This is a genomic window from Streptomyces sp. NBC_00433, from assembly GCA_036015235.1.
Taxonomy (GTDB): Bacteria; Actinomycetota; Actinomycetes; order Streptomycetales; family Streptomycetaceae; genus Actinacidiphila.
In genome coordinates, this window is record CP107926.1 from 8,381,248 (window position 1) to 8,425,000 (window position 43,753).

Genomic DNA, 43,753 nt, shown 5'->3' on the forward strand with positions numbered 1-43,753 from the left:
CCGCTGAGCGGATGGGGGCCGCCGAGCGTCCCGCGCCGCAGTCCTGCTGCGGCGCGCGTTCTGACGGCCGGCTCCGCAGCGGCGGGGTAGGCGGGGCGGGGCGGGGCGGACACGGAGGACGATGCCGAATACATGGGAAGAAGCAGATCCCTTCACGCCTACGAGTTCAGGGGCGCCGACCCCTTCCCGGCACCGCACCCTGGGGAATGCGGCGTCGGGAAGGGGTGGCGCGTTCCTACCTGACACCCGGCGACCCCTGGCAGACCATGTGGCGAACCCTGGCGAACCCTGGCGAATAGTCGCGGGGCGATTGTCGGGGGGAATAGTGTCAACAACGCCGAGGAACCTGGGGGCTTGACGTGGGCAATGAGGCCAACACCCGACTCGCGGACCTGTTCGGCCTCACCGGCTGGTCCAAGGGCGAACTCGCGCGGCTGGTCAACCGGCAGGCGGCGGCCATGGGCCACCCGCAGCTGGCGACCGACACGTCGCGGGTCCGCCGCTGGATCGACACCGGTGAGTCGCCGCGCGAACCCGTGCCGAAAGTGCTGGCCGCGCTGTTCACCGAGCGTCTCGGCCGTGTCGTGACCATCGAGGATCTCGGGTTCGACCGGCGCCGGCAGACGGGAAGGAGACAGACCGGAGACGGCCTCCCGTGGCCGCCGGAAAGAACAGCCGCGGTCCTCACCGAATTCACGGGAATGGACCTCATGCTCAACCGACGCGGTCTGGTGGGCGCGGGCGCCGCGCTCGCCTCAGGAACCGTCATCAGCAGCGCCATGCACGAATGGCTGCACTCCGACCCGGCCCTGGCGGCCGACGCACCCAGGCTCGACCATCCGCTGTACGCCGACCAGGCCGACTACGACCGCTACGAGGCGGTCCCCGTCGGCTCCCAGGAGATCGAGTCGCTGGAGCGCTCGGTCGAGGTCTTCCGCGCCTGGGACGCCGCCCGCGGCGGCGGACTCCAGCGCAAGGCAGTCGTCGGCCAGCTCAACGAGGTGGGCGGCATGCTCTCCTACCGGCACTCGGTGCACCTGCAGCGCCGGCTGTGGGGGGTGGCGGCCAACCTGGCGGTCCTGGCCGGCTGGATGTCGCACGACATCGGGCTCGAACCCACCGCCCAGAAGTATTTCCTGATCGCCGCCCACGCGGCCCGCGAAGGCGACGACCGGCCGCGCGCCGGCGAGGCGCTGTCCAGGGCCGCCCGGCAGATGGTGCACCTCGGCAAGCCCGAGCAGGCGCTGGACCTGATGCAGCTCGCCTCGTCCGGCTCCGGCGACCGCGCACTGCCCCGCACCCGCGCGATGCTCCACACCATCGAGGCGTGGGCGCAGGCCTCGCTGGGGCGCGGCCAGGCGATGCGGCGGACCCTCGGCGAGGCCGAGGAGCTGTTCGTGTCGGACAAGGGCGACGTGCCCCCGCCGAGCTGGATGCAGAATTTCGACGAGGCCGACATGCACGGCATGCAGGCGCTGGCCTACCGCACGCTGGCCGAGCACGAACCGGCGGCCGCCGCGCAGGCCCAGCTGCACGCCAAGCAGGCGATCTCGCTGCGCACCTCGGGCCACGAGCGGTCGATGATCTTCGACTACCTGTCGCTGGCCTCGGCCTGCTTCATCGCCGACGACCCGGAGCAGGCCGACCGCTACGCCCGGATGGCGCTGCTGACCATCGGCCAGACCTCCTCGCACCGCACGTGGGACCGGCTGCGCGAGATGTACCGCCTCACCGGGCGCTACTCCGACTACACCCGGATCCAGGACCTGCGCGAGGAGATCGAGTCGACCCTGCCCGGACGGAAGAGGACGGGAGGCGCCCCGCGCTACCGCGAGGTCTGAGCCGCGCCCCTCGCGGGCCCGCGCCCGGCATCGGGCGGCCGCCGTAGGGCATGCCGCCGTCGCCGCCGAACGGGTCGGTCAGCAGCTGTCGACAGCGTGGTCGGCAGCGGCGGTCAGCGGACCTTCAGAGGATCCTGGCGATCAGGACGCAGGCGTCGTCCTCGCGGTCCGGTGTGCCGAACTCCTCCGCCACCAGCCGTACGCAGTCCTGTGCGGTCCTGGCGGCGGCGAAGAGCGGGGCCATGGCCAGCAGCCGGTGCACACCGGCCTCGGTTTCCGCCGTGCCTGTCGACGTGTCGACAAGGACGCGGCGCGGCGCCAGGCCGTCGGTGTGCAGCACCAGCAGGTCGCCGGGTGCCAGCTGCTCGCGTGCCTGGGTGTATTGCGCGCCCGAGGTGGCGCCGAGCAGGACCCCGTCCGGCGGATCGAGGGACCGCCCTGTCCCGTTGCGGAAGAGCAGCGGGGCGGGGTGGCCCGCCTGCGACCAGTGCAGCACCCGGGTGGCCGGTTCGTACCGGCAGCACAGGGCGCTGCCGAGGGCGGGCTGCGGGGAGGTGTCGAGCAGTTCGTTGAGCCAGCCCATCAGCGGGCCGGGCTGGAGGCCGGCGACGGCCATTCCGCGCAGGGCGCCCAGCAGCATCGCCATGCCGGACGTGGCGGTCACACCGTGGCCGGTGAGATCGCCGACGGTGAGTAACGAGGCCCCGTCCGGCAGCTGCATCGCGTCGTACCAGTCGCCGCCGATCAGGGCGCTGGTCGCGGACGGCAGATAGTGCGCCGCCAGGTCCATCGTGGTCGGCCCCCCGTCCAGCGGGAAGCGCTGGGCGCCGCGCCACGGCGGCAGCACGGCCTCCTGCAGCTCGACCGCCATACGCCGCTCGGTCTGCGCGATCTGCCGCTGCCGCTGCAGCGACTCCCTGGTCTCCCGCAGCGTCCGCTGGCTGCGCCGCAGGTCGCTGACGTCCCGCAGCACCGCCCACATCGACTCGGTGCCGCCGTCGGCGCCGAGCACCGGCTCGCCGACCATGTGCACGGTGCGCACGGAGCCGTCCGCGCGCACGATACGGAACTCGCCGTCGATCGGCCGCCCGTCCACCAGGCAGCCGGTCACCATCGCGGTGAGCACCGCCTGGTCCTCGGCGAACAGCCAGGACGGCAGCTCGTCCAGGGTGAGCGGGCCGTCCTCTGGGGAGCGGCCGAAGATGCGGTAGAGCTCGTCCGACCACAGCGCCCCGTCGGTGAGCAGATCCCACTGCGCGCTGCCGGCCCGGCCCAGCGCGCCCACCGCGGCCGCGTCGGGCCCGGTCGGCTGCAGCGGCACGTCGAGCAGCAGCAGCCCGCCGGAGGGCAGGTCGGCGGGGTCCAGGCCGTCCCTGAGCTGCCCGAGGTGGGTGCCCAGGTCGTCCAGCTGGTGCACGGCCAGGTCGCAGAGCGCGCGTTGCCAGCGCAGCTGCGGGTCCCCGGCGGTGTCGCTGTCCCGCAGCACCGCGTCGACCCGGGTCCTGAGCTGGCGCGCCTGGGAGATCAGCGCGTCCACCGTACCGGGGTCCGGCGGTTGCGCGGCGGTGTGATCCGCGTGCGTGGGGGACGGCATGACGCACTCCGAAGGTGTCTGCTGGCAGCTCTCGACGGCCGTGGCGGACGGGAAGGACCGGTAACGACTGTTGCACAGGGAGCGATGGGTCGTAAGGGTTTCCGCGATACCCGATCCGGTGGTGCTCGCGGCATATGCCGAGAGCCCAGCGGGTTTCCGGCCGCCGAACCGCCGCCCTCCGGCCGCCCGTGCGACGCCCGGGAGCCACCCTAGCCTCCGCGTGCGAGCAGCTCCCGAAGCGACATCGCGCCCCCGAGTCGGTAGGCTGCCGCCGCCCGCCCCCACGGGGTCCGCTCCGACCACCAGGTGTGAAATGTCCGGTGGCCGGTAAGGATGCCGGGCATCAGCAGCGGAAATCCCGTTGCCATGGAACCCCCCGCACCGGATGCTGACCTCATGTTCGACCCAGACATAGCGCCCAGCGGCACCCTTCTCGGCCTCCTCCAGCGGGGGCGCGGAGACGGTCCCCTGCATGCCCTCGCGGCGCCGCGGGCCGACGCACTCGCCGCCCTGGAGCACTGCGTGCTGCGCGACCCCCGGCTCGACTGGCGGGTCGAGTCGCGCTCCCTCTATTACGCGCGGCTCTACTCCGACCTGGAAGGCCCGCTCGACGGGATCGAACAGCACCTCTTCCACCCCGACGACCTGATCCTGGCCGACGAGCACCGCTGCGGCCTGGCCCTGTCCGTCCTCGGCCACCTGGCGGGATACGGCCGCAGGGACGCACTGCACCTGCTGCGCCGCTACGCCGCCACCGGCGGCTGCTGGGAATGGGCGCTGGACGAACTGGCCGTACGCGACGGCGAGGCCGGGCTGCGCTCGCTCGGCCCCTCCGTGGTCGCCCGCTTCCCGCGCACCCCGGAGGGCGACGCCGCCCTCGCTCGGGCGGTCCGCGAGGCCTACGAACCCCGCCCCTGGCAGCTGTGGGCCGAGGACGGCTCGCAGCCCGCCACCGCGGAAAGGGTCAGGCAGGCCACCGAACAGGTCAGCTTCGACCGCTGGCAGCGCCAGATGCGCTCGACGGGACCCACCCCGGGATGGAGCGTCGGCGCCGTCCTCGAATGGGCGCAGCAGGGCCTCGACGCCCACCCCGGCGTCGAGCGGGACCAGTCCGCCGCCCGCTGCCTGGCCGCCGTCGCCGGCCCCGAGGACCGCCCCGCGCTGCTGGACGCCGCCCGGCGCGGCCCGTCCGCCGCCCGCGCCGCCGCCCTGCGGCACCTCGGCGACCGCCGCGACCCGCGGTGCCTCGACCTGATCGAGACCGCCGCCGAGGCAGTGGACGAGCGCGTGGTGCGCGCCGCCGTCGAGTCCTTCGCGCGCATGCACGACGACGCCGCCATGGCCCGCGCCCGCGACTGGGCCGTACGCACCGACCCGCTCGGCGCCGCCGCGGCCCGGATGCTCGCCTGCCACGGCGGCCCCGGCGACGCCGACCTCGTCCTGGCCGCACTGCGCCGCACCGTCCAGTCGGGCGGCGCCGACGCGGAAGGGCTCGACCCGCTCGTCGAGGGCGTCGGACGGCTCGCCGCCTGTCGCGCCGCACCCCTGCTGCGGCACCTCTACCGCGAGACGTCCTCCTCCCAGCTGCGCGGCACCGCCGCCCGCGCCCTCGCGCTCGCCGACCCCGGCTTCGCGGCCGGCTTCGCCGTCGAGTGCCTGTGGGACTGCGAGGAGGCCACCCGCGAACTGGCCGCGCACCGCGCCACCTCCGGCGACGTCCGGGTGCTGACCCAACTGCGCCGGCTGGCCGCCGACCCCGCCGAAGAGGCCGAGGTCCAGACCGCCGTCCGCGGCCGCCTCAGCTCCGGCGGCACCTCCCGCTGACCCCCGGGGCCCGCCGCGGCGCCCGTCGCCGGCCGGCGGGCCGGGCGCCGCCCCGGAGCGCCGGACGGCACGCCCTGGGGCCGCTGGGGCGGAAGGGGGCGTTCCGTCGCGGATGTCCAGGCAGGGGGGCATGAGCGCGGTCCAACGCTCATGGGGCGTTCCCCTTCGGGAAAGATCCTCGTGGCCCTGACAACGTCCGGCGCGGCGACAACGTCCGTATGAGAGTCGCCATCGTCACCGAGTCCTTCCCACCCGACGTCAACGGAGTGGCCCACTGCGCCCTGCGCACGGCCGAACACCTCGCCCGCCGCGGCCACGAGCCGATGGTCGTCGCGCCCGCGGGCCCGCACGACCAGGACGCCGACGACCCCTGCCCCGTCGTCCGCGTCCCCTCCCTGCCGCTGCCCGGCTACCCCCAGGTGCGCGTCGCGCTGCCCGGCCGCCGCACCGCCGCCGCCATCGCCGCGCACCGCGCCGACATCGTCCACCTGGCCAGCCCGTTCGTCCTCGGGGTACGGGGCCTGGCCGCCGCCACCCGGCTGCGCATACCGGCGGTCGCCGTCTACCAGACCGACCTGGCCGGCTACGCCAAGACCTACCTGAACGCCGGCGAGGCCGCCGCCTGGCGCCGTATCCGCGCCGTCCACACCGCCGCCGCCCGCACCCTCGCCCCCTCCACCGCCTCGGCCGCCGCACTCGCCGACCAGGGCGTGCCCAGGGTCCACCTGTGGCCGCGCGGCGTCGACTCGGTCCGCTTCCACCCCGCCCGCCGCGACGAGGCGCTGCGCCGCGAACTCGCCCCGCGCGGAGAGCTGATCGTCGGATACGTCGGCCGGCTCGCCGCCGAGAAGCACGTCGAGATACTGGCCGGCACCAGCGAACTGCCCGGTGTGCGCGTCGTCGTGGTCGGCGACGGCCCCAGCGCCGCCGGGCTGCGCCAGGCGCTGCCGCGCGCGGTCTTCCTCGGCCGCAGGACCGGGGACGACCTCGCCCGCATCTACGCCTCGCTCGACGTCTTCTGCCACACCGGCCCCTTCGAGACCTTCTGCCAGACCGTCCAGGAGGCCATGGCCAGCGGCATCCCGGTGGTCGCCCCCGCCGCGGGCGGCCCCCTCGACCTGGTCGACCACGGCAGGACCGGCCTGCTCGTCCCGCCCGGCGACGACCTGGCGGTGCGGACCGCCGTCCGGCTGCTGCACGCCGACCCGCGGCTGCGCCTCCGCTACGGCGCCGCCGCCCGCGCGGCCGTCGCGGAACGCAGCTGGGAAGCCGTCGGCGACCAGCTGCTCGGCCACTACGACCAGGTCCTCGGCGAGCGAGCGGCGGCCGCCGCGTGAGCGCCGCCGGCCTGCGCATCGTCCGGGTGGCGAATTTCGTCACCCCCGTCTCCGGCGGCCTGCGCACCGCGCTGCGCCACCTCGGCGAGGGGTACGCGGCCGCCGGCCACGAACCCGTCCTGGTCATCCCCGGCCCCGAGGCGTCCGACGAGCACACCGCACAGGGCCGGGTCATCACCCTGCCGGGCCCCGAGATCCCCGGCACCGGCGGCTACCGCGTACTGGCCCGCCGCGCACCCGTCGCCGCGCTGCTCGAACGGCTCGCCCCCGACCGGCTCGAAGTCTCCGACCGCACCACCCTGCGCTGGACCGGCGAGTGGGCCAGGCGCCACCGGGTGCCCGCCGTGATGGTCTCCCACGAGAGCGCCGACGGCGTCCTCGGCACCTGGGGCCTCCCGGCGGGGGCCGCCCGCCGCACCGCCGACGCCCTCAACCGGCGTACCGCGCACGCCTACACCCGGGTCGTGTGCACGACGGCCTGGGCGGCGGCCGAATTCGAGCGGATCGGGGCACGCAACGTCGTCCGCGCCCCGCTCGGTGTCGACCTCGCCGGGCTGCACCCCGGCCACCACGACGCCTCGCTGCGGGAGAGGTACGCGCACGGCGCCGCCGTCATGCTCGTGCTGTGCTCCCGGCTCAGCCCCGAGAAGCGGCCCGACGACGCTCTCGACGCGCTGGCGCGGCTGCGCCGCACAGGGGTCGACGCCGCACTGGTCGTCGCCGGCGACGGGCCGCTGCGCACCCGGCTCACCACCCACGCCAGGGCGAACCGGCTGCCCGTGACCTTCCTCGGCCACGTCGGGCGGCGCGACGACCTCGCGGCCCTCCTGGCGACCGCCGACATCGCCCTGGCCCCCGGCCCCGTCGAGACCTTCGGGCTCGCCGCCCTCGAAGCGCTCGCCTGCGGCACGCCCGTGGTGGCCAGCGCCCGCTCCGCGCTGCCCGCGCTCATCGGCCCGGCCGGCGCGGCGGCCGGCACCCCCGAGGAGTACGCGGCCGCGATCCGCACCCTCCTCACGGTGCCGGCCCCCGTCCGCCGCGCCCGCGCCCGCCGCCGCGCCGAGCTCTACACCTGGCCGGCCGCAGTCTCCGCCTTCCTCACAGCCCACGCCCTCCCCACCCCCACCGGCTCCCCCCGATGACCCCCACCCCTCCAGTCCCGCAGGACCGGCGCCCCCAGCCCCGACGGACCGTCGCCTGCCGCCGGGGGGAGCCCCTCGGGGGCGCGGGGAGCGGCGCGACAAGCCACGACGCACCGTCGTGTGCCGCCGGGGGGAGTGTGTGCCCGGCCCCCACGGCGCGGCAGCGGCGTCGTCTGGGCAAGTGGTACCCCCTCGGGGGCGCGGGGAGCGGCGCGACAAGCCACGACGCACCGTCGTGTGCCGCCGGCGGAAGCCCCCCGGTCGCGAGGAACCGCGCGACAAGCACCACCGCGGCAAGCGCGACCGTGGGATTCGAGCCGCCGGCACGGCGCCCCGCAGGAGGGGAGGAACCCCGTGAGTGAGAACGGGGTGCGGTTCGCCGTCCTGGGGGACTCGCTCAGCGAGGGAGTCGGCGACCCCGCGCCGGGAGGCGGGTGGCGGGGCTGGGCCGCACTGCTGGCGGAGAGCCTCGCCCCGACCGCCGACCTCCTGAACCTCGCCCGCAGCGGCGCCCGCACGGGCGACGTGGCGGGCAGCCAGCTCACCGCCGCCCTGCGGCACCGCCCGCACCTCGCCTCGGTGATGGTCGGCGGCAACGACACCCTCCGCGGCGGCTTCGACGTCCACACCGTGGCAGCCGAGCTGCACACCGCCCTTGGCGCCCTGCGCGCCTCCGGCGCCCACGTGCTCACCGCGTGCCTGCCCGACCCCGGCACCGTCCTGGGCCTGCCCTGGCCCCTCGCCCGCCCGCTGGGCCGCAGGATGACCGCGCTGAACGACGCCGTCCACGCGCTGTCCGCCCACCACGGCGCCCTGCACCTCCATGCCGCCCAGCGGCCCTGGGCGACGAGCCCGGGAGCGCTCAGCGCGGACCGGCTGCATCCGAGCGAGGCCGGGCACCGGATGCTGGCGAGCGACTTCCACGCCCTGCTGGCCGGCGCGGGCCTGTCGGTCGGGCCCCCGCCGCGGCTGGACCCGGACGGGCCGCCGCCCGGCCGCGCCGCGTCGGTGTGGTGGATGGCGACGCGCGGCACGAAGTGGATCGCGGACCGGTGCACGGACCTGCTGCCCGACCTGCTGCGGCTGGCCGCCGACGAATACCGGCACGCCGCCCGCGGCACCGCGCCGCTGCTGGACCACGCCGCCCGCGAGGCGACGGTGGCGGCCCTGGAGTCACTGGGGCTGAACGCCCCACCGCCGGGGCCGCTTCACAGCACGGGCCGGCCGGACCGCAGCGCCACGAAGCGGATCCTGGTGCCGGGCGCGGACTGGGCCGCGGCGGGCAGCGACTCCTCGGGCACGACGCCGATCACCGGGTAGCCCCCGGTGGTGGGATGGTCGGCGAGGAAGACGACCGGGCGGCCGTCCGGCGGCACTTGGACGGCACCCGGCAGCATGCCCTCGCTGGGCAGCTCGCCGTCCCGCCCGGGGGCCCGGCTCAGCGCGGGGCCCTGGACGCGCAGGCCGATCCGGTTGGAGGCGGGGGAGACGGTGTAGTGCCCGGTGACCAGGGCGCGCAGGGAGCCGGGGGCGAACCAGTCGTCCCGCGGTCCGGGCAGGAACGGCAGCACCAGCTCCGCACCGGCCGAGCCGTACGGCACGACGTCCGCCGCCATGCCGCTGCCCCGGTCCGGCCCGACGGGCAGCTCGTCGCCGTCGGCGAGCGGCGCCGGGCCGAGCCCGGAGAGCAGGTCGGTGGCCCGGCTGCCCAGCGCCGCGTCGACGGCGAGCCCGCCGGCCACGGCGACGTAACTGCGCAGCCCGACCGCGGCCGCCCCGACGTCCAGCACCGCACCGCCCGGCACGACCACGGGCGCACCCCAGGCCGCGGGGCGGGCGTCGACCCGTACCGGACAGCCCGCGCCCGTGACCGCGACCACCACCGTCCGCGAGGCCCGCAGCGCGCACCCGGACACGGTCGTCTCCAGCCCGGCGGCCCGCTCGCTGTTGCCGACCAGCCGATTCGCCAACCGGTGGGCCGGCAGGTCCAACGCCCCGGACCGCGGCACCCCGAGATGCGCGAACCCGGGCCGCCCCAGGTCCTGCACGGTCGTCAGGGCCCCGGCCCTCACCACTCGCAGCACAGCCCCGCTCACCGCACACCCCCCGGCCCGTACGCACCCGGGCCCGGCAGCCCCTGAACCGCCACCGTCCCGCGCCCCGCCGGCCCGGCGGTGGTCCGGGCAGGGCCCGAGCGCGGACCTCGAAACGGCACGAACGCCGCCGCCACCGGCTCGCCGCCCGCGAGCGGAACGCCCGCCGCGGGCACCGCAATTGCCGCCGTCGCGCCGGAGACGCACCCCGGCACGTACACCCGCCGGGCCCCCGCGCCCCGCGGGCCCGCGACCCGCCTCACCGGTCCGCCAGGACGAAGCGCACCTCGGTGCCGGGGGAGAGCAGCGCGGCCGGCTCGCGGCCGGGGTCCCACAGCGGAGCGTCCGTCGTGCCGATCAGCTGCCAGCCGCCGGGTGACGACCTCGGGTAGAGGCCCGCGTAGGGGCCGGCCAGGGCCAGCGAGCCCGGCGGGACCGCGGTGCGCGGGGTCGGGCGGCGGGGGACGTGGCGGGCGGCGGGGAGGCCGGTCAGGTAGGCGAAGCCCGGGGCGAAGCCGCAGAAGGCGACGCGGAAGGGGGTCGCCGTGACGATGCCGGGCAGTTCGGCGGGGGACACCGACCACAGCGCGGCGACCTCCGCGACGTCGGGGCCGTCGAAGCGCACGGGCACCTCGCGCAGTTCGGCCCGGCCCGGCTCGACCGGGGGCACGTCCCAGCCGGACACCGCGGCGGCGAAGGCGCGGGGGTCGGTCAGGCCGGCGACCAGGACGGTGCGCGCGGCCGGCACGATCTCCCGCACCCCGGGCAATTCGCCGGCCTCGCGCCGCCGCAGCAGCTCGGCGTGCAGCGCCTGCGCACGCTCGCCGTCCTCGGTCTCGACCAGCACGGCACCGCGGCCCATGGCCAGCACCCGGCACTTCATGCGAACGCCGCCACCCGCAGCCCGGCCGCCTCAAGCGCCTGCCGCACCCGGGCGGCGAGTCGCGCGGCGCCCGGCGTGTCGCCGTGGACGCACAGCGAGCGCGCCGCGACGCCCACCCGCGTCCCGTCCGCCGCCGTCACCCCGCCGCCTGAGGCGATCCGCACCGCCCGCTCCACCACCAGGTCCGGCTCGTCCACCACCGCGCCGGGCTCGCGGCGCGGCACCAGGGTGCCCTGGGCGGTGTAGGCGCGGTCGGCGAAGGCCTCGGTCACCGCGCGGAGCCCGGCGCCGGTGGCGGCGGCCAGCAACTGCGAGCCGGGCAGGCCCAGGACGGGCAGCCGGCCGGCCAGCACGACGCCCTCGACGACGGCGGCTGCCTGCTCCGCGTCGTGCACCGCCCGGTTGTACAGCGCGCCGTGCGGTTTCACATAGGCCACGGACGCACCGGCCGCGTGCGCGAAGACCTCCAGCGCGCCGATCTGGTAGGCGACTTCGGCGGCCAGCTCCGCCGGCGGCACGTCCATCGACCGCCGCCCGAAGCCCGCCAGGTCGCGGTAGGAGACCTGCGCCCCGATCCGCACCCCGCCCGCGGCGGCCCGCTCGCACACCCGCCGCATCGTCGCGGGATCGCCCGCGTGGAAGCCGCAGGCGACATTCGCGCTGGTGACGACGGAGAGCAGCGCGTCGTCGTCGGTGAGGTGCCAGCGCCCGAAGCCCTCGCCGAGATCGGCGTTGAGGTCGACGACCTCGACGCCGGCTGTCCCGCCGTCCGCGTCCGCCATGCTGATCCGCCCGTCGTGTCCACCGGTGCCGTAGGATTCCCGTGTCCCGATCATGGCACCCCGCACCGACAACGCGTGCCCGCCCCGTGCCGATCCGTGCCGTTTCGTTCGTTGTCGGTGGCACCGCCTAATGTGTGGGGCGTGACCACCACAGTCCCGTATCCCCTGCCGGGCGCCGCCCGGCCGGCCCCGGGCCCCGCCGCCGACGAGGGCCTGGCCCGCCGGCTCAAGGCACTCGCCTGCACCGCGCCGCTGCACGACCTGGACGTCCGCAAGGCCAACCTCGCGGGCGAGTATTCGGTGTACGCGATGGCGGAGGTCGCGCTCGCCGCGATCGACCTGGTCACGCTCAACATGGACTTCGACACCGGCGCCGACCACGACCAGATAGTGGCCAGACTGCTGCCCCGGGTCGCCGCGCAGGCCCCGGGCCGCGGCCACCCGGAGCACGAGCGGGTCGCCCGCTGGGTGCTGGAGAACCTGATCAATGTCGGCAGCGCCGACCGCGGATTCCGCGCCGTCTACGGCACGTTCGCCGCGGACGGCGCCTATGTGCGGCGCGACTACGACTTCAAGTTGATCGAGGAGGTGCCGGGCCCCGGCGGCAGCGTCTACCTGCGCACCACCGACGAGGCGGTCAACGTGCTGGTGGGCGCGCTCGACACCGACGTCACCAGCGCCCAGATCGCCGCCGAGGTCAAGCTGGAGGTGCTGATCAGCCGCGGCAGGCTCGCCGACGCCCAACTCGCCGCCGAGCAGGCCCGCTACCGCACGGTCCAGTACGCCGAGACGCTGCGCCGCACCCTGGAGGCGACCCGGCGCAACGTACGGGCGGTGGACTGGCTGCGGCAGGTCCCCGACATGATCGCCGAAGCCCTCGACCACGTCGCCGACCGCTACCGCCATGAGAACGCGATCCTGACCAACATCCGCAAGGCGCGCGACGAGGCGGAGGAGCCCGAGCACAAGCGGCGCGCCGCCGAGCTGGTCGACATCGTCAAGGACTGCATCCGGCGGCACACCCAGCTGCAGTCCCGGCTGCTGGAGGCCGGGCCGCTCTTCCGTGCCGAGCAGGACCGGCAGGCCTTCGCGGCGCCGCCCGCCCGCGCGGGACTCGACCTCTACGGCCAGCTGGTCGCCCCGCTGCTGCCGCTGCCGGTGGAGCGGGCCTCGCGGGTGACCGACGCCTTCTTCGCCCGCGGCGCCGGCCTGCGCACCCCTTCCGCGGTCCGGGTCACCGACCTGGTCGACCTGCTGCTGACCCCGCCGGTCGAAAGGGACCACCTGGGCGCGGAGATGCCCGAGCCGGACCTGGTCGCCACCCCCGACGACAGCCGCTTCTCCGACGAGCAGCTGGAGTCCGCCCTCGACCTGCTCGACCTGCCGCACGACGCGCCGCGCCGGCTGTCCGGGCTGCTCGCGGAGGCCCGCCGCAGGGACCCCGATCTGCCCTACCTGGTCGCGCTGCTGGCGCTGCACTCCGCCTCGCCGCCGGTCGGCACCGCGATGCGGCAGGGCGAGCCGCAGGTGCTCTTCGCCGTGGACGACGGCACCGAGCTGGACGACCCCGACTTCGGCGGCGCCGACCTGATCCTGGGCACCGCCCGCCTCGCCGCCCGCCCCGCGGACCCGAAAGAGAGAACGACGTGAGCGACCACCGCGACGACGACGCGGAAGCCGGCGACGGCGCCCGCGAAGCCCGCAGGGACGGCGCCGCGGCCCTGACCGCCGGCGATGTCGCCGACGCCGCCCGCCTGGTCGGCTTCGGCCTCCAGCCGAAGCTGCTGCCCGCCAGGGACGCGGAATATGCCGAGCTGGTCAGACGCCACCGCGAGGACCCCGGCTTCGCCCGGATCGCCGACGCGGTCGCCGCCGGGCTCGGCCTGGTCGTGCTCGAAGTGTCGCCGCGGGCCGGCATGGCCGTCGCCGCGGGCGAGGACTCGGTCTTCGCCGTCCGCATGGGCGACTACGCCCGCAGGGCCGCCTCCGACGCCGGGGACAGGTTCCTGCACGGCCTGGCGCACCTGGCAGCCGCCGCGCTGGCCTTCCCGCGCCCCGAAGACCTCGCCGACGACGGCTACATCGGCCGGATCACCGTCAACGGGGTGGACGCCTTCGTCCGCCAGGCGTGCCGCCGGCTGGAGGAGCGCGCCGACGAGACGGGCGAGAACACCGACCCGGCCAGCGACGCGCCCGGACTCGAGGCGGCCTGGCGGGTCTACGCCCGGCGTACCGCCACCGGGGCGACCAAGGACGCCCGGCGGCTGGCCGGCTCCACCACCGGCATCATCGGCAAGGCCGTCGCCTTCCTCGTCGACTCCGGCTTCCTCCAGCGCACCGGTGACGAGTCCGGCGGCACGTACCGCACCACCGCCCGCTACCAGCTCCAGGTGCGCGACATGGCGGGCAGCGCGGCGATGGCCGAGCTGCTCGACCTCGGCGTCGTGCCGGTCACCGACGGCACCGCGAGCCTGCTGCCCGCGGCCGCCTCCGACGACGGCGCGGACCTGGTCGCCGACGCGGGCCTGCCCTTCCACGCCTCCGCCTGACCCCCCCGCCCGAGCCCACCTCCTCCACCCAGCCACGAGAGTCCGCCGCATGTACGAGCTTTCCCGACTCCGCCTCTACTCCATCGGGCCCGCCGGCGCGCGTTACGCCGACACGGTGCTCGACCTGCGGGGCGTCGGCGAACCGGTGCCGCAGCCCGCACCGGCGCAGGGCGACTTCTTCGCGGACGAGCCGGCCGGGCCGCCGCGCCGCCCCGCCCCCGCGGGAGTGCTCTTCCTGGAGAACGGCGGCGGCAAGTCCGTCTTGCTCAAGCTGATCTTCTCGGTGATGCTGCCCGGGCACCGCAACACGCTGGGCGGCGCCAGCTCCGGTGTGTTGCGCAAATTCCTGCTGGCCGAGGACTGCGGGCATGTGGCGCTGGAGTGGCAGCACACCGTCACCGGCGAGCTGGTCGTGGCCGGCAAGGTCAGCGAGTGGCGCGGCCGGCAGGTGTCGGCCGACCCGCGGAAATTCGCCGAGGCCTGGTATTCCTTCCGGCCCGGGCCCGGGATGAGCCTGGACTCGCTGCCGGTCGCCGAGTCCACGGCCGTACGCCCGCCGGTCGAGGGCGCCTCGGGGGCGCGCGGCAGGCGCCGCACCATGAAGGGCTTCAGGGACGCGCTGACCGAGGCGGGCAAGGCGTATCCGAACCTCGACGTGGTGTGGGAGGAGATCCACGACCGGTGGAACGAACACCTCGGCGACCTGGGCCTCGACCCCGAACTGTTCCGCTACCAGCGGGAGATGAACGCCGACGAGGGCGAGGCCGCGGGCCTTTTCGCGGTCAAGAAGGACTCCGACTTCACCGACCTGCTGCTGCGCGCGGTCACCGACACCCGTGACACCGACGGTCTCGCCGACCTCGTCCACGGCTTCGCGGGCAAGCTCGGCCGCCGGGCGGAGCTGACCGCGGAGCGCGACTTCACCGCGGGTTCCCTCGACCTGCTGGGACGTATCGTCGAGGGCGCCGAGGCCCGCGACCGGGCGCGTGCCGTGCACGCACAGTCCGAGCGCCGCACCCGCGCGCTGGCCAGGCGGCTGTCGGCCCGCGCGCAGCAGGAGCGCGCCAGGACCGGCGAGATCGCCCAGGACATGGCGCGGGCCGCGCACGCCGTCACCGACGCCGAGCAGGCCCGCGCGGGCAGCGCGCTGACCGCGGCCGAGATCGCCTACCGGCACGCGTCGCTGGCGCTGGCGGCGGCGGACAAGGGCGCGGCGGCGCTGCGCCGCGAGTTGGGCGACGCGCGCACCCTGCACGCCGCCTGGCAGGCCGCCGAGACCGTCCTGCGGCAGCGGGCCGCGGGGGACAGGCTGCAACGGGTCAGCGCGGCCATCCGCGAGGCCGAGCGGGACGCCGCCCCCGCGCTCGCCGCCCGCACCACGGCCGCCGCCGAGCTGGTCCGCGCGCTGCACGGCGCCGCCGCCCGCGCGGAAGGGCAGGCCGACGAGGAGGAGGAGCGCTCGGCGCGGCTCCAGGCCCGGTCGGAGACCGCGCACCGCGACGCGACCGCCGCCGCCACCGAGGCGCAGCGCGCCCGCAGCGAGACCGGGCACCTCGCGCAGCGGCTGGCCGAGGTCGAGCAGGAGACCGCCGAGGCCGTACGGTCCGGCTGGCTCGACGACTCCGCGCCCAACGCCGACCCCGCACGCGCGGCGCTCGCCGCCGCCGACGCGGAGGACTCGGCCGCCGCGCTGTTCCGCGCCGCCGCAGACACCGCCCGCACCACGGCCGCCCGCGCCCGGGACGCCGCGGCGGCCGAATCCCGCGCGGAACTGGCCGCGGCCCGCGCCGCCGACGCCCTGTCCACCGCGCAATCCGCCCTGTCCGCGTCGACGCTGTCCGCCACCTCCCTGACCACCGACCCCCGCCTCACCGCCCTCCTCAGCCTCCCCACCCCCCGCCCGGCCGCCGGTGACCAGGCCTCGGGCCCCACCGAAGCGGGCGCCTCGGGCGCCCGGCGGGCAAGCGCCCCTGACGGTCCCGCCGGCGTCGGCGAAGGCGCCGAATCGGCCCCCGACGGTCCGTCCGGCGTCCGCGCCGGCTCCCGCACGCCGGGCACCCGCCCCGGGCCCGGCGCGGGCCAGGACGGCGGGATCAGCCCCGGCAGGCTGGACGAATTCGCCGAGCCGCTGCGGGAGTTGCTCGACAGCGCCGTGGCCGCCGCCGAGCGGCAGCTGTTCGACCTGCGGACCGCCGCCGCGGACGACGCGCGGATTCTCGGGGCGCTCGGCGACGGGGGCCTGCTGCCGCCCGGGCCCGACGTGCTGGCCACCGTCGAGTATCTGGGCGAGCACGGCATTCCGGCGCTGCCCGGGTGGCGCTATCTGGCGCAGGCCGTGGACCCGGTGGACCACGCCGTGGTGCTCGCCGCCAGGCCCGAGCTGGTCGACGGGGTCGTGGTGACCGAGCCGGGGACCTACCAGCGGGCCAGGGAAGCGCTGGCGCAGGCGGCCCTGCTGCCGCGCTCCACCGTGGCCGTCGGCACCGCCGCCGCGCTGCTCGCCCCGCCGCCGTCGGCCGGCACCGAGCCGGACGTCTTCCTCGTACCGCCGAACCCGGCGATGCACGACGAATCCGCGGCGGACGGTGAGCGCCGGGCGCTGCGGGCCAGGGCGACCGCCCGCGAGGAGGAGATCAGGGCGCTCGCGGCCCGCCTCGCCCACGACCGTACGCTCGCGGCCCGGCTCGCCTCCTGGCGTGCCGCCTGCCCGCAGGGACGGCTCGCGGAACTGGCCGCGGAGGCCGCGGCCGCCAGGGAGACCGTCGAGCGCACCCGCGCGGAGCTGGCCGACGCGCGCGCCGCCCGCGCCGAGGCGGAGGCCGTCGCCGCGGAGGCCGCACAGGACAGCGACACCCGCAGGGCCGCCGCCGAGCAGGCCCGCCGCAGCGCCGACGCGCTGGCCGGGCTCGCCCACCGGCTGCGGGAGCGGGCCAACTGGCAGCGCAGGGCCCGCGAGCTGACCGCCGACGCCGCCGAGGCGGAGGCCCGCGCCGAGGCCTGCCTGGCGCAGGCCCGCGCCGCCGACGAGGACCGCAGGGCCGCCCAGCGCGCCTCGGACGACGCCCGCCGCACCGCCCGCGTCCTGCGCGCCGAGCGGGCCGAGATCGCCGGCGCCCCCGACGACGGCACGGCGGCCGCAGCGGACGGCGACAGCGCCACCTCGCTGCCCGCGCTGCGCGAGGCCTACCGCGCCGCCTCCGAGGTCTACGAGAAGGTCGGCGTCGGCGCCGACCTGCGGGCCGAGCAGGCGCGGGCGGAGAGCACCGAGAATGCCGCCCTGGTCGAGCTCGACCGGCTCACCAACAAGGTGCGCAGCCGTGCCGCCCAGCTGCTCGAAGGGCCCGACGGCTCCGACGGCCCGTCCCGGCAGGCCGCGGCGGGCCGCGCGGAAGCGCTCGTCCAGACCCTGGAGTCCCGCGCGTCCGCCGCCAGCGAGCAGCTGGGCCGGCTGCGCGGCGAGGCGGAGCGCCTCGCTCCGCCCGGCGGCGCACCGCACCACACCGAGCTGCCCGAGGCCTTGCGGCCGCGCGACGCCGACCACGCGCAGGAACTGCTCCGCGCGGCCACCACCGAGGTCGCCACCCGTAGCGAGGCCCTGGAGCAGGCCACCGCGGCCCACGCCGACCTGGTCGCCGCGCACCGGGCCGCCGAGGAAGCGGCGGGCGGCTTCGACGAGACCGCCGCGCTGCTGCGCGACCTGCTGCGGGACGGCGGGCCGCAGCAGCACCCCGACGAGGAGGAGCCGCAGCCGTATCCGGGCAGTCAGGAGGCGGCCAGGCAGGCCGCCGCCGAGGCCCGGCGCGGCCTGCGCGGCTGCGCCGCCGACCTGTCGGCCGCCGAGACGCAGCTGCGGGAGTCCGCCGACGTCCTGGTCAGGCATGCCAACGCGGTCCGCTTCGAGCAGGTCAGGACACCGGCCAGACAGCAGATCAGGGAGCTGCCCGGCGCCGCGCTGCCCGAGCACGCGGCGGCGTGGGCCGCGGCCTTCGCCCCCCGGCTGCGGGTGCTGACCGACGAGCTGGGCCAGTTGGAGCGCAACCGGGACATCATCGTGGACCGGCTGCGCGGCCTGGTGGAGTCCGCGCTGGCCACCCTGCGCTCGGCCCAGCGGCTGTCCCGGCTGCCCGAGGGCCTCGGCGAGTGGTCGGGGCAGGAATTCCTCCGGATCCGCTTCGAGGACCCCGACCAGGCGGTGCTCACCGAGCGCCTCGGCGAGGTCATCGACGAGGCCACCAGGTCGGCGCTGCGGAAGAATTCCGACCTGCGGCGGGACGGGATGTCGCTGCTGCTGCGCGGTGTCGGCGCGGCGCTCCAGCCGCGCGGTATCGCGGTGGAGATCCTCAAGCCCGACGCGGTGCTGCGCGCCGAGCGGGTCCCCGTCGGCCAGATGGGCGACGTCTTCTCCGGCGGCCAGCTGCTCACCGCCGCCATCGCGCTCTACTGCACGATGGCCGCGCTGCGGAGCAACGACCGCGGCAGGGACCGGCAGCGGCACGCGGGCACGCTCTTCCTCGACAATCCGATCGGGCGTGCGAACGCCACCTATCTGCTGGAGCTGCAACGGGCCGTGGCCGACGCGCTCGGTGTGCAGCTCATCTACACCACCGGGCTTTTCGACACGACCGCGCTGGCCGAATTCCCGCTCGTGGTCAGGCTGCGCAATGACGCGGATCTGCGGGCCGGCCTGAAATACATCAGCGTCGAGGAGCACCTCAGGCCCGGCCTCCCGGTGCCCGACCCGCAGGGCGAGCAGGTGCACGGCGAGATCACCGCCACCAGGATGTTCCGCCGCCCGCCGGAAGCGGCACCGCAGGCAGCGGCGCCACAAACCGCGCCGGACACCGGACCCGACGCCGTACCAGGGCCGGGACCAGGGCCGGGACCAGGGACGGAGGCGGGACCGAAGCCCGTACCGCAGTCCCGTCCCGCCGCCCGCTGACCCCTCACACCCCCATGTGCCGCGGTTCGTGCCGCCGGGCCGGCCGCGCCCGGGCGGCGCGGGCCGCCCGCCGCGCCCTGCGCCGCTCCCGGCGCAGGGTCCTGGCGGCGCTGCTCGGGCTGGACACCACCCCGTTGCGCTGATTCCACACCTGCCGGGTCACCCACACGTCGAGCACCGCCCAGGTGGCGACGACCGACGTCAGCACCGTGGTCAGCAGCAGCGGCGCCGACAGCCACGAGTGTCCGAGGGCGAGCACGGTGTCGGTGACCCCCTGCACCAGGGCGGCCGCGGCTGTCAGACCCGCCCGTACCGCGGCGGCCCGGACGGGGTCGGCCAACCGCGGCCTGGCGCCGGCCTCTTCCACCCAGACGGTCCGCTGTTCTAAGTCCATGAAGAGTGGCTGCCCCGAATCCTCCAGGTGCATTCCGGGGTACGTTTCGCCGCAGACCTGCCCAACCCCCCGACATACTTTCGAGTTACCGCTGAGGCGGTAGTAGGCTCACGCCGTTTAAACGAGACAGACGCCCCCTCGCGGGGGAGACGTTGGGGAGGCCATGAGCTTTCGCGGTACGACGATCCGCCGGAAGATCGTGGCGCTGCTGCTGATCCCTCTGGTGTCACTGACCTTCATCTGGGCCTTCGGCGCCATCGTGACCAGCCGTCCGCTGCTGCACCGGCCCGATGTCCAGCGGGTGCTCGACAACGTCGGCTACCCGGGCGAGGACGCGGTCCAGAGCCTCCAGCAGGAGCGCAGGGCCGCGATGATCTACGTGGCCAACACCCGGGATTCGCAGGCCAGGATCGGCTACAACAAGCAGCAGCAGGTCACCGACGCGTCGATCGCGAAGATGCGCACCCGTATCGCCGCCTCGGGCGTGCGCGGCGCGTTGCAGACCGAGGCCGGCACCCGGCTGGACACCTTCCTCAGCACCGTCGAGGGCCTCACCACGCTCCGGCAGCGCGCCGACGACGGCCGGATCAGCCGCAGCGACGTCTACGAGGCGTACAACGCGATGACCGAGCCGGCCTTCCAGCTCTTCGACTCGCTCAACCCGCACAACGACCTCACGCTGGACGCCGAGCACCACTCGGCCGTCCAGCTCGACCGGGCCCGCGACGAGGTCAGCCGCGAGGACGCGCTGATGGCCGCCGCGATCAGCACCGGGCACATCAGCGACAGCGAACTGCGGGCCTTCACCTTCGCGGTGGCCGAGCAGCGCAACTACTACGACGGCAGCCTGTGGCAGCTGTCCGACGAGGAGCGCGCGCCCTACGACACGTACTGGAAGGACGGCAACGGCAAGTCGCTGCGCTCCGCCGAGGACGCGGTGATCGCCGGCGGTGTGTCGCACGCGCCGATCGTCGCGGCCCACCTGTCCTGGCCCGGACTCGCCGCGACCACGATGGACGACCTGGGCCGGCTCGGCGCCGCCACCGACAACCAGCTCACCGACAAGCGGCCGGTCGGGACCGCCGACGTCGTGAGGGCGGCCCTGGTCATCGGCATCGGCCTGATCGCGGTGGTCTCCTCGCTGTTCGTCTCGGTACGCGTCGGCCGCGGCCTGATCAGGGACCTGACCGGGCTGCGCCGGGAGGCCCAGGAGGTCTCGGGCACCCGGCTGCCGCGGGTCATGCGGCGGCTGGCGGCAGGCGAGACGATCGACGTCGAGACCGAGGTGCCGCGGCTGGAGTACGCCGACGACGAGATCGGCCACGTCGGCAAGGCGCTCAACACCCTCCAGCGGGCCGTCGTGGAGGCCACCGTCCGGCAGAACGACCTGCGCAAGGGCGTCTCCGAGGTCTTCGTCAACCTCGCCCGCCGCAGCCAGGTGCTGCTGCACCGCCAGCTGACCCTGCTGGACGCGATGGAGCGCCGCGCCGAGGACAGTGAGGAGCTGGCCGACCTCTTCCGGCTCGACCACATGACCACCCGTATGCGCCGGCACGCCGAGGGCCTGGTCATCCTCTCCGGCGCGGCCCCGTCCCGGCAGTGGCGCAAGCCCGTGCAGCTGATGGACGTGGTCCGGGCCGCGATCGCCGAGGTCGAGGACTACGAGCGGATCGAGGTACGCCGGCTGCCGCGGCTGGCGGTCGCCGGCGCCGCGGTCGCCGACCTCACCCACCTGCTCGCCGAACTCATCGAGAACGCCGCGGTCTTCTCGCCGCCGCACACCACCGTGAAGGTGCACGGCGAGCCGGTCGCCAACGGGTTCGTGCTGGAGATCGACGACCGCGGCCTGGGCCTGACGCCCGACGCGCTGCTCGAAGCGAACCTGCGGCTCGCCGAGACACCCGAGTTCGAGCTGTCGGACACCGACCGGCTCGGCCTGTTCGTGGTCAGCCGGCTTGCCCGGCGGCACAACGTGCGGGTCTCGCTGCGGCAGTCGGCCTACGGCGGCACCACCGCGGTCGTCATGATCCCCGAGACGCTGCTCAGCGACACCGGCGAGGACACCGGCGGCACCCCGCTGCCCGGGGCCTCGCAGCCGCGCGGCCTCGACGCGGCGGGCGACACCGAGCACACGTTCCGGCAGTGGGGTCTCGAAGGCGTGGACGACATCGGCGGCGAGCGGCACAAGGAGCACGCCCCGCACCAGGAGGAGCCGCTGACCGCGGCCTTCGCCCGGGGCCTCGACGCGCTCGACGACCCGCAGGAGCCGGCCGGCGGCCCCGGTGCCGACGAGCAGGCGCCCGCGGAACCGCTGCCGCTGCCCCGCCGCCGGCCCCGTGCGGCGGCGCAGGTGCCGCGCGCCGTGACGGCCGTACCGTCGCTGCCGCGCCCGCGGCAGGAACAGCAGGAGCGGCAGGAGGCGCCCGGCGCGGCACCGGATCCGGCCGGGGACAGTGCGGACGGCGGCGTCGTGCTGCCCCGGCGGGTCAGACAGGCCAGTCTGGCACCGCAGTTGCGGGCCGAGGCGGCAGCGCGGTCCGGCTCGGCCGACAAGGAGCGTGACGGCGGCCGGGAGCGGTCCGCCGACGAGGTACGCGACCGGATGTCCGCGATCCAGCGCGGCTGGCAGCGCGGCCGGCAGGCGGCGGAGGCCGAGCCGGAAGGCGCGGCCGCACCCGACGACGACCCATCGACGACAGCACCGAGAACGACACCTGAGGGGAACGGTCGATGACTGCAGCATCGAGCCCGACACGTGAGCTGAGCTGGCTCCTGGACGACCTGGTCACGCGGGTCGCCAGTATCCGCAAGGCTCTGGTGCTGTCCGGGGACGGCCTGGCCACCGGCGCATCGGACGGCCTGACGCGAGAGGACTCGGAGCACCTGGCGGCGGTCGCCTCCGGTTTCCACAGCCTGGCCAAGGGCGTCGGCAGGCACTTCGACGCCGGCCAGGTGCGGCAGACCATCGTCGAACTGGACGACGCGTTCCTGTTCGTCACGGCGGCCGGCGACGGCAGCTGCCTCGCGGTGCTGGCCGACGCGGACTCCGACGTCGGGCAGGTGGCATACGAGATGGCCCTGCTGGTCAAGCGGGTGGGGGTCCATCTGGCCGCCGCTCCTCGGCACGGCGGCGGCACAGCACTGAGCGGCTGAGGGCCGCCGAGCGGACATGGGGTGACAGGGTGTTATGACGTCTGAATCGGACCGCTGGTACGACGACGCGGCAGGGCCGGTGGTACGGCCCTACGCGATGACACGTGGGCGTACGAGCCACGCGGCCGAGGCGAAGCTCGATCTGATCGCCCTGGTGATGGCACGGGACGAGGACGCCGACGCGGGTGTCGACGAGGACCGGACCCTGTCGCCGGAGCATCTCGACATCGTCGAGCACTGCCGGGTGCAGTCGGTGTCGGTGGCGGAGATCGCCGCCGACCTCGATCTGCCCGTCGGCGTCGTCCGGGTGCTCATCGGCGACCTGCTGGAGGCCGGGCACGTCCTGGTCCACCAGCCGGTGCCGCCGGCCGAACTGCCCGACGAGAGCATTCTGCGCGAGGTCATCAACGGCCTGCGGGCGCTCTAGCGCCCGTTAGGCTGCGGGTACACCCGTGCGACCACCCGAAGTCCGCACCTTCGCAGGGAAGTAGAAGACACATGGCCATCGCCCACGCCGACCGCCGTCGCCAGCCGTCGGCCGCGGAGCCGGTCGCGCTCAAGCTGCTGGTCGCCGGCGGCTTCGGGGTCGGCAAGACGACCCTGGTCGGCACGGTCAGCGAGATCAGGCCGCTGCGGACCGAGGAGGCGCTGAGCGAGGCCGGCCGGCCGGTCGACAACCTCGCGGGTGTGGAGGGCAAGCACACCACCACCGTGGCGATGGACTTCGGCCGGATCACGCTGCGCGAGGACCTGGTGCTCTACCTGTTCGGGACACCCGGGCAGGACCGGTTCTGGTTCCTGTGGGACGAGCTGGCACAGGGCGCGCTGGGCGCGGTGGTGCTGGCCGACACCCGGCGGCTGGAGGACTGCTTCGCGGCCGTCGACTACTTCGAGCGGCGCGGCATCCCCTTCACGGTCGCGGTGAACTGCTTCGACGGCGCCCAGCTGCACGCCCCGACCGTCGTCACCGAGGCGCTCGACCTCGACCCGGGGGTGCCGGTGGTGCTGTGCGACGCGCGGGAGCGCGAGTCGGCCAAGCAGGTGCTCATCACGGTGGTCGAGCACGCGGCGGCGGTGGCGGCCCGCCGCCGCGCGCCCGCCGCCACCTGAGGCCCCCGGCCGTCCCGCCCGCCCTGGCCCGCCGTCACCTGCGGCGGCCGGCGGGCACCTGCGGCTCGTCGTCCAGCCATCCGAAGCTGCGCTCCACGGCCTTCTTCCAGCGCCGGTATTCGCGGGTGCGCACCGCATCCGGCATGGCCGGCTTCCAGCGGGTGTCCTCCCGCCAGTGTGCCCGCAGCGCGTCGGGGCCGTCCCACACGCCGGTGGCGAGGCCGGCCGCGTAGGCGGCGCCGAGGCTGGTGGTCTCGGCGACCACCGGCCGGATCACCGGCACACCCAGCACATCGGCCTGGTGCTGCATCAGCAGCCTGTTGACGGTCATGCCGCCGTCCACCCGCAGCGCGCCGATCCGCACCCCCGAGTCGCGCTGCATGGCGTCGACCACCTCGCGGGTCTGCCAGCTGGTCGCTTCGAGGACCGCCCTGGCCAGATGCGCCTTGGTGACGTACGCGGTCAGGCCGGTGACCACGCCGCGCGCGTCGGACCGCCAGTAGGGCGCGAAGAGGCCGGAGAAGGCGGGTACGAAGTAGGCGCCGCCGTTGTCGGGGACGCTCGCGGCCAGCGGCTCGATCTCCTCCACGGTGCGGATCACGCCGAGCCGGTCGCGCAGCCACTCCACCAGCGCGCCGGTGATCGCGATGGAGCCCTCCAGGCAGTACACCGGCCGCTCGCCGCCCAGCTGGTGGGCGACGGTGGTGAGCAGGCCGCTGGCGGACGGCACCGGCCGGCCGCCGGTGTTGAGCAGCAGGAAGCTGCCGGGGCCGTAGGTGTTCTTGGCCTCGCCGAGGTCGAAGCAGGTCTGCCCGAACAGCGCGGCCTGCTGGTCGCCGAGGGCGGCGGCCACCGGCACTCCGGCGAGCCGTCCGACGGCGCGGCCGTAGACCTCGGCGGAGGGGCGGATACGCGGCAGCAGGGCCTCGGGGATGTCCATCGCGGCCAGGATCGCCGGGTCCCAGTCCAGGGTGTGCAGGTCCATGAGCAGGGTGCGTGAGGCGTTGCTGACGTCGGTGACGTGGACACCGCCCGAGGTGCCGCCGGTGAGGTTCCAGATCAGCCAGGAGTCGATGGTGCCGAAGGCGATCTCGCCGTGCTCGGCCCGGTGCCGCAGCCCCGGCACATGGTCGAGCAGCCAGGCGATCTTCGGCCCGGAGAAGTAGGGGGCCAGCGGCAGCCCCGTGGTGTCGCGGAAGCGGTCCTGCCCGTAGGTGCCGCCCAGTTCCGTGCACAGCGCGGCGGTGCGGGTGTCCTGCCAGACGATGGCATTGTGCACCGGGCGGCCGGTGGAGCGGTCCCACAGCACCACCGTCTCGCGCTGGTTGGCGATGCCGAGTGCGGTCAGCTGGTCGGGGCGCAGCCCGGCCCTGGCCAGCGCGCCCGAGGCCACGGCCTGGACCTTCGCCCAGATCTCGGTGGCGTCCTGCTCGATCCAGCCGGGCCTGGGCAGGATCTGCCGGTGCTCTCGCCGGTCGGAGGCGACGACCTGGCCCGCCGCGTCGAAGATCAGGCAGCGGGTGGAGGTGGTGCCCTGGTCGATCGCGGCCACATGGGTCGGGACGGTCTGGCTCATGTCACGCTCCCTTGCCCGGTCGGGTGACGACCGTAGGGGAATGGGCGCGCGCGGACGACCGGTGTGCGCAGCCCCCCTCCCGCCGACCGGCGTCGCACTGCCGGAAGTGTTGCCCGGCGGTGACGGAGCGTCAAGCGGTCGTGCGCCGCGGAATGTTCCGGCCGATCCCGTGGACGCTGCCGTACCCTCGTGGTACGTTCTTCTCGTAGCGAGAAATACTCAAAGTGAGAATGAAGCGCGACGGGAGGAGCGGCGGCCATGACGGAGCCCGAGGGCACACAGGCGGAGCGGGACTTCCTGGCCGGCTACGACCCGCGCGCCTTCGACCCGATCGCGGTCACCGTGGACGTGGTCGCGCTGACGCTGCGCGCGGGGCGGCTGCACGTGCTCGCCGTCGAGCGCGGCGGGCCGCCCTTCGCCGGCCGCTGGGCGCTGCCCGGCGGCTTCGTGCGGGCCGGCCGCGAATCGCTCGACGAGGCGGCGGCCCGCGAACTGGCCGAGGAGACCGGTCTGGACGCCGCCGCGCTGGACCGGGTCCACCTCGAACAGCTCGGCTCGTACGGCAGCCCGCAGCGCGACCCGCGGATGCACGTCGTCTCGGTGGCCTACCTGGCCTTCGCGCCCGGACTGCCCGACGCGCGGGCGGGCGGCGACGCGGCGGGCGCCGGCTGGCTGCCGGTCGAAGCAATATCACCGGCGGGGCAACCGGACCAGGCACGTCCGCGTCCCTTCGAGCAGGGTCGGCGGTCCGGAACCTACGGGGGTGGTACCGGCCGCCGGCCCGGATCCGGCGATGCGGGCGGCCTGGCCTTCGACCACGGCCTCATCCTCGCCGACGGCCTGGAGCGGGCCAGGGCGAAGATCGAGTACACCCCGCTGGCCACCGCCTTCCTCGGCGAGACCTTCACCGTCACCGAGCTGCGCGAGGTCTACGAGACGGTGTGGGGCGCGGAGCTGCACGCCGGGAATTTCCACCGCAAGGTGCTGTCAGTGCCCGGCTTCGTGGAGTCCACCGGCGAGACGGACTCCCGCCCCGGCAGCCGCGGCGGACCGCGCGCCCGCCTCTACCGTGCCGGGGACGCCCGGCTGCTGCACCCGGCGCTGCTGCGCCCCGACCGCGAGGCGGGGGTGCGATGAGCAGGGCCGAGCCCCGCCCGGCCGGCGCCGGCACCCGCGCCGCCGGCCCCGCCGACTTCGACGCCGCCCTCGCCGCCCTGGCCGACGGCTTCCCCGCCGACCCGGCCGAAGCCGCCGGGCACTACCGCCGCCTCGCCCTGCTGCTGCACCCCGACACGGCGCCGGCGGCCCGCACCGACCGGGCGGCCGCGGCCTTCGCCCGGCTCACCGCAGCCTGGCAGGCCCGGCACGGGACCCTCACGTCACCGCGGCACGGCTACGTCCTCGGCCCGGTGCTCGCCGAGGGCGACCTCGCCACCGTCCGCACCGCCCGCTACGGCGACCGCCGCCAGGCCGTCGTCAAGATCCCCCGCGAACCGCGGGACAACGACCTGATGGAGCACGAGGCCGACGTGCTGACCCGGCTGCGCACGGTCGGAGAGGCACGGCACCGCGCCTACGCGCCGACTCTGGTCGAGAGCTTCCGGCAGCGCCGGGACGACGGCACCGAGCGGGTGGTGAACGCGTTCGCGCCGCTCACCGGCTTCCACACCCTCGCCGAGGTCGCCGCCGCCCACCCCGGCGGGCTCGACCCGAGGGACGCCGCCTGGATGTGGCGCCGGCTGCTGACCGCGCTCGGCTGGGCGCACCGCGCCCGGCTGGTCCACGGCGCGGTCTTCCCCGAGCACGTGCTGATCCACCCCGGCATGCACGGCCTGGTGCTCGTCGACTGGTGCTACGCCACCGCGACCGGCACCGACCTGCCCGTCCTGCTGCCCCGGCACGCCGGCAGCTACCCGGCCGAGGCCCTGGCGCACCTGCCGGCGGGGCCGGCCACCGACATCCACCTCGCCGCGCTGTGCGTCGCGCAGCTGATCGGCGACCGGACACCGGCGCCGATGCGCGCCTTCCTGCGCGGCTGCACCCTGCCCGAGCAGCACCGGCGCCCGCAGGACGCCTGGCAACTGCTCGCCGAACTGGACGACCTGCTGGACCGGCTCTACGGGCCGCGCACCTTCCGGCCGTTCACGATGCCGGCCGCGCCACCGGCCTGACCGGCCCGGGAACCACACCACCACCAAGGGGGACGACCATGGGCAGCGGAAGCTGGTCCACCAACGTCTACGACGCCGCCGCGCGCTACCGCGCCGCCTCAGGCACCGACGCCTTCGCCTACAGCGACCACGTCAGGCACTCCGCGCCCCGGCACACCTGGCGCGCCCACCAGAGCCTCGACCCGCACGGCCTGACCCTCCGGGAGAGCCGCGACTCCGACGAGCACCCCGACTCCCTGGCCATCGCGGTCCTCTTCGACGTCACCGGCTCCATGGGCGGCGTCCCGCGCACCCTGCAGACCAAACTGCCCGACCTGTTCGGCCTGCTGCTGCGCAAGGGCTACGTCCGCGACCCGCAGATCCTCTTCGGCGCGGTCGGCGACGCCACCTGCGACCGGGTCCCGCTCCAGCTCGGCCAGTTCGAGTCCGACAACCGGATGGACGACGACCTCGGCAACATCCTGCTGGAGGGCGGGGGCGGCGGCCAGATGACCGAGTCCTACGAACTCGCGCTCTACGCCATGGCCCGGCACACCGCACTGGACTGCCACGAGAAGCGCGGCCGGCGCGGCTACCTCTTCCTCATCGGCGACGAGATGCCCTACGGCAAGGTCAAGGCCCGCGAGGTGCGCGACGTCCTCGGCGAGAAGATCCGGCACGACATCCCCGTCCAGGACATCCTCGCCGAGCTGAAGCGCAGATTCCACGTCCACTACATCCTCCCCGCCGGCGCCTCCTACGCCGGCAACACCGAAGTCCTCACCCTGTGGCGCCGGTTGCTCGGCCAGAACGTGATCGAGCTGGACGACCTCGACGCGGTCTGCGAGACCATCGCGCTGACCGTGGGCCTCGGCGAGGAGGCCATCGACCTGGCCACCGGCCTCGCCGACCTGGCCGACGTCGGCTCCAGCGCGGTGGACACCGTGGCACGGGCGCTGTCGGGCCGGTGATGGACGGCACCCCGGCCACCGGCGGGCCGCGGCACACCGTCGTGGTGGACCTCGGCTTCGGCGACGCGGGCAAGGGCGCCACCGTCGACCGGCTCTGCCGGTCCGGCGGTGTCGCCGCCGTCGTCCGCTACAACGGCGGCGCGCAGGCCGCGCACAATGTCGTCACCTCCGACGGCCGCCACCACACCTTCGCCCAGTTCGGCTCCGGCACCCTGCGCGGGGTGCCCACCCAGCTGTCCCGTTTCACCGCGGTGGACCCGCTCGCGCTGGCCGCCGAGGCGGACCACCTGCGCGCCCTGGGCGTGCCCGACCCCTACGCCCTGATCGGCGTCGACCGGGACGCGCCACTGACCACGCCCTACCACGCGGCGGCCAACCGGCTGCGGGAGCAGGCCAGGGGCGAGGCCCGGCACGGCTCGTGCGGGATGGGGGTGGGGGAGACCGCCCGCTACGGGCTGGCCCACCCCGGCGAGGCGCCGACCGCCGGGGACTGCGTGTCACGCCCCCGGCTGCTGCGCCGGCTGCGGCTGCTGCGTGACCGGCTCACCGACGAGCTGGGCCCGCTGGCCGCACCGCCGGTGGAGGCCTGCGCCGAGGCGTACGCGGCCTTCGCCCGTACCGTACGGCTCACCGACAGGACCCGGCTGGCCGAACTGGCCGCGCGCGGGCCGCTGGTCTTCGAGGGCGCCCAAGGGGTCCTGCTCGACGAGTGGCACGGCTTCCACCCCTTCACCACCTGGTCGACCACCACCTTCGCGCACGCCGAGACGCTGCTGGCCGAGGCGGGAGCGGCGGGCGAGGGGCTGCGGCTCGGCGTGGTGCGGACGTACACCACCCGGCACGGCCCGGGGCCGCTGGTCACCGAGGACCCCGAGCTGTCCGCGCTGCTGCCGGAGCCGCACAACGGCCACGGCCGCTGGCAGGGCGCCTTCCGCGTCGGCCACTTCGACGCGGTCGCGCACACCTACGCCGCCGAGGTCTGCGGGGGAGTGGACGCGCTGGCCGTCACCCACCTGGACGCGCCCCGCCGGTGCCGTGGCCTGCGGATCTGCCGCGCCTACGGCATCGACGGCGCCCTGGTCGAACGCCTGCCGCCCGGGGCGCCCGGCGACCTGGTGCGGCAGGCGGAGCTGACCGGGCGGATGCTGCGCGCGGCGCCCGCCCTGTGGGACACCCCGGGCAGCGACCCGCGCCACTGGAGCGAGGCGATCGGGTCACTGCTCGGGGCGCCGGTACTGCTGGAGTCCTCAGGGCCGGCCCGTCAGCGGATCAGGGAGCCGCGGTCTATCGGGAAGTCGAAGTACGTGTCGGGGAAGGTCTCGGAATCGAGCGTGTAGTGCCACCACTCCTCGGGCAGATTGGTGAAGCCCTGCGCCTGCATGGCGTTCATCAGCAGCATGCGGTTGGCGTGCTGCACGCCCTGGATCCGCGGGTCCAGGGTGTGGGCCAGGGTGTCGAAGCAGTCGTAACCGGTGCCCATGTCCAGCGAGTTGTCGGGGAAGCGCTGGTCCTTCGGCCCGTAGCACGGCGCCAGCGGCTCACCGGGCCGGTAGGGGCGGGTTGGCCTGGCCGGCAGCGGGACGATCGTCAGGTCCATGGTGCTGCCGCGGCTGTGCCCGGATTTCGCGGCGATGTAACCGTCCTCGAACAAACGGGTCTTGTCGACCTGCGGGTAGAACTCCGCCTTCATCTTCGTGTCGTCCAGGTCCTCCGCCCAGGTGACGAAGCTGTCGACGGCCCGCTGCGGCCGGTAGCAGTCGTAGACCTTGAGGGTGTAGCCGCTGCGCAGCAGCCGCACCTGCGCCCGGTGCAGCCCCTCGGCGGCGGCCCTGGTCAGGATGCACATCGGCTTGCGGTACCCGTCGATGGGCGCGCCGGTGAAGTTGTGCGGGGTGTAGTAGCGGATCTCCTGGACGATCGTCGGGTCCACGTCCCGCAGCGCGACGAACTGCGCGGGCGCCTTGGGCTCCGGAGGCGCGGGATGCCCGGCGTGCGCCTGCGCCGGGCCGCCCGCGGCGACCGCGACCAGTGTGGCGACAGCGGGGACGAGTGCTCGCAGTAAAGAGCTGAGTTTCGGCATGTCCCTGGCCTATCAGGTCCCGGGGGTGCCGCGACAGATGATCGGATACAGTCCGGGCGTGTCCGCTGCCGTTCCAGAGCCCCAGACGACGCCCCCCGTGCGCGATGCGCACTGCTCCGCGTGCGGTTCGCGCTACCCGGCCGACGCCGGCTGGCCGCGCCGCTGCCCGGCCTGCGGCACCGTCGCCTACCGCAACCCGCTGCCGGTCGCCGTCGCCCTGCTGCCGGTCCGCGGCCCGCGGGGCACCGGTCTGGTCGTCATCCGCCGCGCGATCGAGCCCAGCCGCGGGCGCCTCGCGCTGCCCGGCGGCTTCATCGACCACGGCGAGAGCTGGGAGCACGCCGTCACCCGCGAGCTGTCGGAGGAGACCGGCATCACCGCGGACGCCTCCGACGTCGTGCTCGCCGACGCCCTCACCGACGAGGCCGGCGGCTATCTGCTGCTGTTCGGACTGCTGCCGCAGCGCGACGCGGGCGAACTGCCGCCCTCGGTGGCCACCGACGAGACCGAGGGCCACCAGATCCTCACCGCACCGCAGGAGTTGGGCTTCCCGCTGCACACCCGGGCGGTCCGCCGCTGGTTCGCCGGCGGCTACGACCCGGCGCCGCGCACCCGTACGGTGTAGGCGGGCGCCGCCCCGCCGTCCCGCTCGACGGCGACGGCGCCGTCCTCCCACCGCGACACGAAGCGCTCCATCCGCGGCTTGCCCCACCCCTCGGGGTCGCCGCCGAAGACCACACCGCCGCCCGTACGCCCCTGCTGCGGAGCCCACACCTCCAGCTCCGTCGCGCCGTCCGCGCCCGCGACCGGCAGCACCGCGCCCGCCCTGGCCAGCACCGGTATCCGGCCGAGCGGCGCGTCGAGCAGCACCTGGGCGCGCCCGCGGTGCGGCTCCCCGGTCGCGGTGTCGTACCACAGCCCGCGCGGCAGCCGTACGGCCCTGGTCGTCGCGCCCGGCTCCAACACCGGTGCGACCAGCAGCGAATCGCCCAGCAGGAAGGCGTCACCGCACTCCCGCAGCGCCCGGTCGCCGGGCGAGTTCCACCACAGGGGACGCACGTACGGCGCCCCGGTGCGGTGCGCGACATGCGCGAGGGTGTCCAGATACGGCATCAGCCTGGCCCGTCCGGCCAGCGCCGCCCTGGCGTGGTCGAGCACCCGCGGGCCGAACTCCCACGGCTCCCGGCGCCCGGCGTCGATCGCCGAGTGCGTGCGGAAGAAGGGCAGATACGCGCCCAGCTGGAACCAGCGCAGATACAGCTCCGGCGACGGCGACCCGGTGAAACCGCCCACGTCGGGACCCGAGAAGGGCACCCCGCACAGGCCGAGGCCCAGCACCAGCGCCAGCGACGCCCGCAGCCCCGTCCAGCCGGTCGCCACATCGCCCGACCACGTGCCGCCGTAGCGCTGCATGCCCGCCCAGCCCGACCGGGAGAAGAGGAACGGGCGCTGCTCGGGCCGCAGTTCGCACAGGCCCTCGTATCCGGCGCGGGCCATCGCCAGCCCGTAGACGTTGTGCGCCTCGCGGTGGTCGCCGCCCCGGCCGTCCAGCGCGTGCCGGGCCGAGCGCGGCAGGGTGGCGTCACCGAAAGCGGCGAAGGACACCGGCTCGTTCATGTCGTGCCACACCCCCGCGAAGCCCTGTGCGAGCCGCTCGGCGTACAGCCCGCCCCACCACCTGCGTGCCCGGGGGTCGGTGAAGTCGGGGAAGACCGACTCGCCCGGCCACACCACGCCCCGCACCTCCTGGCCGCGCGCGTCCCGTACGAAAGCGCCCGCCGCAAGGCCCCCCTCGTAGACCGCGAGCCCCGGCTCGGCCTTCACCGCGGGGTCCACGATCGACACCAGCCGCACCCCCTGCCCGGCCAGCTCCCGCGCCAGGCCCGGCAGGTCGGGGAAGCGCCTCCGGTCGGCGGTGAAGACCCGGTGCCCGTCGAAGTGGTCGATGTCCAGGTGCAGCGCCGACAGCGGCAGCCCGCGCTCGCGGTAGCCGGCGACGACCCTGCGCACCTCCTGCTCGCTGCCGAAGCCCCACCGCGAGTGGTGCGGGCCGAGCGCCCAGCGCGGCGGCACCGCGGGCCGCCCGGTCAGCGCGGTCCAGCCGGCCATCACCCGGGACGGCGTACCGGTGATCACCCAGTAGCGCAGCGGGCCGCCGTCCATCCGCACCTCGCAGCCGCCCCGCCGGTCGTGGCCGGAGCCCGCGCCCTCCTCGCCGTCGCGCAGGGTGATCCTGCCGTCCCAGGTGTTGTCGTGGAAGACCAGGTGGCAGCCCGCGTCGGCGACCACCATCTGCACCGGCATCGTGATGTACAGCGGGTCGTCGCCGGGCTCGAAGGAGCCGCCCGGGTCGGTGTTCCACAGCCGGTAGGTGCCCGCGGCCAGCCGCGGTCCCGCGGCCCGGCCGCCCAGACCGTAGACCCGCGCGTCGGCCGGCGTCTCCGAGCGCTGCACCCAGCGCGCCAGGCCCCGCTCCTGCTGCGCGCCGACCGGGTCCCACCAGCGCGGCGGCAGCTCGCGGCGCAGCAGCCGGCCGCCGGGGGTGCGGATCTCCACCGCGCCGTGCCGCGAGATCCGCACCGTCACGCGCTCGGAGACCACACGCCAGCCGTCCGGGTCGGGTTCGAGCACCGCCCGCTCGTCGGCCTCCGGGCAGCCGCCGGCCGGCCGTTCGCGCGGCGAGCCCCACTTCGGGGTGCCCGCCACCGCGTACGACGGCTCGGGCTCCGCGCCGTCCCAGCCGCAGAAGACGGCGCCGCCGACCCCGACCCGCACCCGCAGTGCCGACCGGGCGAAGCGGACGGTGCCGCCGCCCGGCATCGGCTCGGCGTCCAGCGCCGCCCCCGGCACCCGCGCCCGCTCCGCGCCGGGCCCCGGCAGGTCGCGCGCGTCGATGCGCCGGCGGCGCCACGCCGACCTGGCAGAACGCCAACCCTGGGCGGAACCCGCCATCCGTACCGACCGCAGCAGGTCCCGAGCATCCATGGCCCCCAGCTTCTCACCGCCCACGCGCGCCACGCCGATCGTTCAGCCGGTGTTCACCTTCAGGTGCGGCCGTGCGGCCCACATATCCGGCGCCGCCTACCTGTGGGTAGCCGCCCTGGCGCGGTGGCCGCTCTCATGGCATCGTCCTGACCAGCCGTGCCGTGGACCGTTCTGGAGCCGCCCCATGACCAGCAAGACCGAAGCCGACCGAGCGCCGGAAGCCCTGTGGACCCCGGGCCCCGAACGCGTCGCCCGGGCGTCGGTGACCCGCTTCCAGCGCTGGGCGCACGAGCGGCACGGCGCCCCCGCCGTGCTGCCCGACGATCCGCAGGGCGGCTACGCGGCACTGCACGCGTGGTCGGTGCGCGAGGCCGGCACCTTCTGGCGGGCGCTCACCGAGTGGTACGACGTGCGCTTCGGCACCCCCTCCGACACCGTCCTGGCCGACGCCTCGATGCCCGGCGCCCGCTGGTTCCCCGGCGCGACCGTCAACTACGCCGAGCACGCGCTGCGGCCGGCCCTGGACGCCGCACGCGCCGACCTGCCCGCGGTGCTCCACGTCGACGAGCGCATGGAGACCGGCATCCTCAGCTGGGCCGAGCTGTCCCGGCAGGTCGCCTCGCTCGCCGCGGCGCTGCGCCGGCTCGGCGTGGCCCCCGGCGACCGGGTCAGCGGCTACCTGCCGAACATCCCGCAGGCCGCGGTCGCGCTGCTCGCCACCGCCGCGGTGGGCGGCGTGTGGACCTCCTGCGCCCCCGACTTCGGCGCCCGCAGCGTCCTGGACCGCTTCCAGCAGGTCGAACCCGTCGTCCTGTTCACCGTCGACGGCTACCGCTACGGCGGCAAGGAGCACGACAGGACCGGCGTCGTCGCCGAGACCAGGGCCGCCCTGCCGTCGCTGCGCGCGACCGTGCACATCCCGCTGCTGGGCACCCCGGCGCCCGAAGGCGCCCTGGAATGGCGGGACCTGGTGGCCGACGACCCGCGACCGGCCTACGAGCAGGTGCCCTTCGACCACCCGCTGTGGGTGCTGTACTCGTCGGGCACCACCGGACTGCCGAAGGCGATCGTCCAGTCCCAGGGCGGCATCCTGCTCGAACACCTCAAGCAGACCGGACTGCACCTCGACCTCGGCCCCGACGACCGCTTCTTCTGGTACACCTCCACCGGCTGGATGATGTGGAATTTCCTGGTGTCCGGGCTGCTGGTCGGCGCGACCGTGGTCCTCTACGACGGCAGCCCCGGCTACCCCGCGATCGAGGCGCAGTGGCGGGTCGCCGAGCAGACCGGCACCACCGTCTTCGGCACCTCGGCCGCGTATGTCATCGCCTGCCGCAAGGCCGAGGTGCACCCGGGACGCGACTTCGACCTGTCGCGGGTCAGCTGTGTCGCCACCACCGGCTCACCGCTGCCGCCCGACGGCTTCCGCTGGCTGCACGACGAGATCGCGGAGGACCTCTGGATCGCCTCGGTCAGCGGCGGCACCGATGTGTGCAGCTGCTTCGCCGGCGGTGTGCCGACGCTGCCGGTTCACGTCGGCGAGCTGCAGGCCCCGTGCCTGGGCACCGACCTCCAGGCGTGGGACGCCCAGGGCAGGCCGGTGGTGGACGAGGTCGGCGAGCTGGTGGTCACCAACCCGATGCCCTCGATGCCGGTGCGCTTCTGGAACGACCCGGACGGCGCCCGCTACCGCGACAGCTACTTCGACATGTTCCCCGGCGTGTGGCGGCACGGCGACTGGATCACCCTCACCTCGCGCGGCACCGTGGTCATCCACGGACGCTCCGACTCCACGCTCAACCGGCAGGGCGTGCGCATGGGTTCCGCCGACATCTACGAGGTCGTCGAGCGCCTCCCGGAGATCCGCGAGTCACTGGTCATCGGTATCGAGGAGCCGGACGGCGGCTACTGGATGCCGCTGTTCGTCCAGCTCGCGGAGGGCGAGGAGCTGACCGACGAGCTGCGCGGCCGGGTCAACGGCGCGATCCGCGCCCAGCTGTCGCCGCGCCACGTGCCCGACGAGATCATCGCGGTGCCCGGCGTCCCGCACACCCTCACCGGCAAGCGGATCGAGGTCCCGGTCAAGCGGCTGCTCCAGGGCGCGGAGCTGGACAAGGCCGTCAATCCCGGCTCGGTGGACGATCTCGACGTGCTGCGCCACTACGAGCGGCTGGGCGCGGAACGCGCCGCAGGCCGCTCGTAGCGGCGTCCCCGTGGGAGGGTCAGCCCTTGTAGCCGGCGAAGATCTTCGAGAAGTCGTAGGGCGCCTGCGCGACGTTGGTGCACTTGTACAGCGCCCCGTTGCAGGCGTTGGCGTCCCTGCCCTCCTCCCAGAAGGCCAGCATGCCCAGGTGCTTGCCCTGCGCGAAGGAGACCAGCTGGCGGGCGTCGGACTGGTCGTAGACGTGCCCGTCGTCGTTCTGGCCGAGCATCGGCGTCACCCCGAGCATCGCCCACAGCTGGGCGTCGGACTTCGCCGGGTAGAGCGACTTGAGCTGCGCCTCGGTGCTGGTGGCCGCCTGGACGGCCGCGTCGCCGTAGTCGGTGCTGCGGTAGTAGTCCATGGCCATCACGTTGACCATGTCGAGGTTCACCCCGGCGTTCTTGGCGGAGGTGACCACGTTGACGCCGTCCGAGGTGAGGCCCTCGGGCAGCACCGGCAGGGTCAGCGAGATCCGCAGGTTCGGGTGGGTCTGCTGGAGCTTGGCCAGGGCCTGGGAGCGCAGCGAGATCGACGCGGGTTCCGCGACCGCGGCGCCCTCGATGTCGAAGTCGACGTAGGTGAGCCGGTAGGCGTCCACGACAGCGGAGTATTCGGCGGCGAGGGCGCTCACCGACGAGCAGGCCTGGGCGAGTTCGATGCCGCCGGCACCGCCGAAGGACACCTTCACGTCGCCGCCGGCCGCCCTGATGGCGTCGATCTGGTCCTTGGCCCACGCCTGGCGCGGGTCGTAGGCGTTGAACCAGCTCGCCTTGCAGCCGGCCGAGGTGACGAAGCCCAGCGTGAAGCTCTTGACCCCGCCGGCCTGTGACATCGAGGTGAGGCCGGGGGTGGGCCAGGCGCCCATGTCCACGTAGGGCGCCGTGTGGACCGGTCCGGCGCTGGGATTGCCGCCGCCACCGGTGGTGCCGCCGCTGGTCGTGCCGGCGGTGGTGCCGCTCGTGGTGCCGGTGGTGGTCCCCGTGCTCGTACCGCCGCTGGTGCCCGCGGTGGTGCCGCCGGTGCTCGCGCCCGGGTCGCAGGAGCCGCCGTTCAGCTTGCAGCCGGCCGGCACACCGCTGCCCGCGCCGACCCAGCCGAAGGCCGCGGAGGCGCCGGGCGCGACCGTGCCGTTGTAGTCGCGGTTGGTGAAGGTGTAGTGCGTGCCGCTCTGGGTGAGCAGCGCGTCCCAGTAGCTGCCGACACTGCTGCCGGCCGGCAGGTCGAACTCGACCTTCCACGAACCGAGCGTGGACGTACCGCTGTTGGTGATCGTGTACTGGGCCTGGTAGCCGCTGCCCCAGTCCGCGGTCTTGACGAAGGCCGCCCCCGCGCCGCCCGCCGCGGAGGCGGTCGGGACGAGGAAGAGGACGAGCGTGCCGAAGAGCGCGAGGAGCAGGATGAGGGATCTTCGCATGGCCGGACTCCCTTTGGTCTGTACCAATGTCCCCCCGGACACTGGATACTTGACCCGCGCCGACCCCGTCAAGGGTGCCCGCACCGGCTCCGCCTGCAACTGACGTGCCGTCAACCGCCGTACGTGTCCGCGGCCTCGGCCAGCACACCGGCGAAGTCAGCCGCCAGCCGGGCGGTGTCCGGCCCCGCCAGATCCGCGGTGGTGATCCGCACCCCCGGCCCGGCGGCGATTCGGAAACGCGCACCGCCCGCCACCCACCAGCCGCGCGACCGCAGCCCGTTGACCACCGCGGACTCGTCCTGCACCGGCACCCACACGTTCAGCCCGCTCGCGCCCTGCGCCCCGATCCCGTAGCCGTCGAGCGCCCCGATCAGCGCCTCGCGCCGCTCGCGGTAGGCCGTCGCCGCGGCGGCCACCAGCGCGTCGGTGGCCGGATCGGTCATCAGCCGCACCACCGTCTCCTGGAGCACATGGCTGATCCAGCCCGAGGTCAGCAGCAGCCGGCCGTCGTGCCGGGCCAGCGTGGTCGCGTCGCCGGCCATCGCCGCCCAGCGCAGGTCGGTGCCCAGGTGCTTGGAGACGGTCCGGACATGCGCCCAGCGCGCCGGACCGTCCGCGCCCGCCGTCACCAGCGACCGCAACGGCCCGCCGGCGGTGTCCGCGCTGTGGTCGTCCTCCACGACCAGCACCTCGGGCGCCTCGGCAAGCACCGCGAGCAGGTCGGCCCTGCGCTGCGCCGACACACGTGAGCCGTACGCGTTCTGCGCCCGCGGACACAGCACCACCGCCCGCGCCCCGGCCCGCAGCGCCGACCGCAGCCCCTCGGGCCGCAGCCCCTCGTCGTCCACCGGCACCGCGACCGTACGCAGGCCCAACGCCGTTATGAGATCGAGCAGATGGTGGAAGCCGGGGTCCTCCGTGGCGACCGCGTCCCCCGGCCGCAGCTCCACCGACAGCAGCCGCGCGATGCAGTCGAGCGCCCCGTGCGCGAAGGTCACGTGTTCCTCGGGCACCCCGTCCCGCGCGAACCAGGCGCGGGACAGCTCCTCCAGCTCCGCCAGCCGCGGCGACGCCCGGTGCGAGCGCGCGCCCGGCGACAGGCGGCCGGGCGGCACCAGATCGGGCAGGAAGGCCGGATCAGGATGGCCGCCCGCCAGGTCGCGCAGCCCTTCCGGCACCCGCGGCGGCCGCCGCGAGGTCACCACGGGCGCCGGCGCCACCACCGTGCCGCCCCGCCCCCTGGTCACCACGATGCCGCGGCGCCGCAGCTCCTTGTACGCCGTCGCCACCGTCCCCGGGCTCACCCCGAGCGCGTCCGCCAGGGCGCGCACCGGCGGCAGGCTCTCACCCGGCCGCAACCTGCCCTCGGTGACCGCGTGTTCGGCGGAGGCGGAAATCTCCCTGGCCGTCGCACCCTGGATCGCATATTGTGTCGGCACAGAGTTGATTATGTATCAATACAAACGCGATGGCAAGCGCCGGCCGACGGCACACCACCGCCGATCCGAGGACGTGACGCCGTGCAGGGGGCACCGATGAGGGAACGGGCACAACGGGCACTGAGGATGCCGGAGATACCCGGCGGCCCCGACGGGCGGCGGATGCTCTGGATCAATCTGGTCGACAAGATCGGCTCCGGCCTGTGGGTCTCGGTCACCGCCCTCTACTTCGTCGTCGTCGCGGGCCTCGACACCGGCAGCACCGGACTCCTGCTCGGCCTCGGCGGCGTCGCCGGCATCGCGGGCGCCCCCCTCGCCGGGCGCCTCGCCGACCGACTGCCGCTGACCCGCGTGCTGTTCGCCGTCCAGGTCCTGCGCGCCGCCTCCGGCCTGCTGCTGCTGGCCGCCCACGGCTTCTGGCAACTCCTGCCGCTGGTCGCCCTCGGCAGCCTCGGCGAACGCTCCGCCTCCGTCCTCACCAAGCTCTTCGCCGCCCGCGTCGCCGGCCAGGACCGCCCCCGCTACCAGGCCGTCCAGCGCACCGTCGTCAACCTCGGCTACACCGTCGGCGGCCTCGCCGCCTCCGCCGCCCTGGCCTTCGGCGCCACCGCCGTCTACCGCGTCCTGCTCCTCGGCGACGGCCTGTCCTTCGTCCTCGTCGCCCTGCTGGTCGCCCGCTGCGGGGAACCGCCCTCCGCGACCAGGACCGTCGTCGCCCACCCGGCTTCCCCGGCAGGCCCCCGCGCCGTCGAGGCCCCGCGCCCCGCCAACCCCTGGCGCGACGGCGGCTACCTCGGCTACGCCGCACTCGACTCGGTCATGTTCCTCTACGGATGCGCGCTCACCGTCGGCCTCCCGCTGTGGATCGTCACCCGCACCACCGCACCGCACGGCCTGGCCGCCGCGGTCTTCGTCATCAACACCGTGCTGGTCGTCCTCCTCCAGGTCCGGCTCTCCCGCTACGGCGGTTCGGCGCGCGTCGCCGCGAACTCGCTGCGCCAGGTCGCCGTCTGGTTCCTGCTGTCCTGCGCCGCCACCGCCGTCGCCGTCCTGCACACCCGATGGGCCGCGACCGCCGCCGTGGTGGCCGCCGCCGTCGCCTTCACCGTGGTCGAGATGATCCAGTCCGCCGTCTCCTGGGAACTCTCCGTCTGCCTCGCCCCCGCACAGGCCCAGGGCGACTACGTCGGAGTGCACGGCCTCGCGCAGTCCACCTCCCGCTGCGTCGGCCCGCTGCTGCTCACCGCGGTGGTGATCGCCGCCGGACCGGCCGGCTGGATCGGCCTCGGCGTCCTGCTGGCCGGCGCCGCGCTGCTCCAGCGCCACCTCGTCCTGCGCCGCCTCGACCGGCAGCCCCGGACCGTCGCGGAGGCCCCGTTGTCAGTGGCTCCGATTACAGTCGGTGATCAGTAGGGATCGCTCGGATCCGCGTACAGGGGGAAAGATGTCACGCACCAGCAGCACAGAGAACAGCAGCCGCGGCAGCAGCGCCGGGAAGCGCACCGGCGCCCGCAGGACCGACCGCAACCGCACCGGACGCGGCAAAGCAGCACGTCAGAGCGACCGCCGACCACCGGGACGCACCGCCTACCGCCGCGCCATGCGCCGCGAAGCACCCACCGTCGTCGGACTGCTGCTCGACGACCACGACTTCGCCGTCATGACCGGCTATCCGAGCTTCCCCTTCCGTGACTACGGACTGTATCTGCACCACCTGGACGGGCTGCTCCGCTCCCTGCACGCCCAGGGCACCAGCGTCGCCGTCACCCTCTTCGACCCCGAGCGGTACGCCGACCACTGCGCCGACACCCGCCGACCCCCGGACACCCCCGCCTCCCGCATCCACTACACGGCCGCGGTCAGCACCACGGGACCCGCCGTCCCCTACACCCGGCAGCCCCTCGCACTGCTGCGCGTCCAACTCGCCCACGAGGCGGCCCTCCGCGCCACCTGGGACCGCGCAGGCGACATCCTCACCGCCGCCGGCCAGTGCCCCGACTGCGAAGGGCCGCTCGCCCACTGCGCCTTCGACCTCGCCTCGCACACCCTGCTGCGGATCGTCGAAGCCGCGGGCCCCGGCACCCACCACTTCGTGTGCAGCCTCCCCGCCGCCGACGGGGACCCGCTGCTCGCCGCCGCCCACATCACCGCGGACCCCGACGGAGACATGCACGTCTCCGACACCGAAGCCCTCGTGCTCTGCACGGTCATGGCCGCCGCCCGCATCGCCACCCGCCCCGGCGGCCTGGTCCTGCGCACCACCGACAGCGAGGGGACCGACACCGTCTACGGCTGGTCCCTGCACCCGGACGGCCCCCACCCGCTCACCGAGGCCGAGGTCTTCAACGCCTACTGCACCGACCCCGACACCGGCGACCCCGTGCCGCCCGAAGGCGGAGTGCGCTACCGGGCAGGCCTCCCACTGCCACCACCCCTGCCGGGCGACTACTAGCCGGGCAGAAGATGACGCCCGCGCGCCGGGGTGCGCCGCGGCGCCGACGGGCCGGGCAGCCGGCAAGCGGGAAGGGCGCCCCACCCCGAGGTGAAGCGCCCTTCCCGATGACTCCCGCGCGCCCCTGACCCGGGCGGCGGCTACTCGCCGGACAACACGCCCTGGACGGCCCGCCGCGCCTCGTCCGCGCTGTCGGTCGCCCGCGCGGCGGCCGCCGCACGCTCGCACTGCGCCAGCGTGAACTTCGCCAGCGTCGCCCGCACATACGGAATCGACGCCGCACCCATCGAAAGGCTGGTGATGCCCAGACCCGTCAGCACACACGCGAGCAGCGGATCCGCCGCCGCCTCACCGCACACACCGCAGCTCTTCCCCTCGGCCTTGGCCGCCTCCGCGGCCTGCGCCACCAGGTCGAGCAGCGCGGGCTGCCACGGGTCCTGCCACCGCGCCACCGCGCCCACCTGCCGGTCGGCGGCGAAGGTGTACTGCGCCAGGTCGTTCGTGCCCAGCGAAAGGAACTCCACCTCCTGCAGGATCGACCGGGCCCGCAGGGCGGCCGACGGGATCTCCACCATCGCGCCGAACTTCGCCGCGAGACCCGCAGCGCGGCACGCCTCGGCGAACGCCTTCGCGTCCTGGCGGTCCGCCACCATCGGCGCCATGACCTCCAGATAGACCGGCAGGCCGGCCGAAGCCGTGGCCAGCGCCCGCAGCTGGGTGTTCAGCACCTCCGGGTGGTCGAGCAGCGAGCGCAGCCCCCGCACACCCAGCGCCGGGTTCGGCTCGTCCGCCGGCGTCAGGAAGTCCAGCGGCTTGTCCGCGCCCGCGTCCAGCACCCGCACCACGACCCGGCCGCCGGGGAAGGCCTCCAGCACCTGCCGGTAGGCCTCGACCTGCTTCTCCTCCGACGGCGCGTTCGCGGAGTCGTCGAGGAAGAGGAATTCGGTACGGAAGAGCCCCACGCCCTCCGCGCCCGCCGCCACCGCGGCCGGCACATCCGCGGGACCGCCGACATTCGCCAGCAGCGGCACCTTGTGCCCGTCCGACGTGGCACCAGGACCGGACGCCGCCGCCAGCGCCGCCTTGCGCTCGGCGGCCGCCTCGGTCAGCGCGGCCTGCCTCTCCGCGCTCGGTTCCACGAAGACCTCACCCGTACTGCCGTCCACCGCGACGACCGTCCCCTCGGACAGCTCACCCGCGCCCGGCAGCGCCACCACAGCGGGCACACCCAGCGCACGCGCCAGGATCGCGCTGTGGCTGGTCGGCCCGCCCTCCTCGGTGACGAAGCCGAGCACCAGCGCCGGGTCGAGCAGCGCCGTGTCCGCCGGCGCCAGGTCCCGCGCGATCAGTACATACGGCTCGTCGCTGTCCGGCACCCCCGGCATCGGCACACCCAGCAGCCGCGCCACGATGCGGTTCCGCACGTCATCGAGGTCCGCCACCCGCCCGGCCAGGTAGTCCCCGGCGCCGGCGAGCAGAGCCCGGTAAGAGGCGAAGGCGTCGTAGACGGCACGCTCCGCCGTGCTCCCCACCGCGACCCGCCGCTCGACGTCGGCCATCAGCTCCGGGTCCAGCGCCATCAGCGACTGGGCTTCGAGCACCGCCTGCGCCTCACCGCCGGCCAGGTTCCCGCGGGCGTTGAGGTCGGCCGCCACCGCCTCCACCGCCTGCCGCGCGCGCCCCTGCTCGCGAGCGGTGTCCCCGGACGCGATCTGCTTGGCCGGCGGCTCCAGGACCGCCGTGCCCATGTGCCGTACCTCGCCGATCGCCACACCGTGGCTGACACCGACACCCTGCAGCGTCGTCTCCATGAGTCCCCGCCCTACTTCCAGCTGAAAAGGGTGTCGCCGGCCGCCACCTCGGCGGCCTCGACCAGATCCGCCAGCGCCTCGGCGGTGGCCTCCAGCGCGACCACCGGGCAGATCGGCGACTTCCCCAACGCCTCCACGGCCGCCGGGTCCCAGCCCACGACCGCCTGACCGCGGGCGACGGTGTCGCCCTTGGAGACCAGCAGCTCGAAGCCCTCGCCATTGAGCTGAACAGTGTCGATGCCAAGATGGATCAGCACACCGTGGCCGGCGTCGTCCACGACGACAAAGGCGTGCGGGTGCAGGGAGACGATCACTCCGTCGACCGGAGACACCGCCTCACCGGGCTCGCGCACCGGGTCGATCGCCGTGCCGGGACCCACCATCGCTCCGGAGAAGACGGGGTCGGGCACCGCTGCGAGCCCGATGACCCGGCCGGCGAGGGGAGACGAAACGGTCGTCATGGGGGAAGCCTCCTAGATGCGGAGATCACAACGCCGTCACAGCCTGTCACGGGACGGCGAGCCGCGACAGCAGCCTAAGTCATGGCAAGTAGGGATTCCGCCCGAGGCGTACCTCCTGCACACCCGTCCGGATCCCCACCCCCGATTTGCCCCGTGCGGGGGAGTCCAGTAGGTTGGCACGACCGCCTCGACGAGACCCGCGGAAACGTGTGCGCTCGGAACGGGGTTGGTAATTCCGACCGAATAGCTTCTGCTAAAGTCGGAGACACAACGAAGGGAAAGCCCGGAGGGGCCGGTGAAACGGTCTCGAAGGAAGCTTCCGTTCCTTGAGAACTCAACAGCGTGCCAAAAGTCAACGCCAGTTATGTTGATACCCCGTCGCGTACCTCTTGTGGGTGCGTGATGAGGTTCCTTTGAAGAAAAAACACACAGCGAGGACGCTGTGCACCTGGGGATTATTCCTCCCTGGGTGCCGCTCTTGCGTGGTGGACCGGGATATCCCGGATGCATTCACGGAGAGTTTGATCCTGGCTCAGGACGAACGCTGGCGGCGTGCTTAACACATGCAAG

At 74.8% G+C, this 43,753-nt stretch carries 33 protein-coding genes and 1 rRNA gene (2 of these 34 running past the window's edge); 21 read left to right on the forward strand and 13 right to left on the reverse strand.

All coding sequences use genetic code 11. The features are described 5' to 3' along the window. Window positions 1–134: the beginning of an aminoglycoside phosphotransferase family protein gene (locus OG900_36285; protein WUH95081.1), read on the reverse strand. The gene continues 949 nt to the left of window position 1, outside the view; the window shows 134 of its 1,083 coding nt (coding positions 1–134); the start codon lies at window positions 132–134; the stop codon falls past the left edge of the window. 225 nt (window positions 135–359) lie between these two features. Between OG900_36285 and OG900_36290 the strand changes: the two genes are divergently transcribed. Beyond that, window positions 360–1,841, forward strand: coding sequence for a hypothetical protein (locus tag OG900_36290; GenBank protein WUH95082.1), 1,482 nt, complete (start codon window positions 360–362; stop codon window positions 1,839–1,841). A gap of 124 nt (window positions 1,842–1,965) precedes the next feature. Here the strand turns inward: OG900_36290 and OG900_36295 are convergent, their stop codons facing one another. Beyond that, a complete protein-coding gene (locus OG900_36295) occupies window positions 1,966–3,435 on the reverse strand; it encodes a SpoIIE family protein phosphatase (protein ID WUH95083.1) in 1,470 nt (489 codons plus the stop codon). A 396-nt stretch (window positions 3,436–3,831) separates the two neighbouring features. Here OG900_36295 and OG900_36300 point away from each other — a divergent pair, with 396 nt between their 5' ends. The 4 genes from OG900_36300 to OG900_36315 all read left to right on the forward strand — a co-directional run bounded on the left by OG900_36300 (window position 3,832) and on the right by OG900_36315 (window position 9,058). Beyond that, window positions 3,832–5,259 (forward strand): HEAT repeat domain-containing protein, encoded by a 1,428-nt coding sequence (locus OG900_36300; GenBank protein ID WUH95084.1) that lies wholly within the window; start codon window positions 3,832–3,834, stop codon window positions 5,257–5,259. 218 nt (window positions 5,260–5,477) lie between these two features. After that, the gene (locus OG900_36305) at window positions 5,478–6,596 is read left to right on the forward strand and encodes a glycosyltransferase family 1 protein (GenBank protein ID WUH95085.1); all 1,119 of its coding nucleotides are present in this window, start codon (window positions 5,478–5,480) and stop codon (window positions 6,594–6,596) included. Next, entirely contained in the window at window positions 6,593–7,738 is a 1,146-nt protein-coding gene (locus tag OG900_36310) for a glycosyltransferase (protein ID WUH95086.1), read from the forward strand. The genes OG900_36305 and OG900_36310 overlap by 4 nt, the downstream gene beginning before the upstream one ends. Window positions 7,739–8,092: 354 nt before the next feature. Continuing rightward, window positions 8,093–9,058 (forward strand): SGNH/GDSL hydrolase family protein, encoded by a 966-nt coding sequence (locus tag OG900_36315; GenBank protein ID WUH95087.1) that lies wholly within the window; start codon window positions 8,093–8,095, stop codon window positions 9,056–9,058. Here the strand turns inward: OG900_36315 and OG900_36320 are convergent. From OG900_36320 to OG900_36330, 3 genes are all read right to left on the reverse strand, one after another. After that, window positions 8,947–9,834: a biotin-dependent carboxyltransferase family protein gene (locus OG900_36320; protein ID WUH95088.1), complete on the reverse strand. Its 888-nt coding sequence runs from the start codon at window positions 9,832–9,834 to the stop codon at window positions 8,947–8,949. The genes OG900_36315 and OG900_36320 overlap by 112 nt on opposite strands. Before the next feature lie 256 nt (window positions 9,835–10,090). Continuing rightward, window positions 10,091–10,714: an allophanate hydrolase subunit 1 gene (locus OG900_36325; protein WUH95089.1), complete on the reverse strand. Its 624-nt coding sequence runs from the start codon at window positions 10,712–10,714 to the stop codon at window positions 10,091–10,093. Beyond that, window positions 10,711–11,496: a LamB/YcsF family protein gene (locus OG900_36330; protein WUH96052.1), complete on the reverse strand. Its 786-nt coding sequence runs from the start codon at window positions 11,494–11,496 to the stop codon at window positions 10,711–10,713. The genes OG900_36325 and OG900_36330 overlap by 4 nt, the downstream gene beginning before the upstream one ends. Window positions 11,497–11,637: 141 nt before the next feature. On the opposite strand from OG900_36330, the gene OG900_36335 reads away from it, so the two are divergent. From OG900_36335 to OG900_36345, 3 genes are all read left to right on the forward strand, one after another. Beyond that, window positions 11,638–13,146 (forward strand): hypothetical protein, encoded by a 1,509-nt coding sequence (locus tag OG900_36335; GenBank protein WUH95090.1) that lies wholly within the window; start codon window positions 11,638–11,640, stop codon window positions 13,144–13,146. Window positions 13,147–13,217: 71 nt separating this feature from the next. Further along, window positions 13,218–14,045, forward strand: a complete 828-nt coding sequence (locus OG900_36340; GenBank protein ID WUH96053.1) for a hypothetical protein — start codon at window positions 13,218–13,220, stop codon at window positions 14,043–14,045. A 49-nt stretch (window positions 14,046–14,094) separates the two neighbouring features. Continuing rightward, window positions 14,095–18,984: a hypothetical protein gene (locus tag OG900_36345; protein WUH95091.1), complete on the forward strand. Its 4,890-nt coding sequence runs from the start codon at window positions 14,095–14,097 to the stop codon at window positions 18,982–18,984. 4 nt (window positions 18,985–18,988) lie between these two features. Here OG900_36345 and OG900_36350 read toward each other — a convergent pair whose 3' ends face one another. Next, a complete protein-coding gene (locus OG900_36350) occupies window positions 18,989–19,378 on the reverse strand; it encodes a hypothetical protein (GenBank protein WUH95092.1) in 390 nt (129 codons plus the stop codon). A gap of 163 nt (window positions 19,379–19,541) precedes the next feature. On the opposite strand from OG900_36350, the gene OG900_36355 reads away from it, so the two are divergent. The 4 genes from OG900_36355 (at window position 19,542) to OG900_36370 (ending at window position 23,641) form a co-directional block, all read left to right on the forward strand. Further along, window positions 19,542–22,112 (forward strand): nitrate- and nitrite sensing domain-containing protein, encoded by a 2,571-nt coding sequence (locus OG900_36355; GenBank protein ID WUH95093.1) that lies wholly within the window; start codon window positions 19,542–19,544, stop codon window positions 22,110–22,112. Continuing rightward, a complete protein-coding gene (locus OG900_36360) occupies window positions 22,109–22,531 on the forward strand; it encodes a roadblock/LC7 domain-containing protein (GenBank protein WUH95094.1) in 423 nt (140 codons plus the stop codon). The genes OG900_36355 and OG900_36360 overlap by 4 nt, the downstream gene beginning before the upstream one ends. A gap of 34 nt (window positions 22,532–22,565) precedes the next feature. Then, window positions 22,566–22,958 (forward strand): DUF742 domain-containing protein, encoded by a 393-nt coding sequence (locus tag OG900_36365; protein ID WUH95095.1) that lies wholly within the window; start codon window positions 22,566–22,568, stop codon window positions 22,956–22,958. 71 nt (window positions 22,959–23,029) lie between these two features. Then, window positions 23,030–23,641, forward strand: a complete 612-nt coding sequence (locus tag OG900_36370; protein ID WUH95096.1) for an ATP/GTP-binding protein — start codon at window positions 23,030–23,032, stop codon at window positions 23,639–23,641. Window positions 23,642–23,675: 34 nt separating this feature from the next. On the opposite strand, the gene glpK is transcribed toward OG900_36370, so the two are convergent. Beyond that, window positions 23,676–25,217, reverse strand: coding sequence for a glycerol kinase GlpK (gene glpK, locus OG900_36375; protein ID WUH95097.1), 1,542 nt, complete (start codon window positions 25,215–25,217; stop codon window positions 23,676–23,678). A gap of 258 nt (window positions 25,218–25,475) precedes the next feature. Between glpK and OG900_36380 the strand changes: the two genes are divergently transcribed. From OG900_36380 to OG900_36395, 4 genes are read left to right on the forward strand one after another with little or no spacing between them, the layout of a single operon-like run. Beyond that, entirely contained in the window at window positions 25,476–26,354 is an 879-nt protein-coding gene (locus tag OG900_36380) for an NUDIX domain-containing protein (GenBank protein ID WUH95098.1), read from the forward strand. Beyond that, window positions 26,351–27,388, forward strand: a complete 1,038-nt coding sequence (locus OG900_36385; protein ID WUH95099.1) for a molecular chaperone DnaJ — start codon at window positions 26,351–26,353, stop codon at window positions 27,386–27,388. The genes OG900_36380 and OG900_36385 overlap by 4 nt, the downstream gene beginning before the upstream one ends. A gap of 38 nt (window positions 27,389–27,426) precedes the next feature. Further along, window positions 27,427–28,338 carry a hypothetical protein gene (locus OG900_36390; GenBank protein ID WUH95100.1) on the forward strand — a complete coding sequence of 304 codons (912 nt, stop codon included), beginning with the start codon at window positions 27,427–27,429 and terminating at the stop codon, window positions 28,336–28,338. Further along, complete coding sequence (locus OG900_36395; GenBank protein WUH95101.1) at window positions 28,338–29,675, forward strand: adenylosuccinate synthetase; 1,338 nt, start codon at window positions 28,338–28,340, stop codon at window positions 29,673–29,675. Before OG900_36390 ends, OG900_36395 begins: the two co-directional genes overlap by 1 nt. On the opposite strand, the gene OG900_36400 is transcribed toward OG900_36395, so the two are convergent. Beyond that, on the reverse strand, window positions 29,600–30,418 hold the full coding sequence (locus OG900_36400; GenBank protein ID WUH95102.1) for a M15 family metallopeptidase: 819 nt from the start codon (window positions 30,416–30,418) through the stop codon (window positions 29,600–29,602). The genes OG900_36395 and OG900_36400 overlap by 76 nt on opposite strands. A 37-nt stretch (window positions 30,419–30,455) precedes the next feature. Here OG900_36400 and OG900_36405 point away from each other — a divergent pair, with 37 nt between their 5' ends. After that, complete coding sequence (locus tag OG900_36405; GenBank protein WUH95103.1) at window positions 30,456–31,043, forward strand: NUDIX domain-containing protein; 588 nt, start codon at window positions 30,456–30,458, stop codon at window positions 31,041–31,043. On the opposite strand, the gene OG900_36410 is transcribed toward OG900_36405, so the two are convergent. Beyond that, window positions 31,010–33,403 (reverse strand): glycoside hydrolase family 31 protein, encoded by a 2,394-nt coding sequence (locus tag OG900_36410; GenBank protein ID WUH95104.1) that lies wholly within the window; start codon window positions 33,401–33,403, stop codon window positions 31,010–31,012. The two genes, OG900_36405 and OG900_36410, sit on opposite strands and share 34 nt — an antisense overlap. Before the next feature lie 184 nt (window positions 33,404–33,587). Here OG900_36410 and OG900_36415 point away from each other — a divergent pair, with 184 nt between their 5' ends. Continuing rightward, window positions 33,588–35,606, forward strand: a complete 2,019-nt coding sequence (locus OG900_36415; GenBank protein ID WUH95105.1) for an acetoacetate--CoA ligase — start codon at window positions 33,588–33,590, stop codon at window positions 35,604–35,606. Between the two features lie 19 nt (window positions 35,607–35,625). Here OG900_36415 and OG900_36420 read toward each other — a convergent pair whose 3' ends face one another. After that, entirely contained in the window at window positions 35,626–37,020 is a 1,395-nt protein-coding gene (locus OG900_36420; protein ID WUH95106.1) for a cellulose binding domain-containing protein, read from the reverse strand. 110 nt (window positions 37,021–37,130) lie between these two features. Continuing rightward, window positions 37,131–38,459, reverse strand: a complete 1,329-nt coding sequence (locus OG900_36425) for an aminotransferase class I/II-fold pyridoxal phosphate-dependent enzyme (protein ID WUH95107.1) — start codon at window positions 38,457–38,459, stop codon at window positions 37,131–37,133. Between the two features lie 126 nt (window positions 38,460–38,585). Between OG900_36425 and OG900_36430 the strand changes: the two genes are divergently transcribed. Then, on the forward strand, window positions 38,586–39,872 hold the full coding sequence (locus tag OG900_36430; GenBank protein WUH95108.1) for an MFS transporter: 1,287 nt from the start codon (window positions 38,586–38,588) through the stop codon (window positions 39,870–39,872). Window positions 39,873–39,903: 31 nt separating this feature from the next. Beyond that, a complete protein-coding gene (locus OG900_36435; GenBank protein ID WUH95109.1) occupies window positions 39,904–40,911 on the forward strand; it encodes a hypothetical protein in 1,008 nt (335 codons plus the stop codon). Window positions 40,912–41,051: 140 nt separating this feature from the next. Here the strand turns inward: OG900_36435 and ptsP are convergent, their stop codons facing one another. Together ptsP and OG900_36445 are read right to left on the reverse strand one after the other, a co-directional pair. Continuing rightward, window positions 41,052–42,722: a phosphoenolpyruvate--protein phosphotransferase gene (gene ptsP, locus OG900_36440; GenBank protein WUH95110.1), complete on the reverse strand. Its 1,671-nt coding sequence runs from the start codon at window positions 42,720–42,722 to the stop codon at window positions 41,052–41,054. An 11-nt stretch (window positions 42,723–42,733) separates the two neighbouring features. Beyond that, the gene (locus OG900_36445) at window positions 42,734–43,183 is read right to left on the reverse strand and encodes a PTS glucose transporter subunit IIA (GenBank protein ID WUH95111.1); all 450 of its coding nucleotides are present in this window, start codon (window positions 43,181–43,183) and stop codon (window positions 42,734–42,736) included. 509 nt (window positions 43,184–43,692) lie between these two features. Here OG900_36445 and OG900_36450 point away from each other — a divergent pair. After that, a 16S ribosomal RNA gene (locus OG900_36450) occupies window positions 43,693–43,753 on the forward strand (it continues 1,464 nt past the right edge of the window).

Bases quoted from the DNA above. Each gene is read 5' to 3' on its own strand.
- OG900_36295 (WUH95083.1), bottom strand. From the start codon at position 3,435: ATGCCGTCCCCCACGCACGCGGATCACACCGCCGCGCAACCGCCGGAC.
- OG900_36300 (WUH95084.1), top strand. From the start codon at position 3,832: ATGTTCGACCCAGACATAGCGCCCAGCGGCACCCTTCTCGGCCTCCTC.
- OG900_36305 (WUH95085.1), top strand. From the start codon at position 5,478: ATGAGAGTCGCCATCGTCACCGAGTCCTTCCCACCCGACGTCAACGGA.
- OG900_36325 (WUH95089.1), bottom strand. From the start codon at position 10,714: ATGAAGTGCCGGGTGCTGGCCATGGGCCGCGGTGCCGTGCTGGTCGAG.
- OG900_36330 (WUH96052.1), bottom strand. From the start codon at position 11,496: ATGGCGGACGCGGACGGCGGGACAGCCGGCGTCGAGGTCGTCGACCTC.
- OG900_36345 (WUH95091.1), top strand. From the start codon at position 14,095: ATGTACGAGCTTTCCCGACTCCGCCTCTACTCCATCGGGCCCGCCGGC.
- OG900_36350 (WUH95092.1), bottom strand. From the start codon at position 19,378: ATGGACTTAGAACAGCGGACCGTCTGGGTGGAAGAGGCCGGCGCCAGG.
- OG900_36355 (WUH95093.1), top strand. From the start codon at position 19,542: ATGAGCTTTCGCGGTACGACGATCCGCCGGAAGATCGTGGCGCTGCTG.
- OG900_36360 (WUH95094.1), top strand. From the start codon at position 22,109: ATGACTGCAGCATCGAGCCCGACACGTGAGCTGAGCTGGCTCCTGGAC.
- OG900_36365 (WUH95095.1), top strand. From the start codon at position 22,566: ATGACGTCTGAATCGGACCGCTGGTACGACGACGCGGCAGGGCCGGTG.
- OG900_36370 (WUH95096.1), top strand. From the start codon at position 23,030: ATGGCCATCGCCCACGCCGACCGCCGTCGCCAGCCGTCGGCCGCGGAG.
- glpK (WUH95097.1), bottom strand. From the start codon at position 25,217: ATGAGCCAGACCGTCCCGACCCATGTGGCCGCGATCGACCAGGGCACC.
- OG900_36380 (WUH95098.1), top strand. From the start codon at position 25,476: ATGACGGAGCCCGAGGGCACACAGGCGGAGCGGGACTTCCTGGCCGGC.
- OG900_36385 (WUH95099.1), top strand. From the start codon at position 26,351: ATGAGCAGGGCCGAGCCCCGCCCGGCCGGCGCCGGCACCCGCGCCGCC.
- OG900_36390 (WUH95100.1), top strand. From the start codon at position 27,427: ATGGGCAGCGGAAGCTGGTCCACCAACGTCTACGACGCCGCCGCGCGC.
- OG900_36395 (WUH95101.1), top strand. From the start codon at position 28,338: ATGGACGGCACCCCGGCCACCGGCGGGCCGCGGCACACCGTCGTGGTG.
- OG900_36400 (WUH95102.1), bottom strand. From the start codon at position 30,418: ATGCCGAAACTCAGCTCTTTACTGCGAGCACTCGTCCCCGCTGTCGCC.
- OG900_36405 (WUH95103.1), top strand. From the start codon at position 30,456: ATGATCGGATACAGTCCGGGCGTGTCCGCTGCCGTTCCAGAGCCCCAG.
- OG900_36410 (WUH95104.1), bottom strand. From the start codon at position 33,403: ATGGATGCTCGGGACCTGCTGCGGTCGGTACGGATGGCGGGTTCCGCC.
- OG900_36415 (WUH95105.1), top strand. From the start codon at position 33,588: ATGACCAGCAAGACCGAAGCCGACCGAGCGCCGGAAGCCCTGTGGACC.
- OG900_36420 (WUH95106.1), bottom strand. From the start codon at position 37,020: ATGCGAAGATCCCTCATCCTGCTCCTCGCGCTCTTCGGCACGCTCGTC.
- OG900_36430 (WUH95108.1), top strand. From the start codon at position 38,586: ATGCCGGAGATACCCGGCGGCCCCGACGGGCGGCGGATGCTCTGGATC.
- OG900_36435 (WUH95109.1), top strand. From the start codon at position 39,904: ATGTCACGCACCAGCAGCACAGAGAACAGCAGCCGCGGCAGCAGCGCC.
- ptsP (WUH95110.1), bottom strand. From the start codon at position 42,722: ATGGAGACGACGCTGCAGGGTGTCGGTGTCAGCCACGGTGTGGCGATC.
- OG900_36445 (WUH95111.1), bottom strand. From the start codon at position 43,183: ATGACGACCGTTTCGTCTCCCCTCGCCGGCCGGGTCATCGGGCTCGCA.